Below are 55766 nucleotides of genomic sequence, written 5' to 3' on the forward strand. Positions count from 1 at the left end.
GGCTGTGATCAGCAGTAACGACGAGGATGCGTTGCAAATTGTCTTGGAAGACATGCTCAGCCATGCGACCGATGACGAATACACGCTGCGAAGGGCACTCAGGACGCTCCACTGGATGCGCGAGCAGAAGCCATCGAAGCCGATCGACCATGCGCTCTCGACCTTGACACAACGCCACCCGGATTTACAGCAGCTTTTGGAAGCGATGGAATCGGCTTCGACCCCAAGCGCGCCGCCCCTGACCCCCGCGGATGAGTTGGCACTCCTCCTGCAGTCAAACGACTTGAACGGTGTCGCAAGACTTCTAGATGAGTACGCGGGACAAGATCCACCACCCGATGAGTACGGCTGGGATGGCATGCAGAGAACACTTGCCAACACCGTATCCAGCACTCCCTCAATCGGATTCGATCTCTTGGATACTTTCGATGAGGGCACCCCGCTCCGGCCAATCGCGGAGACATCAGTGGTCAGGGGATGGTCGACAGCAGCCGTTGATAACGAAACCGCCGACCTAATACTCCGCACCACGTCATCTCTCAACATAACCGAAACCACAGATGACGTCGCTCGCATGCTCGCCGGATTTCGCAATGATGTATCGCCGGTAAGGTGGGCACAATTTCGTTCTAGTCGCACGCTGGCTCGACGTTGCTGGGCCGCAATTGATACCAAAGACGCCGGAGGGGAAGACGACTGGGTCCACCGTGCCTTCAACTCGCCAGCAGGACAGCTGATGATCTACTGGATGAGTGCAGCTGAGAACGATGGTCAAATGACGGAGGAACTGTCTACCGAGCTGACTACAATGCTGACTTGCGGCGATGCGCGAGCAGACCTGGGCGAAGTCATCGTCGGCCATGAGGTGTCCTTCCTCTACTCCCTAGACCCCGACTGGGCCAAAGACCACATACTCCCCCTGTTCGACTGGAGCGACCCCGACCGAGCGCAGAGGACATGGAGCGGATATCTCCAAGGCGGCAGAATCAATCGGTCGCTACTTGAAGCGGGTCTACTCGACGGGATTATCGAAACGGCAGCCAATGTCAGTCGCATACCAAAACGGCTACGGCACAGCCTTTTCAACGTGCTGGCTCAAATCGCTCTCCACACAGATGGGAATGACAACTCGTGGATACCCCGACTGATAAGAAAATCAAACGTTGACAGCCGGGTCGCATGGGCAACTGAGATAGCCAGCGACTTGAGCTCTATGAGCCAAGACGACATCGAGGTGCAGTGGGATCGCTGGATGGAGCGGTATTGGTCGAGGCGACTGCAGAGCGTGCCCCGTCGAATGAACTCGCAAGAGGCATCAGCGATGGCCCCGTGGGTCATTTATCTCGGGCAGTCATTGCCGACGGGCGTCGACTTAGTTCTTCAACATCCGGCAGGATTCATGGAACACTCGCCGATCCTGCACGATCTCGGTGAAGCCCGCATTGCGCAGGATCCGGAAGCAATCGCAAACCTGGTCGCCCATCTGTTATCAAATACTGAACTGCCCTACTACGGCATCGGCCTGTCAGACGTCGTTCGGTCGTTACGCAATCTCGACGCTCCTGAAGGTCCACTTGCCCGGATCGCTGAACACGCCTTTCGGCTCGGACTGTCCCTGGATGACGACTAGCGAACGGCTGTTCCGCCCTAATCACTCCACCCCACTACTTCGCCCGATAACTATCAGCTAGGTCGGTCGCATCCTGCGTCAGTCGTGACCGAGGCAACCCGCGCCTATTCGCATGGATGAGTTACACGGTCCACATCGGTCGCCGAACACGCGTCCCCCGCGGCGTTCGACGTGACACCGTCATCAATTAACCCAGCGCGCTGCCAGCGCCGAATCGGGGTGCCCCGGCCTGCCTCCATCACCCAGACCCTCCAATCCGCAGCGGTGCGCACGTCGCCGCGCAGGTGCGCAGCTTGATGTGCGGCTCTCATGCTCGCAGCAGCACTCGCCCAGGCCCCCATTCACACGCTGCAGATCAGCGGTAGCCCGCGAGCCGCCGCGGAGGTGGCGAACCAATTCAACGGCTACCGACTCTTGGTTCCCATGCGGACGGCGTGCTCACCTCTCCTAGCGTCGTTGCGTTGCGCCGAGGTGTTCCCAATCCGTTCCCACAGATCATTAGCTTTGCGAATGTTCCCAAAAGTGTTCCCATCGGGCATGAAAATGGCCCCCGGAGAAGTCTCCGGGGGCCATTTCACCTGGTAGCGGGGACAGGATTCGAACCTGCGACCTCTGGGTTATGAGCCCAGCGAGCTACCGAGCTGCTCCACCCCGCGTTGGTAAATGACAGGTTACCGAACGCGCGTCGCGGCGGCCAAATCGCGGGCTGACCAGCTCGTTTTCACCGGCGCACCCGCGCCGTCAGCTCGCCGAGGCGCGCGAAGTCGCGCGCGGGCTGCAGGCCGACCATCAATCGCCCGTCGACCAGCCAGGCCGGCGTGCCGTCAACGCCGCGGTGCCGCGCGACCCACTCGGCCTGTGCGACGGACGCCGCCGCGCTGCCGTCGGACAGGGCGGCGTGCAGGCGGCCCACGTCGGCCCCGGCCCGGAGGGCGTGCCTGTCGACGACGGCCTGATCATCGATGTCCTCGCCGAAAACGAAGTGCGCGTCGAACAGCCGGCGGTGCAGTTCGGCGAACGCGTCGGGCTGATTGAGCCGCGCCCACTCGGCGACCGCCAGCGCCCTGCGACTGTGCGGTATCCGCCTAGGCAAGTGCAGGGGCATCCCCACCGCTCGGGCCTGCCGCTCGATCAGCGCGTGCCTGGGCCCGTGGCCGAACCTCATCGGCACGCCGCCGGGCGGCATGCCCGGGTGCGCCTGGAACGGCAGCAGGACCACGTCGAACCCGGCCTCGACGAGGATGGCCGTCCGGTGCTGCCCGACATAGGAGAACGGGCACGCGAAGTCGTACCAGTGCAACACCGTGCGTTCGTCGTAGTAGGGCTCACTCATCGTTTCCTTCCCGGCGCGGCGAGGATTCCCGGATCAGCGCTTCGGTGGCCCGCGTCAGCAGGCCGGCGGCGTGGGTGGTGCAGCGCCGAAGGTCGGGTTCCAATTCGTTCAGGGTGCGGACGGCGGCGAAGCCGGCCGCGCGAGCCTGGGCGCCAGTCAGGGTCGACACCCCGGCGATGGCGAACGTCGGAACGCCGTGCCGGTGGGCACGCCGGGACACGCCGACGGGCGCCTTGCCGCGCAGGGATTGGACGTCGAGCGATCCCTCCCCGGTCAATACCACCCTGGCGCCCAACAGGTTTCGGTCCAGCTCGATGAGTTCGAGGATCATTTCGATGCCGGGACGCATGCGGGCACCCAGGACGGACAGCGCTGCGAAGCCGACGCCGCCCGCGGCGCCGGCGCCGGGTTGGTTTCGGCAGTCGGTGCCGGTCGCCCGGTCGACGATATCCGCCCATCGGGACAGGCCGCGGTCGAGCGCGGCCACCTGGTCGCCGTCGGCTCCCTTCTGGGGCCCGTAGACGATCGCGGCACCGTTCGGGCCGCATAGCGGGTTGTCCACGTCGGCGGCGAGTGTGAAGGCGCTTCGCCCGATGGCGGGATGCAGCCCGCTCAGGTCGAGCCGATCGGCCCGCGCCAGACCGTGTCCGTCGGGCGGGACCGAGTTCCCATGGTGGTCAAGGACTTCGGCACCCAGCGCGACGAGCATGCCGGCGCCGCCATCGGTGCTCGCGCTGCCCCCGACGGTGACGACGATGTCGCGGCAACCGTCGTCGAGCGCGCGGCCGATCATGCTGCCCAACCCGTAGGTGGTGGCGGTCATCGGCGCCGGCGTCGCGGACGGCAGCCGCTGCAGGCCGCACACGTCGGCCAGCTCGATGACCGCGCGCCTGCCCCTGCGCGCGTAAGCGGTGTGCACCCCCGCGCCGGTCGGTCCGCTGACATAGGCGGGCATGCGCTCAAATCCGGTGGCCAGGACGGCATTTAACGTGCCCTCCCCGCCGTCGGCGACGGGGCAGGCGACGATGGTCGCCCGCGGGTCGGCCCGCCACACGCCCTGCTCCATCGCCCGCGCGGCCTCGTCCGCCCGCAACGATCCCTTGAACTTGTCGGGCGCCAAGACGATGTGGCCGCCCATCAAACGACCATCCAGCCGAGCCACGGGGTGCTCTGCAGGTACACCAGGACACACATCAGGGCCAGCAACAGCAGGCTCCACTTGAACACCGTGCGGAACAGGTCGCCCTCTTTGCCCTTCATCTGCACCGCCGCGGTGGCGATGACCAAACTCTGCGGCGAGAGCATCTTCCCGATCACGCCGCCCGACGAGTTGGCCGCCGCCAGCAGGGTCGGGCTGAGGCCGGCCGCGTGCGCCGCGCTGACCTGCAGCACTCCAAAGAGCGAGTTGGAGGAGGTGTCGGAACCGGTGACCGTGACCCCCAGCCAGCCGATGATCGGCGAGACGATCCCCAACAGGCCGCCGGCGCCGGCGATCCACAGGCCCAGCGTGGTGGTTTCGCCGGACAGGTTCAGCAGGTAGGCGAGCGCCAGCACCAATCCGACGGTGATTGCGGCGCTGCGTAATTGGAGCGCCGCCTGCACGTATGCGCGTCCCGCCTGGCGCGGGGAAGTGCGCAGCACGAGCATGGTGAGCAGGCCGCTGACGAGAAGCAACGTGCCCGCGGCGGCAAGGAAGTCGAGCTTGTAGGTGGTCAGCGGCGAGGCCTTGTGCGCCGCGTTGGCGACGTGCAGGCCGGGCCAGGAGACGCTGGTGCCGCCGCGCTTGAGCAGCGCGGTGAACGGCTTCCACATTGACAGCGAGAAGATCACGGTGACCATCACGTACGGCGCGTACGCCAGCAGGATGTCCTTGCGGGAGTCGGCCACCTCCTCGCGCACCCCGCTCGCCGGCTTGGCGGTCAACACCGATCCATTCGGAAGCACGGCGTGCGGGCGGCTCAACGGCCCTGCCGCGCCTTCGGTTTCGCTCCCGCCCGCAACTTCCGCGCCGTCCAGCGGGACCTTCGGGCGCCAGACCCGGAGCAGCAGCACGATGGAACCGGCGCTGATGATCGATCCGGCGATGTCGGTGAGCTCGACGGAAAAGAAGTTGGAGCAAAGGAATTGGACGATCGCATAGACGCCGCCGCCCATCGCGGCCGCCGGCCACGCCTGCTTGAGGCCGTTGCGGCCGTCGACCATGAAGATCAGGATGAACGGGACGATGCACGCCAGGATCGGGGTTTGCCGCCCGACCATCGCGCCGAGCGTGTCGAGGGGCAGCCCGGTCACCCCCGACAGCGCGACGATCGGAATCCCCAAGGAAGCGAAGGCCACCGGGGCGGTGTTGGCCACCAGCGCCACGGCGGCGGCCTTCAGCGGCGAGAAGCGCAGCGCGACCAGCATCAGCGACGTGATGGCCACCGGGGTTCCGAAGCCGGCCAGGCCCTCGATGAGCGCACCGAAGCAGAAGGCCACGATGACGGCCTGAATCCTATGGTCTGGCGAGATCGACGCCATGGACCTGCACAGCACGTCGCGATGGCCGGTCTGCACGGTCAGGTTGTAGATCCAGATCGCGTTGAGCACCAGCCACATAATGGGAAACATGCCGTAGGCGAACCCGAGCGCGGCCGAGTCGGCGACCTGCGCCGCGGGCATGTGATAGACCCCCCACGCGATCAGCGCCGCCGTGGCGACCCCGACGGCGGCCGCGATGGGCGCCCGCACCCGGAGGCCGCCCAGCAGGACGAACATGATGGCCAGCGGCACCGCCGCGACCGCGGCGCTCCAGCCGAGGGAATGGGCGACGGGCGTGTAGTCGGGCTGAAACATTTAGAGCACCACCCCGGGGTTGAGGATGTTCCGCGGATCCAGGGCCGCCTTGATGCGCCTGGTCAGTTCCATCACGTCGGGGCCCACCTGATCCGGCAGCCAGGCCTTCTTGAGCCGACCCACGCCGTGCTCGCCAGTGATGGTTCCGCCGAGTTCGATTGCCAGGTGCATGATTTCGCCGAAGGCCAGGTGCGCGCGCCGGGACTGGTCGGCGTCGGTGGGGTCGTGCACGATCAGCGGATGGGTGTTGCCGTCGCCGGCATGCGCGATGACCGCGCAGACGATGCCACGCCGGTCCGCGATGGCTTCGATGCCCTCGATCAGCGCCGGTAGCGCCGGCAGTGGCACGCCGACGTCTTCGAGCAGGAGGTCGCCGAGGCGCTCGACGGCCGGGATGGCGAATCGTCGCGCGGCGGTGAACGCCTCGCCCTCTTTCGGGTCATCGGTGGCGAACACGTCGGTGGCCTTGGCGTGCGTGAAAGCCTGGGCGATGAATGCCATTTCGCTTTCCCGGTCGCCGGGCGAGTCGGACTGGGCGATGAGCATCGCGCGGGCGCCGAGATCCAGGCCCATCCGAAGATGGCTTTCGACCGCGGCGATCGCGGTGCGGTCCATGAACTCGAGCATCGCGGGCCGCGTGACCCGGGTGATGTTGCAGACCGCTTCGGTCGCGTCGCGCACCGAGGCGAACGAGGCCACCACGGTGCTGGCCGGCGGCTGCGGTGGCAGCAGGCGCAGCGTCAGCTCGGTGATGACGCCGAGCGTCCCCTCGCTGCCGACGAACAGCTTGGTCAGCGACAAGCCGGCCGAGTCCTTGAGGCGCGGACCGCCGAGGCGCACGACGGTCCCGTCGGCCAGGACCACTTCCAGCCCGAGAATGTAATCGGTTGTGACGCCGTACTTGACACAGCACAGGCCCCCGGCGTTGGTTGCGGCGTTGCCGCCGATGGAACAGAACTCGAACGACGACGGATCGGGGGGATACCACAGCCCGTGCTCGGCGACGGCCCGTTTGACGTGGGCGTTGATGAGCCCCGGCTGCACCACCGCGGTGCGCGTGACCGGGTCGACGTCGATGCCGCGCATCAGCTCGGTGGTGAGCACGATGCCGCCGTCGACGGCCGTGGCGCCGCCCGACAGACCTGAGCCCGCGCCGCGAGGCACGACCGGGATGCCGGCAGCGCCGGCCCAGCGCAGCACCGCCTGAACGTCCTCCGTGCTCCGGGCGCGCACCACCGCCAATGGGCGCCCGGCGTCCGGATCCTTTGCCCGATCTTGTCGATAGCTCTCGACCACGTCCGGGTCGGTGAGCACAAGCACGTCTGGGATGCCGGTGAGCACGTCACCGCCGCGTTCGTCCAGTGCCGTCATTAGCGAGTTCCATTTCGTATGTCGGAATTTTTATTTCGCGAATGTCACCGTGGCATGGCTCACGTTTGACTGTCAAAGGAAACCCCGGTTGTCAGTAAGTCCTTTCCCCAACTTCACCGTGCCTGACCGGCCGTCACCGGAAAACCGGCTCCGCGGCGGTTGACAACGGGCCCAAGGGAGGCCTTCACTGATTCCGTTATTCGACTTACCTATTTCGTATTACGAAATCGTCATCGGAGGGAAGTGCCGTGTCGCCTGCGACCTACACGGTGAACTGTTCGATCTTGTTCACCGACCTGCCCCTGCTCAAGCGGCCGGCGGCGGCCCGGGAGGCGGGCTTTGAGGCGGTGGAATTCTGGTGGCCGTTCGCCGAGGCGGCACCGCCGGACGGCGACGTGGATCCGTTCGTCCGCGCGATCCGCGACGCCGGCGTCCAGCTGAGCGGGCTGAACTTCGCGGCGGGTGACATGCCGGCCGGCGACCGGGGCATCGTGTCCGACCCCGCGTCGGTGACCGCGTTCCGGGACAGCGTCGACGTCGCGGTCGAGATCGCGAAGGCGCTCGGCACCCGGGCCTTCAATGCGCTGTACGGCAACCGCATCGAGGATTTTTCGCCGGCGGCCCAAGACGACGTGGCGGCCGAGAATCTCGCGTATGCGGCCCAGGCCGCTCAACGCATCGGCGCCACGGTGCTGATCGAGCCGGTCAGCGGCGCGCCCCGCTACCCCGTCCGGACCGCGGCGGACGCGGTCCGGGTCGTCGAGCGCGTGCGCAGCCGGTCGGGGTACGAAAACCTGCGCGTGCTGGCCGATCTCTATCACCTGTACGTCAACGGCGACGACGTGGCGGCCGCGCTGCACGCGCATGCCGACCGGGTCGGCCACGTCCAGATCGCGGACGCGCCCGGTCGCGGCGAACCGGGCACCGGCGAGATCGCGCTCGACAAATACGTCGGAATACTGCTCGACCGCGGCTACGACGGGTATATCGGCCTGGAGTACAAGCCCAGCCGGCCCGACACCTTCGACTGGCTGCCGGCTACCGACCGGGGCCGCGGCGGCGTCAACATCGAATCCCTTGCGGCACATGCGGGAACGAGGAATCAATGAGCACCATCGCTTTCATCGGGTTGGGCATCATGGGCAGCCCCATGGCGTGCCACCTGGCCCGGGCCGGCCACCGGGTCGTCGGCTACAACCGTTCGCCGGAGCGCGCCGCCGCGCTGGTCGAGGCCGGCGGGGTCGCGGCGGAGTCGATCGCGGAGGCGGTGAAGGACGCCGACATGGTGGCCGTCATGGTTCCGGACTCCCCCGATGTGCGCGACGTGTTGTCCTCGGACGGCGGGGTTTTCGCGCACGCCCAGCCCGACACCCTGGTGATCGACTTCTCCTCGATCCGCCCCGACGTCAGCAGGGAGCTGGCTGAGGAGGCGCGGCGACGGGGATTGCGCATGATCGACGCGCCGGTGTCCGGCGGGGAGGCCGGCGCCAAGAACGCGGCGCTATCGATCATGGTCGGGGCCATCGACCATGACTTCGCCGCCGCCAAGCCGATTTTGGAAATCGTCGGCAAGACGATCGTCCACGTCGGCCCCAACGGGGCGGGTCAGACGGTCAAAGCCGCCAATCAACTGATCGTCGCGGGCAACATCGAACTCCTCGCCGAGGCGATCACCTTCCTGCGCGCCTACGGGGTGGACCTCGACGCGGCGATCAAGGTGCTGGGCGGCGGCCTGGCCGGCTCGGCGGTCCTCGATCAGAAGGCCCCGAAGATGCTGGCCCGGGACTTCGACCCGGGCTTCCGGATCGAGTTGCACCACAAGGACATGGGCATCGTGACCGCCGCGGCCCGCGAGGTCGACGTCGTCATCCCGCTGGGCGCCGTCGTGGCTCAATTGATGGCGTCCGCGCTCGCCAACGGCGACGGGGCGCTCGATCACTCGGGCCTGCTACTGGGCGTCGAGCGGCTGTCGGGACGCGGGGAAAGTTAGCGCCATGACGCGGATGCGCACGGTCGACGCGGCCGTCAGGATTCTCGAGATCGAGGGTGCCACACAGGCTTTCGGGCTACCGGGCGCGGCGATCAACCCCTTCTATTCGGCCATGCGCGCCCACGGCGGGATCAGGCACGTGCTGGCCCGCCACGTCGAGGCCGCCAGCCACATGGCCGAGGGGTACACCCGCGCCGCGCCCGGCAACATCGGCGTCTGCGTCGGCACCTCCGGCCCGGCGGGTACCGACATGATCACCGGGTTGTATTCGGCCAGCGCGGATTCCATCCCGATCCTGGCGATCACCGGACAGGCGCCGGTGAACAGGCTGCACAAGGAGGACTTCCAGGCCGTCGACATCGCGTCGATCGCGGCGCCGGTGACCAAGATGGCGATGACGGTGCTGGAGCCCGGGCAGGTGCCCGGCGCGTTCGCCCAGGCGTTTCACCTGATGCGGTCAGGCCGGCCCGGCCCGGTGCTGATCGACCTGCCCATCGACGTGCAACTCGCCGAGATCGACTTCGACCCAACGGCTTACGCCCCGCTGCCCGTATACAAACCGTGTGCCGGCCCCGCGCAGATCAACAAGGCGCTCGACATGCTGCAGACGGCGCGGCGCCCGCTCATCGTCGCCGGCGGGGGCATCATCAACGCCGACGCGTGCGACCTGCTCGTCGAGCTGGCCGAGGTGCTCAACGTCCCCGTCGTGCCCACGCTGATGGGCTGGGGCGCGATCCCCGACGACCATCCCCTGGCCGCCGGCATGGTCGGGCTGCAGACCGCGCATCGCTACGGCAACGCCAGCATGCTCGAGTCCGATTTCGTGCTCGGGATCGGAAACCGCTGGGCTAACCGCCACACCGGCGGGCTGGACACCTACCGGCGCGGCCGTCGCTTCGTGCACATCGACATCGAGCCCACCCAGATCGGCCGCGTGTTCGCGCCCGACCTCGGCATCGTCTCGGACGCCAAAGCGGCGTTGGAGCTGCTGGTGGCGCTCGGGGCGGCGCGGGCCGCCGCCGGCTCGCTGCCGGACTGGAGCGGCTGGGTCGGCGCCTGCCGGCATCGCAAGGAAACCCTGCACCGCAAGACCCACTTCGACGACGTTCCGATCAAGCCGCAGCGCGTGTACGAGGAGATGAACCGCGCGTTCGGCCGCGACGTCCGCTACGTCACGGCGATCGGGCTCTCGCAGATCGCCGGCGGCCAATTCCTGAAAGTGTTCAAACCCCGGCACTGGATCAACTGCGGCCAGGCGGGACCGCTCGGATGGACGGTGCCCGCCGCGCTGGGCGTGGCCGCCGCCGACCCGACCGCCACGGTTGTCGGACTATCGGGTGACTACGACTTCCAATTCCTGATCGAAGAACTCGCCGTCGGCGCGCAATTCAACCTGCCCTACGTCCACGTGGTGGTGAACAATTCCTACCTCGGGCTCATCCGACAGGCCCAGCTGAACTTCGACATGGACTACTGCGTCTCGCTGGCCTTCGACAACATCAACGCACAGGAAACCGGCGACACCGAGCTGCCCAAGGGATACGGCGTCGATCACCGCAGCGTCGTGGAAGGGTTGGGCTGCAAGGCCATTCAGGTGACCGAGCCGTCCGGCATCGGCCCGGCGCTCAGGCGGGCGCAACAACTCGCGCGCGAACACAAGGTCCCGGTCGTGGTCGAGGTGTTCCTGGAGCGGGTCACCAACATCGCGATGGGCACCGAGATCGACAACATCACCGAATACGACGAGCTCGCGACGCTGCCCTCCGACTGACCGGCGGGCTGCTTGCCGCCGGCGCCAATTTCGTGATACGAAAAAGCGCAGGCGGGATGACGGGCCCTCGGGGCTGGATCGGAAGCGGTGATGGCTCGCGAAGCTGCACGTACGGGCGGCGTTCAGTCGGTGGAGCGGGCGTTCGAGCTGCTGGAGATCCTGGCGACCATGGGCGGTACGGGCGCGCTGGGCGACCTCGCGACGCGGGCAGACCTGCCGGCGCCGACGATCCATCGGCTCGCGCGCACCCTGCTGGGCATGGGTTACCTGCGGCAGCTGCCCAACCGGCATTATTCGCTGGGGCCCAAGCTGATCCGGCTCGGCGAGAGCGCGGCGCACCTCGTGGGCACCTGGTCGCGGCCGCACCTGCTCGAGCTGGTGGAGCGCACCGGTGAGACGGCGAACATGGCGCTGATGGACAACGACATGGCCGTCTACGTCGCACAGGTGCCCTCGCCGCACTCGATGCGGATGTTCACCGAGGTGGGCCGCCGCGTCTACCCGCATTGCACCGGCGTCGGCAAGGCGCTGCTCATGCAGCTGCCCAACGACGCGGTTTGCGCCCTGGTGGCACGAACCGGGATGCCCGCCGCGACCGAGAACTCCCACACCACCCCCAAGGAGCTGCTCCGGGACATCGAGCTTTGCCGGTCACGCGGCTACGCCGTCGACGAGGGCGAGCAGGAGGTGGGCGTACGGTGTTTCGCGGTGCCCGTGCCCGACGCGCCGTCGTTGACGGCGATCTCGATCTCCGGCCCCGCGGCGCGCGTGACGCTGAAATCCGCCACCGAGGTCACCCCGCTGCTGAAGCGCGTCGCCCGCGACATCGCCTCGGAGTTCGACAAGGAGGCGGCCGGGTAGGGCTCAGTGCGACGGCGGGTTCAGCCCGTAGCGCCGCCTGATGTCGTCCATCCATTCCGGGTTGCCGTACGTCAGACCGTATTTGTCTGCCAATTCACCGAATTCGGGCAGCGCGTGCAGGACCTTGCCGACGGGGTCGTTCGCGTGCTCGACGAGCAGCTCACCGAGCTCGCGGAAGTAGTTTTCGAATCCGCCGGGGGTGATGATCTCGATGATGCGGCCGGGCTCGCTGCCGGCGTTCCACATCGCGTGCATCTGCCCGCGCGGCTTGGTGATGTATCCACCCGGACCGAGAACCACCTCGCTGTCGTCGGAGCGGAAGCCGATCTCGCCCGCCAGCACGATCGAATGCTCGTCTTCGCGGGTGTGCCGGTGCGCGGCGGTGAGGACGCCGACGGCGAAGGGGTGTTCGACGATGGACACCTCTCCGCCGTTGTTGCGGCTGGACAGCTTGAACACCGCACCGAAACCGGGGAGGGCTACGGAATCGCCCTCACCGGGCTGGACGACCGTGACCGGGATGCCATTCGCCTCGACCATCTGCTCACCCTCCCGTTTTCGGCTTCATCCCACGGCGGCCAGGCCGGTCGTCATGTCGTCTTGAGGCGACCATAGCGGTTGCGGCACCTCGACACCGAACGGCGCGTCCCAGTGGTTCCGAGACGAAACCTCGTGCACGGGGCGACGATTGGCCGCCACACCCCACTTACCCAGTGGGTAGCCGAGGGTCAGCATGGCCGACATCTTCCAGCCCTCCTCGACGGGCACACCCAGCATCTCGTTCACCTTGTCCCGGAAGTTGTTGAGCACCATCGTCATGACGCCGCCGATGCCCTCGGCGCGGGCGGCGAGCAGGGCGCTCCAGATCGCGGGGTAGATGTTGGCGCCGCCGAGATCGTCGATCGCGAACACGAAGAGCAACAGGGGAACTTCGTCGAAGTGGTCGGCCAGGTAGTTGCCGGAGCCCTTGATCCGGCGCATTGTCTCGGCGTGAGCGCTGAGGTCCGCGCCGGGCCCGGGCACGACCATCGGCCCCTGCCCGGTGCGGAACTTCTCGTATTCGAGGGCGCGGGACTGCCGGAACAGCTCGCCGAACTCGTGGATGAGCTTGGGATCGTCGACCGCGAGAAAGTGCCACCGCTGGGTGTTGCCGCCATTGGGCGCCCGGACGGCCGCGTCGAGGATGCGGGCCTGCACGTCCAGGGGGATCGGGTCCGGCCGCAACCGCCGCATCATCCTGGTCGTGTACAGCGCCTCGTGGATCTCCATTTGTCCGCTCCTTTCCGTTATTCGGGCCAGCTGCTGCTGAGAATGAGATCGACCATGTTCCCCCGGTTGAAGGTGGGGTCGAAGTGCGCGAGCACGTCGGCGTTCATCGTCCCGAAGGTCGTGTCGGGTCGATGCTTCATGCCGTCGTTGAAGGCCGCCAGGATGCGGTTCTTGAAGTCGGGACGCGGGTGGGCGGCGGTCACGGCGTCGACAGCCTCCGGGGCCAGGGCCTCGAGCCCGACGCCGACCACGTCGGTCTTGACACCGGCTGCGAGCAAAGCGGTTTCGGGGTCCAGGCGTGCGGGAACTTCGGGCGTCGAGTGCAGGGCGATGCCGAGCCACACCTTGTCGGCGTCGGACTGTCCGACGCCGCGCTCGAGCAGGAAGTCGCGCGCCGCGTCGGCGCCGTCCAGCTCGAAGCGCTGGGTCGAGGCGCCGTAGCGCGCGCTGAGGCCGAGATCGTGGAACATCGCCGCCACGTACAGCAGTTCGGGGTCGGCTTGTAGGCCCAGCCGGAGACCGTGCAGCGCGCCGAATAGGAACACCCGCCGCGAATGGTGGAAGAGCACGTCGTCTTCGGCGCCGCGGATCAAGTCGGTGGCGTCCCGGACGAGCGCGGTGTCGGGCAGGACGATGCCGGCGATGGTCTCGATGGACTGGATTGCCATGATCGCTACTCCGGCCAGGCGTTGTCGAGGATGATGTCGACGAAGTTGTCGCGGACGAACGCCGGGTCGAAGCGCTCCAGCACATCGGCATTGACGGTGCCGAAGGTGCTGTGCGGGCGGTGCTTCATACCGTCGTTGAAGGCGGCGAGGATGCGGCGTTTGAAATCCGGCCGCGGGTGGGCGGCGGTGACCGCGGCGAGCGCTTCTTCAGAGAGGTCGTCGCGGGCGATGCCCAGGACGTCGGTTTCGACACCCGCTGTAACCAGGGCGATTTCGGGCTCGAGGAATTCGGGAATGCCGGGCGTCGTGTGCAGCGCGATGCCCAGCCATACTTTGTTGGCGTCGGCCTTGTCGACGCCACGCTCCAACAGGAAATCGCGCGCCGCGTTGGCGCTGTCCACCTCGAAGCGGAGGGTGGAGGTTCTGTAGCGCTCGGTGAGGCCGAGGTCGTGAAACATCGCCCCGGCGTAGAGCAATTCGAGCTCCGGTTGCAGTCCGCGGCGCCGGCCCTGCAGCGCGCCGAACAGGAACACCCGGCGGGAATGGTCGAAGAGCAGGTCGTCTTCGGCGTCGCGGATGTACTCGGTGATCTCGCGCACCAGCGGGGTGTCCGGTACGACGATGTCTGCGATGGTTTCCATCGGCTGAGTAAACATGCACCCAGTGTGCTGGCGCGAGGGCCCGTCGACCCATGGTGATTCAGCCGTCTTTACCCCAGATTGCGACAATGGGCCCGTGGCGGAAGCCGGTGCAGACCCCCGCGTAGTGGTCATCGTCGTCTTCGACGAGGTGACGATGCTGGACGTCGCGGGGGCGGGCGAGGTCTTCGCCGAGGCCAACCGGTTCGGCGCCGACTATCGGCTCAAGATCGCGTCGGTGGACGGCCGCGACGTGACGACCTCGATCGGCACCCGGCTGGGGGTTACGGACGCGCTGTCGTCGATCGAGTCGGCCGACATCATCATGGTCGCCGGCAGCGACAACCTGCCGCGCCGGGCCATCGATCCCGCGCTGGTCGACGCGGTCAAGTCGGCCGCGGAGCGGACGCGGCGCCTGGCGTCGATTTGCACCGGGTCGTTCATCCTCGCGCAGGCCGGCCTGCTCAACGGCCGGCGCGCCACCACCCACTGGCATGACGCCCGGTTGTTCGCGCGCGCTTTTCCCGACGTCGCCGTCGAGCCGGACGCGCTTTTCGTCCGCGACGGCGACGTCTTCACCTCGGCCGGGGTGTCGTCGGGCATCGACCTGGCGCTCGCGCTGGTCGAAATGGATCACGGCACCGAGCTGGTCCGCGACGTGGCCCGGTGGCTCGTCGTCTATCTCAAGCGGGCGGGCGGTCAATCGCAGTTCTCGACGCTGGTCGAGGCCGAGCCCCCGCCACAGTCCCCGCTGCGCAAGGTCACCGAGGCGATCGCGGCCGCCCCGGCGGCGAACCACAGCGTGAAAATGCTTGCCGCGCAAGCCTCCCTGAGCACGCGGCAGCTCACCCGGCTGTTCCAGTCCGAACTCGGCACGACGCCGGCTCGCTACGTCGAAATGGTGCGCATCGACGCCGCCCGCGCCGCGCTCGACGCCGGCCGCACCGTCGCCGACACGGCCCGCATCGCCGGGTTCGGCAGCCCGGAAACCCTCCGGCGCGTGTTCGTCGACCACCTCGGCGTCTCGCCGAAGGCCTACCGGGACAGATTCCGGACCGCGTCCCGCGGCTAAGTGACGGGAGCATACTGTTCCGCCATGCACATTGACGTGATGGCGATCCCGCAGCCGCTGGACCGGGTCGGCGACCTCGCCCGCCGCACCCACGCCGCCGGGTTCTCCGGCCTGCTGCTCACCGAGACCGGGCGCACGCCCTACCTCAACGCCGCCGTCGCCTCGCAGGCCGCGCCCGGCCTCGAGCTGTCCACCGGGGTCGCGGTCGCCTTCCCGCGCAGCCCCTTCATCACGGCGGCCACCGCGTGGGAGCTTCAAGAGGCGACCGGCGGGAAGTTCCGGCTCGGCCTCGGCACGCAGGTGCGCACGCACGTCGTGCGGCGCTACGGCATGGCCTTCGAACGCCCCGGCCCACGGCTGCGCGACTACGTGCTCGCGGTGAAGGCGTGCTTCACCGCCTTCCGGACGGGCAAGCTCGATCATCACGGCGACTTCTACAGTCTCGACTTCATCAGCCCGCAGTGGAGCGCCGGACCCATCGACGCGCCGGACCCGAAAGTCGATGTGGCGGCGGTCAATCCGTGGATGCTGCGGATGGCGGGCGAGGTGGCCGACGGCGTGCACGTGCACCCGCTCGGGGAGCCGGGCTACCTCACCCGTCACGTCGTGCCCAACCTCGCGGACGGGGCGGCGAAGGCGGGGCGCTCGCCGTCGGACATCGCGGTGATCGTGCCGGTGATGACGATCGTCGGGGACACCGACGAAGAGCGCGACAACGAACGCGAGTCGGTGCGCGCCAGCATGTCTTTCTACGGCAGCACCCCCAACTACGCGTTCATCTGGGACGAGGCCGGGTTCGAGGGGACGACGGCGCGCATTCGCGAGAAGCAGAAGGCAGGGGACTTCGCCGGCATGGCGGCCCAGATCAGCGACGAGCACATCGCCGCCTTCGCCACCGAGTCCACGTGGGACGGCCTGGCCGGCGCGTTGAGAAAGAAATATGGCGGGATCGCCACGCGGTTGGTGCTTTACAACGCTTTTGGAGCCCAGGGCAATCACGAGCGCTTCGAGCGCTACGGCGAGGTCGCCCGCGGACTGCAGGGCTGAGCGCGCTTACTTCGTGGCGTTGTACTTGTTAATCGCGTCGTCCAGCCGCTGCAGCGCCGCACCGTAGGCGGCGAAATCGCCCTTCTTCTGGGCGTCTTTCGCCGCACCGATCGCGGTCTGGATCTCCTGCAGGGCGGCCGCTTTGGCCGGGGACAGCGTGGTCGAGCCGTCCGGGGATGGCGGCACGGCGGTGGGCGGCGGCGGGCCGGGTGGCGCCGAGGGCACCGGCGGGCCGGCGGGCCCGGCCGGGCTGGCCGGCGGGGTCGGGTTCGGGGCCGCGCCGGGCTCGGTGGGCTGTATCCCGGTCGCGGTCGCGCCCGCGCCGGGGCCGAACAACCCGTTGAGGGCGTCACCCACCGTCGGGCCGTATCCGATCTTGTCGTTGTACATCATCGCCACCCGGATCAACCGCGGATACGACGACGCGGCGTCGCTGGCCCCCGGCGAGGCGTAGACGGGTTCGACGTAGAGCAGCCCACCCTGGCCCACCGGCAGCGTGAGCAGGTTGCCCCACCGGATCCGGTTCTGGTTGTCGCGGCCGATCACGCCGAGGTCCTGGGACACCGCCGGGTCGGTGGTGATCGCGTTGTTGGCCAGCTTCGGGCCGTTGACCTGACCCGGGATGGTCAACACCGTGATCCTGCCGTAGGTCGCCGGGTCGGAGCTGGCGCTGATGTAGGCGGCCAGGTAGTCGCGCTTGAACCGGTTCATCGCGCTGATCAACTGGTATGACGCCGAATTATCGTTCTTGGCAATGTTTTTCGCGACGATGTAATAGGGCGGCTGGTAGCTGCTGGCGGTGGGGTTCGGGTCCAGCGGCACGTCCCAGAAATCGGACGTGGAGAAGAACGTCACGGGGTCGTTGACGTGGTACTTGGCCAGCAGCATCCGCTGCACCTTGAACAGGTCCTCGGGATAACGCAGGTGCTCGGAAAGCTCGGGGGTGATGTCGCTCTTGGGTTTGACGGTGCCGGGGAACACCTGCATCCAGGCCTTGAGGACCGGATCGGATTCGTCCTGCTGATACAGCGCGACGGTGCCGTCATAGGCGTCGACGGTGGCCTTCACCGAGTTTCGGATGTAGGAGACCTTCTTGTCGGGCGCCAGGCGGTTGAATGCCACCTCGGTGGAGTCGGCGGTCGCGGACTCCAGAGAAGTCAGTTCCGAGTACGGGTAGTTGTCCAGGGTGGTGTAGCCGTCGATGATCCACACCAGCCGCTTGTTGACGATCGCCGGGTACACGGCGCTGTCGGTCGTCAGCCACGGCGCCACCGCCTCCACCCGGCGGGCGGGATCCCGATTGAACAGGATCTTGCTGTTGGACCCGATCACGTTGGAGAACAAGAAGTTCCGCTCGGCGAACTTGGCCGCGAACACGCTGCGCGAGATCCAGCTGCCGATCGGCACTCCCCCGAGTCCGCTGTAGGTGTAGTTCTTGGTTTCGGCGCTGGTCTCGTAGTCGTATTCGCGGTCGTTGCCGTTCTTTCCGACGATCGCATAGTCGGCGGAGGTATTGGAGATGACGGGCCCGTAGTAGATGCGCGGCTGGTCCAGCGGCGCCGGCCCGTCGGACACCACGCTGCCGTTGGCGCCGACGACGTTGACCAGGAATTCGGGATAGCCACCGTTTTGGTTGGGGTCGTTGGCGATTCCGCGCACCGTGTTGGCCGGCGACGCGATGAAACCGTTGCCGTGGGTGTAGACGCTGTGCCGGTTGATCCAGTCGCGCTGGTTGTCGATCAGCCTGTCCGGGTTGAGTTCCCGGGCCGCGACGACGTAGTCGCGCAACGCCCCGTTGCGGTCGAGGTAGCGGTCGATGGACAGCTGGTCGGGAAAAAAGTAGAAGTTCTTGCCCTGCTGGAACTGCGTGAACGCCGGGCTGACGATCGTGGGGTCGAGCAGCCGGATGTTCGAGGTGGTCGCGCGGTCGGCCGCGACCTGCTGGGCGGTGGCCTGCCCGTCACCGGTGTAGTTGCGGTAGCTCACCTGGTCGGACGTCAGGCCGTAGGCCTGCCGCGTCGCGGTAATGCTGCGGCTGATGTATTCGCTTTCCTTTTGCGCGGCGTTGGGCCGGACGCTGATCTGCTCGACGATCAACGGCCACCCGGCCCCCACGATCAATGACGACAGCAGCAGCAGGACCAGGCCAATGGCCGGAATCCGCAAGTCGCGCAGGACGATTGCCGAGAACACCGCGGCGGCGCAGATCAGGGCGATCGCCATCAGGATCAGCTTGGCCGGCAGCACCGCGTTGATGTCGGTGTAGCCGGCGCCGGTGAACGGCTTGCCGCCGCGGGTGTGCGACAGCAGCTCGTAGCGGTCCAGCCAATAGGCGACGGCTTTGAGCAGCACCAGCACCCCGACCAGGCTCACCAGCTGGATGCGCGCCGAGCGGCTGAGCGCCCCGGTCCGACCGGACAGCCGGATGCCGCCAAAGATGTAGTGCGCCAAGATGTTCGCCAATAACGCCAGGAAGACCGCCACGAACATGTAGCTGAGCAGCAGCCGGTAGAACGGCAGCTCGAAAGCGTAGAAGCCGAGGTCCTTGCCGAACTGGGGATCCCTGATGCCGAAGGTCCCGCCGTGCAGGAACAGCTGGACCCGCACCCAGTAGCTCTGCGCGATGATGCCCGCCAGCAGGCCGACGGCCGCCGGGATTCCGATGCCCACCAGCCGCAGGCGCGACACGACGACCGCGCGGTAGCGCGCCACGGGATCGTTGGTGTTGCTCGGCACGAACACCGGCCGGGCGCGGTAGGCCAACGCGAGCCCGGTGAACACGATGCCGCCCACCAGCAGGCCCGCGACCAGGAACACGACGATGCGGGTGACCAGCACGGTGGTGAACACCGAGCGGTAGCCGAGCTCGCCGAACCACAGCCAGTCGACGTAGGCGTCGATCAGCCGGGGACCGGCCAGCAGCAAAACGATCACACCCAGTGCGATCAGGATCAGAATCCGGCTACGCCGAGTCAGCTTCGGCATCCGTGCGGTGGGCCGCATCCCCACTGGCTACGCTCCCTGATCTTGCTGGTTGCTAGAGATTTTCTAGAACGGTCACAACTCTACGCATTGCTGGACGCCGGGTGTGTTCTGCTTGGGCAGTGGTGGAACAGAGCGGACGCGCCGGGTGAGCACCGGCCCGACAATCGCCAAGGCGGTGTGGACCGACGCGGACTTCGACCAGATGAGCTGGCACGACTGCGCCGTGCACGCCGTCGCGGTCGAGCCGGCGCCGCCTCATCCCGGCCGGTTGCTCGTCGACCTCGATTACCTCGTCGAATGGGTTCGCCCAGTACCTGCGCCGCCCACCCGTTCGCAGCCCGCACCAGCGGCTCTCCGTTTCGGAGAGAGGGGGCCTCGGTTTCGACCGGCGGGGCTACGCGGGCTAGCAGCTCGGGGTCTGACCGCCCGATTTGATGGCGTGCAGCGCGTCCACCGCCTGGCTGAGGTTTTCGACCTTCACCAGGCGCAGGCCGGACGGATTGTCCGAGGTCGCCTCGTAGCAGTTCTTCGCCGGCACCAGGAACACGGTGGCGCCGGCCGCGTGGGCGGCGGCCATCTTGTGCGTGATGCCGCCGATCTGGCCCACCTTGCCGTCGACGGAGATGGTGCCGGTGCCCGCGATGAACGTCGACCCGGCCAAGTCGCCGGTGGTGAGCTTGTCGACCACCGCCAGGCTGAACATCAGCCCGGCCGACGGCCCGCCCACGTTGGCGAGGTTGAAGTCGACGGTGAACGGCGCCCACGGCGCGTCGAGGACCGCCACACCCATGAAGCCGTAGTCACGATCCTTGTTCGTGCCCAACGTGATTTGCGTGGTGCCGATCGGGCCGGACGCGTCGTTCTTGCGGCGATAGTCGATCGTCACCACCTGACCGGGTTTGGTGCCCTTCAAAAATCCGGTGAACTGCTCGACGCTGGCGACCGGGGTGCCGTTGACCGCGTCGATCGCGTCGCCGGACTTCAGCTTGCCCGCCGACGGGCCGGGGTCGGTGACCGTCGCGACGGTGACCGCGGCCGGGTACTTCAAGAACCCCAGCGCGGCATAGGCGGCGCTGTCCTCGGACTGCTTGAAGTCGGCGTTGTTGGCCTTGTCGACGTCCTCGCGCGACTTGCCCGGCGGGTAGACGAGGTCGCGCGGGATCAGCTGTTCCTGGCCGGACAGCCACAGCGTCAGCGCCTCGCCCAGGGACAGGTCGTCGCGCTGGGACACCGTCGTCATGTTGAGGTGGCCCGTCGTCGGGTGCGTCTGGGTGCCTTCGATCGCGACCACCTGCTTGCCGTCGACCTCACCGAGCGTGTCGAACGTCGGGCCCGGACCCAGGGACACAAACGGCACCGTCACCACCGCGAGCAGCACGCCGAAGGCCACGATCGGCACCAGCGCGACGATCAACGTGAGAATCCGCCTGTTCACGGGCTTACCCTATCCGGCGCCCGCTCGGCCTCGTTCAGCTACGAGCGTGACCACAGATGGCGCGTCGGGTGCCCGCGGTGAGTACCGTTGACGTTATGCCTGACCTGCCATTCGGCTTTTCCTCCGGCGACGACCCGGAGCGGGAGAAGAAAGATCCCGGTTCCGGCTCGGGAGGATCCGACCCGTTGGGCGCCTTCGGCCTGGGCGGCGAGTTCGGCATGGGCGACCTCGGGCAGATCTTCACCCAGCTGGGCCAGATGTTTTCCAGCGCGGGCACCGTGATGGCCGGCGGCAAGGCGTCGGGCCCGGTCAACTACGAATTGGCGCGCCGGGTCGCGTCGAGCTCGATCGGCTTCGTCGCGCCCATTCCCGCCTCCACGACCAACGCCATCGCCGACGCGGTCCACCTCGCCGAAACCTGGCTGGACGGGGCGACGGCGCTGCCCGCGGGCACGTCGAAGGCGGTGGGCTGGAGCCCCGGCGACTGGGTCGACAACACGCTGGAGACCTGGAAGCGGCTGTGCGACCCGATGGCCGAACAGATCGCCACGGTGTGGGCGTCGTCCCTGCCCGAAGAGGCCAAGAGCATGGCCGGCCCGCTGATGGCGATGATGTCGCAGATGGGCGGCATGGCGTTCGGCTCGCAACTCGGCCAGGCGCTGGGACGGTTGTCCCGCGAGGTGCTGACCTCGACCGACATCGGCCTGCCGCTCGGCCCCAAGGGGGTGGCCGCGATCATGCCGGACGCCGTCGACTCCTTCGCCTCCGGACTCGAGCAGCCGCGCAGCGAGATCCTGACCTTTCTGGCCGCCCGCGAGGCGGCGCACCACCGGCTGTTCAGCCACGTGCCCTGGCTGTCCAGCCAGTTGCTGGGCGCGGTCGAGGCCTACGCCAGCGGCATGAAGATCGACATGTCCGGCATCGAGGAGCTGGCGCGCGACTTCAATCCCGCGTCGCTGTCCGATCCGGCGGCCATCGAGGAGTTGCTCGGTCAGGGCGTCTTCGAGCCGAAGGCCACGCCGGCGCAGAAGCAGGCCCTGGAGCGGCTCGAGACGCTGCTGGCGTTGATCGACGGCTGGGTGCAGGTGGTGGTCACCGCCGCCCTGGGCGACCGGATCCCGGGCACCGCCGCGCTCAGCGAGACGCTGCGCCGCCGCCGGGCCAGCGGCGGACCGGCCGAGCAGACGTTCGCGACGCTGGTCGGCCTCGAGCTGCGCCCGCGCAAGCTGCGCGAGGCCGCCGCGCTGTGGGAGCGGCTCACGGAGGCCGCCGGGGCCGACGCGCGCGACGCCGTCTGGCAACACCCCGACCTGCTGCCCGGGGCCGAGGACCTCGACGAGCCGGCCGGCTTCATCGACCGGGTCATCGGCGGCGACACCAGTGGCATCGACGAGGCCATCGCGAAGCTCGAGGATCCCGACTCCACCGATAGCTGATCGGCTCGCGGCCGTTTGCTGGCGGTGCTACGTTGCAGTCCTGTCGATCGTCGGGCCGACTCTTTGCGAGCGAACATGATCAGGATTGCCACCGCGGTGCGCGCTGCCCTGGCGGCCGCCTGCATCGGTGTGGCCGGCGTTTGCCTGGTGTCTGCGTGCAGCCCCGCCCCGGCGTCGACGCGCGCGGCGACACCGTCGGCCATCACGACCGCCTTAGGCAGCGCGCCGGCGACGGCGCGGGCGAGCGCCGACGGCGTGTACGGCGATCCGGATGCGGCGGCCAAGTATTGGGTGCAGCAGTCGCTGGAGGACACCTGCGGGCTGGCGTCGGTGGCCGACGTGGTCGGTGAGGTCAAGGGCAACGCCCCGACCGAGACGCAGATCATCAAGCTGGCCCAGAACACACCCTCGGTGATCCGCGACGGCCCGATCTACCTTCCCACCGGCGACCCCGGGCACGAGACGGACAAGGGCGGCATCGACATGGCCGACACCGTCGCGCTGCTCGAGCACTACGGCATCAAATCGCAGATGATCTACGACACCGAACCCGACAAGACCGGGCTGCCGGCACTGGAGCAGTACCTCGGCGCCGGCCGCAAGGTGATCGCGTGGGTCAACGGCGGAACCATCCTGGACAGCGACGACCAGCGCAGCGCGCCCGACCACTTGCTCGTCGTCACCGGGATCGACACCAACAACGAGACCGTGCACCTCAACGATCCCTACGCCGATCACGCCAACACGAAGGTCAGCATCAAACGCTTCATGACGGCCTGGAAGGTCGGGCAGAAATCGATCGTCGTCACCGGGTGACGGTGCGGGCGCGGCGCTGTGGATAACCGAGCGCGGCGCGGCCGTCGGCCTGGCACAGTCTGGGTCCATGGCTCAGGCTTTGTCCAAGGCCCCCCTTTCGCTGTATGCGCTGGACCCGGCGCTGCCGGTGCTGCTGCGGCCCGACGGCGCGGTGCAGGTTGGCTGGGATCCGCGCCGGGCCGTGCTGGTCCGGCCGCCGTGCGGCCTGGCCGCCGCCGAGCTGGCCGCTTTGCTGCGGTCCATGCGGTCACCGACGCCGCTGCCCGAGCTGCGGCGCCAGGCCGTCGACCGTGGCCTGCGGGATTGTGACGGCCTGACACACCTCGTGGCGCAGCTGGTGGGCGCGGGCGTCGCGACCGAATGCCGTCGCACCCGGGGGCGGGCGGCGTCGATCCGCATCCATGGCCGCGGGCCGCTGTCCGAGCTGCTCGTGGAATCGCTGCGCTGCTCCGGGGCCCGCGTCGCGCACAGCAGCCAGCCGCACGCCGCCGTGTCCCCCGACGCCGTCGACCTGGTGGTGCTGTCGGACTACCTGGTCGCCGACCCGCGCATGGTGCGCGAGCTGCACGCCCGCGGCGTGCCGCACCTTCCCGTTCGCGTGCGAGACGGCACCGGCCTGGTGGGCCCGCTGGTCATCCCCGGCGTGACCAGCTGCCTGGGGTGTGCCGACCTGCACCGCAGCGACCGCGACGCCGCGTGGCCGGCCATCGCCGCCCAGCTGCGCGACACCGTCGGCGTGGCCGACCGGGCCACCCTGCTGGCGACCGCGGCCCTAGCCCTCAGCCAGGTGAACCGCGTCATCGCGGCGGTACGCGGCCAGCAGGCGGTGCCCGACCCGGCGCCGCCGCCCGCGCTGAACGCCACGCTGGAGTTCGACCTGGGGGCCGGGTCGATCGTCGCGCGTCAGTGGACCAAGCATCCACTGTGCTCGTGCTAGCCGAGCCGCCCCTGCTCCGGGACGCACGTCGAGACCGAGGCGTACGCCCTGGCCAGTTCCTCCAGCACCGGCGCCGTCAGGGTGCCGTCGTTCCGGTTCTTGTCCAGCGTTTCGATGATCGCCCGATACAGCGCGTCGGCGGCGTCGTGCTGGGCTTGCTTTGCTGCCATGGCTTTGTCTCCTCGTCTCCCAAGTGCAAAGACAACCTATGGTCCGGATCACGGGTCCCGCGCGCCGACCGTCGTGGATGATGGATACGTGGCAGACATCAAACGCGGCCGCGCTGCGCGCAACGCGAAGCTGGCCAGCATCCCCGTCGGCTTCGCCGGCCGGGCGGCCCTCGGCTTCGGCAAGCGGCTGACGGGCAAGTCCAAGGACGAAGTCCAGGCCGAGATGCTCGAGAAGGCCGCCAACCAGTTGTTCACCGTGCTGGGTGAGCTCAAGGGCGGGGCGATGAAGGTCGGCCAGGCCCTGTCGGTGATGGAGGCCGCTATCCCCGAGGAGTATGGCGAGCCGTACCGCGAAGCGCTGACCAAGCTGCAGAAGGACGCCCCGCCGCTGCCCGCCGCCAAGGTGCACCGGGTGCTGGACGCCCAGCTGGGCACCAAGTGGCGGGATCGGTTCAGCTCGTTCGACGACACCCCGATCGCCTCGGCCAGCATCGGCCAGGTGCACAGGGCGGTGTGGTCGGACGGCCGCGACGTCGCCGTCAAGATCCAGTACCCGGGCGCGGACGAGGCGCTGCGCGCCGACCTCAAGACCATGCAGCGGATGGTCGGCGTCGTCAAACAGCTCTCGCCGGGCGCGGACGTCCAGGGCGTGGTCGACGAGCTGATCCAGCGCACCGAGATGGAACTCGACTACCGGCTGGAGGCCGACAACCAGCGCAAGTTCGCCAAGGCGTATCACGAAAGCCCGCACTTCCTGGTGCCGCACGTGGTGGCCAGCGCCCCCAAGGTGGTGGTCCAGGAGTGGATCGAGGGGATCCACATGGCGGAGATCATCCGCACCGGGACCCGCGAGGAGCGCGACCTGATCGGCACCCGGCTGCTGGAGCTCACCTTCGACGCGCCGCGCCGGCTGGGGATGCTGCACGGCGACGCCCACCCCGGGAATTTCATGCTGATGCCCGACGGCCGGATGGGCGTCATCGACTTCGGTGCGGTCGCGCCGCTGCCGGGTGGGTATCCCGTCGAGCTCGGCATGACGATCCGGTTGGCGCGCGACAAGAACTACGACCTGCTGTTGCCGACGATGGAGAAGGTCGGTTTCATCCAGAAGGGCCAGCAGGTGTCGGTCCGCGACATCGACGAAATGCTGCGCCAGTACGTCGAACCCATCCAGGTCGACGTCTTCCACTACACCCGTAAGTGGCTGCAGAGGATGACCCTGGTCCAGATGGACCGGTCGGTGTCGCAGATCAAGACCGCCCGGCAGATGGACCTGCCGCCCAAGCTGGCGATACCGATGCGCGTTATCGCGTCGGTCGCCGCGATCCTCTGCCAGCTGGACGCGCACGTGCCGATCAAGGCGCTGTCGGAGGAACTGATCCCCGGTTTCGCCGAGCCCGACACCGCCGTCGTCTAGCGCTCTATTCCTAGGCCGCGACTTCGTCTTCGCGGCCTTTGCGCGGCCGGCCGCGGGGTCGTTTGCGGCTGACGATCGATCCGCGCTCGAGGATCTCGCCGCCCCACACGCCCCAAGGCTCGGCGCGTTCCAGCGCCGCCGTCAGGCACTGGCGGCGGACCGGGCAGCCCGCACACAGCGTCTTGGCGCGCTCGAGGTCGGCCGGGGCCTCGGCGAACCACAGGTCGGGATCGTCGACGTGACAAGGCAATTCCGGCAGCGTCGGTCTTCGGACTGGCAGTGCCGACATGTCCTGCTCACCTGCTTCCTGGTCGGGTTTTCCTTCGTGGTGATCCGGACCAGGCTGGGAGGCTTCCCAGATAACTGTGGCCACGGATCCTTTTGACTTCGGGTCCGTGGCCATCTGGGCAAAACCGGGCTAGTTAGGTATGACCCCGATTCACGGACGCGTCGGTCGCGGCGGCGACACGGTGCTTAACCGCTGCCGCCGACAAGGCGGCGTGGGAGGCATGGGAGGTAGCCGCGGGGAACACCGCGGCGGCCACGCATACACCAAACGCGTTGGTGATCATCGTGGCGAACCTCCTCTCGGCTGGCAGCAGTCTGCGGTTTCGAGGGTAAATGCTAGCGGCCGCCGCTCACAACTTATTTTCTGACCTGGGCTTTCGGCGCGCTCAGCGGGCCTGGCGGACCAGCTCGAGCACGTCGGGCCCGTACTGTTCGAGCTTTCGCGCGCCGATGCCCGGGATCGCGATGAGCGCCGCCTCGTCGTCGGGGAGCAGCTCGGCGATCGCGATCAGGGTGTTGTCGCTGAACACGATGTACGGCGGCATCTTCTGTTCGGTGGCGATGTTCAGGCGCCACGCCTTGAGCTTGAGCAGCAAGTCCTCGTTGACGTCGCCGGCGCACGTCGTGCAGCGGCGCAGCATGATGGCCGCCGGGGTGGTCAGGTTGTTGTTGCAGATCCGGCAGCGCGTCGCGGCCCCGCGGTTGCGCCGGGACCTGGCCGGCGCGGCGTCGGCGCGCGTCTGCGGCGCGATGCCGTTGAGGAACCGGGACGGCTTACGGCTCTGCCGTCCGCCGGGGCTGCGGGCCAGCGCCCAACTGAGCGCCAAATGTATTCGCGCCCTGGTGATTCCGACGTAGAGCAGCCGACGCTCCTCCTCGACGGCCTCGCTCTCGGGGCCGTGCGCCAGCGCGTGCGAGATGGGCAGCGTGCCGTCGGCCAGCCCGACCAGAAACACCGCGTCCCACTCGAGTCCCTTCGCGGCGTGCAGCGAGGCCAACGTGACGCCCTGGACCACCGGCGGGTGGCGCGAGTCGGCGCGCATCCGCAGCTCGGCCAGCAGCCCGGGCAGGTCGAGCTGCGGGCGCTGCGCCACCTCGTCGTCGACCAGCTCGGCCAGCCCGGCCAGCGCCTCCCAGCGGTCCCGGGCCCGGGTGCCGGTCGGCTCCTCGGGCGTCAGGCCCAACGGCTCCAGGACCGCGCGCACGACGTCGGGCAACGGGGCTTGCGGGTCCGCGTCGCCCCGGTCGGCCGCGCGCTGCAGCGCCAGCAGCGCCTGCTTGATCTCCTGACGGTTGAAAAACCCCTCGCCGCCGCGGATCTGGTAGGTGATGCCGGCCTCGGTCAGGGCCTCCTCGTAGACCTCGGATTGCGCGTTGACCCGGTAGAGCACCGCGATTTCCGATGGCGCGGTGCCGGATTCGATCAGCCGGGCGATCGACTTGGCGACCGCGGCGGCCTCGACGGTTTCGTCGGGGTGCTCGTGAAACGTCGGCGCGGGGCCGGGCGGGCGCTGGCCGGACAGCTGCAGCTTGCTGCCGGCGACGCGGCCGCGCGCGGCGGCGATCACCTGATTGGCCAGCGACACCACCTGCGGGGTGGAGCGGTAGTCGCGTTCCAGGCGCACCACCGTGGCTTCCGGGAATCGCCGGGAGAAGTCGAGCAGGAACCGCGGGGTGGCCCCGGTGAACGAGTAGATGGTCTGGTTGGCGTCGCCGACGACGGTCAGGTCGTCGCGGTCGCCCAGCCAGGCCGCTAGCACGCGCTGCTGCAGCGGGGTGACGTCCTGGTACTCGTCGACGACGAAGCAGCGGTAGCGGCCGCGGAACTCGTCGGCCACGGCCGCGTCGTTCTCGATGGCGGCCGCCGTGTGCAGCAGCAGGTCGTCGAAGTCCAGCAGCGTCACCGACTCGTCGCGCACCTTCAGCGCCTCGTAGGCGGTGTAGACGGCGGCGATCTGCTTGGCGTCCATCGGGACGTCGCGGCCGGCGTCGGCGACGGCGGGCGCGTACTCCTCGGGGCCGATCAGCGACGCCTTGGCCCACTCGATCTCCCCGGCGAGGTCGCGCACGTCGTCGGTGCTGACGTTCATCCGGCACCGGCTGGCCGCGCGGGCGACGACCGCGAACTTGCTGTCGAGCAGCTGCCAGCCCGTGTCGCCGACGACCCGCGGCCAGAAGTACCGCAGCTGGCGGTGCGCGGCCGCGTGAAAGGTCAGCGCCTGCACGGCGCCGACGCCGGGACCCGCGTGGCCGGCGTTGGCGAGCGCGCGCAACCGCGAGCGCATCTCCCCCGCCGCCCGCTGGGTGAACGTGACCGCGAGGACCTGGCCGGCCGCGACGTGGCCGCCCGCGACGAGCTGGGCGATCCGGTGCGTGATGGTGCGGGTCTTGCCCGTTCCGGCGCCGGCGAGCACGCAGACCGGCCCGCGGGGCGCCAGCACGGCCTCGCGCTGCTCATCGTCCAGCTCCGCGGTCAACGGATCGGCGAGCATCGGCATGGCGTCCATCTTGTCAGCGATGTCCGACAAACCGGGCGCATCGCCACGCGTGAAACGCGTCGCTTCGGAATTCATCGTCGACGCGCTACGTTAATGCGGCTATGTCCATCACCGTGTACTCGACGTCCTGGTGTGGTTATTGTCACCGGCTCAAGACGGCGCTGCGCTCCGACGGCATCTCCTACGACGAGGTTGACATCGAACAGGACCCGGCCGCCGCGCAATTCGTCAGCTCGGTCAACGGCGGCAACCGGACCGTTCCGACGGTGAAGTTCGCCGACGGGTCCACGCTGACCAACCCGAGCGCGGCCCAGGTCAAGGCGAAGCTGGCCGAGGCCGGCTGACGGGGCTCAGTCGAGCACGGCCCAGGATTCGATGATCACCCGGGCGATCGAAATCGAGCCGGGCAATAGGAGTTTCGAATCCGAGGCGCTGCTCCAGTCGCCGACGGCAAGCGCGGCGCGCACCTCGTCGCGGGTGAACCACTGCGCCTCTGCGATCTCGCCGTCGTTGAACGAGAACTCCTCGCTCGGGTCGCCCACAGCGTGGAAGCCGACCATCAGCGAGCGCGGGAACGGCCAGGGCTGGCTGCCCAGGTAGCGCACGTCGCGCACGGTCAGGCCGATTTCCTCGCGGATCTCGCGGGCGACGCACACCTCGAACGATTCACCGGCCTCGACGAACCCGGCCAGCAGCGAGAACATCCGCTCGGGCCACACCGCCTGGCGGGCCAGCACCGCGCGGTCGCCGCCGTCGTGGACCAGGCAGATCACCGCCGGGTCGATGCGCGGGAACTCCTCGTGGCCGGTGACCGGGTCGACGCGTGCCCAGCCGCCCCGGGCGGGTCGCGTCGGTGAGCCGTCCACAGAGCTGAATCGCGCGCTGTCATGCCAATTCAGCAGCGCGATGGCCGACGACACCAGCTGGCTGCTGGTGTCATCGAAGATCGGGCCGAGGCTGCGCAGGTTCAGCACTTCGGTTTTCACGTCGGGGTCCTCGGGCGCCTGCAGCGCGCCGCGGACGGCCCAGACGTGGCGGCCGCCCTCGATGCGGCCCAGGAACACCGCGTCGGGCGGCGGTTTGTCGGCCAGCGCGGCCGCGGCGCCGAGCACCACCCGGCCGTCGGCGACCAACACCTGGTTGCGCGAATCCACCCGCAGGAGCGCCGCATCCGCCCATCCGGCGGTCGCCGCCTCGACGTCGGTGCGCAGCTGGTCGGCCCGGTCGGCGCCGACGCGCGACAGCAGCGGAACGCTCTGCAGCTGGAAGTCCACTGCCTAGTGCCCCGCCTGCTTGATGTAGAGCAGCCGGTCGGTGGCCTCGATCGCATCCACCTCGGGGGCGCCGATGCGCAGCAGGTGCCCGTCGCGCACCACACCCAGCACGATGTCGCGCAGATGCCTTGGGGATCCGCCGATTTCGGTCTGCTCGACCTCGCGTTCGGCGATGGCCAACCCGGCGTCCGGGGTCAGCAGGTCCTCGATCATCTCCACCACGCTCGGCGTGCTGGTGGCCAGGCCGAGCAGCCGGCCGGCGGTTTCCGACGAGACCACCACCGAGTCGGCGCCCGATTGCTGCAACAGGTGCTGGTTCTCGGCCTCGCGGATCGACGCCACGATCTTGGCCTTGGGCGCGATCTCCCGCGCCGTCAGCGTGACCAGCACGGCGGTGTCGTCGCGGCTGGTGGCGACGACGATGGAGGCCGCGTGCTGCGCCCCGGCCAGCCGCAGCACATCGGATCTGGTGGCGTCGCCGCGCACGGTGACCAGCCCGGCCGTCGCGGCGTGTTCGAGGGCGGACGGATCCGTGTCGACGACGACGACCTCGCCCTGGGAGGCCTCGTCGCCGAGGATGGCGCCCACCGCCGTTTTGCCCTTGGTGCCGTAGCCGATCACGATGGTGTGGTTGCGCACTTTGCTCCTCCAACGCTGAATCTTCCACGCCTGCCGGGACCGCTCCGAGAGCACCTCGAGCGTGGTGCCGACCAGCACCGCCAGGAACGCGATCCGCAGCGGCGTGAAGACCACCGTGTTGACCAGGCGCGCGGTTTCCGAGTACGCGGTGATGTCGCCGTAGCCGGTGGTCGACAGCGACACCGCCGAGAAGTACAGGCAGTCCAGCAACGTCAGGCGCCCGCCCCGCACATCGCGGTAACCGCCGCGATCCAGGTACACGACGATGGTGGCGGCCAGCAGCACCAGCAGCGCGATCGCGACCCGGCGGGTGATCACGCGGGTGGGGCTGGCGGGGTCCTCGGGGATGCGCAGCACGCCGACCAATTGGTGACCGGGCTGGGCGGTCAGGGTTTCGTCCAGGCCGCTGAGCTTGCGCGCCCTACCGTTGCCCACGACTCCTATGTAACCACGCTGGCCGGCCGCCCACCGGGTATCGGGTCGCGCACCAACGCGGCCAGCTCGGCGGGATCCGGCAGTTCGTCGGGGGTGACGGTGGCGCCGGTGCGCACGTAATAGAAGGCGGTGCGCACCGACGACTCCGGGACTTGCGCCAGCGCCGCCCAGGCCAGGCGGTAGACGGCGAGCTGGACCGCGGCCTGCCGCATGGCTTCCGCCCCGCGCGGGGCCTCGCCGGTCTTCCAGTCCACGACCGTGGCCCCGCCGTCGGGGTCGGCGAACACGGCGTCGATGCGGCCGCGCACCACCGTCTCGCCGATCGGCATCTCGAACGGCACCTCGACGGCCACCGGCGTGCGGGCCGCCCACCGCGATTGGGCGAACGCCGCCTGAAGCGCGGCCAATTCCCGGGTGTCGCCGACCTCGGAGTCCGCCGCGCCCGGCAGTTCGCCGAGATCGAACAGCGAGTCGGCGCCGTAGAACCGCTGCACCCACGCGTGAAAGGCGTTGCCGAGCAACGCATGCGGGTCCGGGCGCGTGGGCAGCCGGTGCACCAACCGCTGCGCCGCGGCCACCGGGTCGCGCGCCAGGTCGACCAGCCCGCTCACCGAGACCTGGCTGGGCAGGGCGTGGACGGGTGGTGCGGCCGACCGCGCCCGCTCGGCCAACAGCGCGTCGACGTCGGCCGCCCACCCGTCGACGTCGGCGCCGGCCCCGTCGAGCTCGCCCGCCATGGCCCCGGCCACCAGCGCGGCGCCGGCTTCGACGGCGCCGCGCCGCGCGGCCAACGGGTCGGCGGGCCACACCGCCTCGACGACGTTGTCGCGCATGGGATTTCGCTCGCCGTCGGCCGGGTCGGGCGTCCAATGTTCCACCACTCCGCACGGATCGCCGTCGGCGGCCGCGCGGTCGATGATGTCCTTGAGCTCGCACAGGAACTCCGACGGGCCGCGCGGTTTGACCCCCGTGGCTCCCCACTGATGGCCGGACAGCAGCAGGGTGTCCTCGGCCCGGGTGATCGCCACGTACAGCAGCCGGCGTTCCTCGTCGACGCGCCGCAGCTCGAGTTGGCGGCGGTGCTCGAAGATCTTGTCCGACAGATGCTTTCGATTGGTGACAGCCGAAGTGTCCAGCACCGGGATGCCCAGCGCGCCCGCCGAGGCGCGGTCGCCGCGCAACAGCGGCGGCAGCTCGGCGGCGTCGGTGAGCCAGGTGCTGCGCGAAGCGGTCGACGGGAAGATGCCGCCCGACAGGTGCGCGACCGCGACGACCTGCCACTCCAGGCCCTTCGCCGAGTGCACCGTGAGGACCTGCACCCGGTCGCGCGCGACCGCCGCCGGGGCCGGCGGCAAACCGCTCTCCACCGCCTCGGCGGCGTCGAGGTAGGCCAGCAGGCCGGCGACCGACGCCGTCACCGGCTGGTCTGCCGCGGCGCGTGTCCGCTCGGCGTAGCCGGCGACGACGTCGGCGAAGGCGTCGAGTTGCTCGGCGCCGGTCCATCCGGCCGAGATCGCCGCGCCGGCGCGGACCTCGCAGTCGACACCCAGCGTCCGGCGCACCTCGGCGACCAGGTCGGGCAGCGAGTGACCGAGGTGGCCGCGCAGGGCGCGCAGTTCGGCGGCCAGCGCGGCGATGCGCCGATAGCCCGTGACCGAGTACGCGCCGGCCGGGCCGGGATCGCTGATCGCGTCGGCCAGGCAGGCCGTATCGGGGTCGGGCCCGGCCGCCATCGCGATCGACTCGGGCGACGTCGTGCCCGGGCGTTCCCCGGCCAGGGCCACCGCACGCTGCCACAGCGCGGCGATGTCGCGACCGCCGAGGCGCCAGCGCGGGCCGGTCAGCACCCGCATGGCCGCCGCGCCGGCGGTCGGATCGGCCACCAGCCGCAGCATGGCCACCACGTCGGCGACCTCGGGGACCGACAACAGGCCGGCCAAACCCACCACCTCGACCGGGATTCCGCGCGCGCGCAGCGCGTCGGCGACGGGCGCCGCGTCGGCGTTGCGGCGCACCAGCACCGCGGCGGTCGGCGGGGCGGCGCCGTCACCCTGCCGGTACCGCTCGTGGATCTGGTCGGCGATCCATTCGCGTTCGGCCGCCACGTCGGAGAGCAACGCGCAGCACACGGTGCCGGGCGCGGCGTCCGGGCGGGGGCGCAGGGCGCGCACGGCGACCGACCGGCGCCGCGCCTCCGCCGAGATCGCGTTGGCCACCCGCAGGGCGCGCGGCGGGTTGCGCCAGCTGGTCCGCAGCTCCAGGACGGGCGCCGGGGTGCCGTCGGCGCGGGGGAAGTCGGTGGAGAACCGCGGCAGGTTGGTCGCCGAGGCGCCGCGCCAGCCGTAGATCGACTGAATCGGGTCGCCGACGGCCGTCAGCGCCAGCCCGTCGTCGACACCGCCGCCGAACAGCGCCGACAGCGCGATGCGTTGGGCGTGCCCGGTGTCCTGGTACTCGTCGAGCAGCACCACGCGGTAGCGGGTCCGCAACTCCTGACCCACCTGCGGGAAGGCCACCGCCAGCCGCGCGGCCGACGCCATCTGCATGCCGAAGTCCATCGCCTTCGCGGCGTGCATCCGCGCGTTCAGCGCGTCGAGCAGCGGCACCAGCTCGGCGCGCTCGGTCTGGGTGGCCAGCAGCCGCAGCAGCCACTGGCTGGGCCCGCGGTCGCGCTGGTAGGGGCCGGCCGGCAACGCGTGGATCAGCCGCTCCAGCTCGACGTGGGTGTCGCGGAGCTGGCCGGTGTCGACGAGGTGCTCGGCCAGCTGCCCCCACAGCCGCAGCACCATCGAGGTGACCGCGGCCGGTGTCTTGTCGATGCGCAGTTCCCCCCGGTACCCACTGACCACGTCGAAGGCCAACTGCCACAGCTCGGTCTCGCCGAGCAGCCGGGTGTCGGGCTCGACGGGCAGCAGCAGGCCGTGGTCGCGCAGCAGCGAGCCGGCGAAGGCGTGGTAGGTGCTGACCGCGGGGGTGGCGTCCGGTTCCCCGGTCGCCGCGAGCCCGATGCCGGCCAGCCGCGCCAGCCGGGACCGGACCCGGCGCAGCAGCTGCCCGGAGGCCTTGCGGGTGAACGTCAGCCCGAGCACCTGGCCGGGCGCGGCGTAGCCGTTGGCGACGAGCCACACCACCCGCGCGGCCATCGTCTCGGTCTTGCCGGCGCCGGCGCCGGCGATGACGACCAGCGGCCCCGGCGGTGCGGCGATGACGGCGGCCTGCTCGTCGGTGGGCGGGAAAAGCCCCAGCGCGCAAGCTAATTCGGCCGGGCTGTAGCGCGGGGTCACGGCGTTGCCCCGTCGACGTGGGCCGGGCAGCACCGCCGTATCGGGCAGTGGGTGCAGCCGTCGTTGCGCCGGGCGATGAACTGCGGCCCGGCCGTCGCGTCGGCGGCCCGCCGGACGAGGTCGCGCCACTCGTTGAGGGCCGCCGCGGTCAGCGGATCCTGCTCACGCACCGTGGGGCCGCCGGCCCCGGTCCTGCCGACATAGACCAGCCGCGCCCCGCCGGGCTCGGCTCCCGCGTCGATCATGCCCTCGGCCACCGCCAGCTGATACATCGCGAGCTGCGCGTGTTGTTGGGCATCGTCTTTGCTGACGGGGCTCTTGCCGGTCTTGATGTCGACGATCACCAGCCGGCCGGCCGCGTCGCGTTCCAGCCGGTCGACCCGCCCGCGCAGCCGGATCTCGCCGCCGTCATCGCGCGGCTGGGTCAGCGTTCCGTCGACGCCCACCTCGACACCGACCTCGGTCAGCTCGCCCCGGGTCTGCGTCCGCCACTGCACGAAGGCCGCGACCATCGCGCGGTGCCGCGCCAGCTCGTTGGCCGAATGCCATCGCGCGTCGAAGGGCAGGTGCTTCCAGGCCCGGTCCAGCTCGGCCAGCAGTTCGGATTCCGTCTTGGCCGGTTCGGCGATCAGCGCGTGCAAGACCGAGCCGATCGTGGACCGCAGATCCCGCGCGTCGGTTCCGCCGTGCCGTTCGGCCAGCCAGCGCAGCGGGCAGTCGTTGAGCGTCTGCAGGGTCGAGGGCGTCAGCGTGACGGGCGCCGCGGCGGACCGCAGCGGCTCCGTCGTGCTGACCGGGATCAGGCCATGCCAGCCGGCCGGGTCGGCGCCGGGCACCCCGGCGTCGGCCAACCGGGCCAATTGCATCGCCGCGCAACGGCGCACGGCGTCGTCCACCGCCCCGCCGGGCGCGCACACGACGCCGCGCAGCCGGCCCACCAGCGCCGCCGCGGACAACACCCGGGGCGCCGAGATCGGTTGCCCGTCAACGGGATCGTCGTCGGCGCACTGCGCGACCTCGGAGAAGAACGCCGACGGCAGCGCGGCGTCCCCGTCGGTCCCGTCCGTGTCGCTGTCCACGGCCGTCACCAGCAGCCGGCGTCGGGCCCGGCCCATCGCCGCCACCAGCAGCCGGCGCTCCTCGGCCAGCAGCGGTGCCCGCACCGACGCGTCCGCGGTGACGCCGTCGAGCGCGTCGATCAGCCGCTGCGTGTTCAGCACGCCGCCGCGCGGAATCGTGTTGGGCCACAGCCCTTCCTGCAGCCCGGCGACGATCACGAAGTCCCATTCGTGCCCCAGCGCGGCGTGGGCGCTGAGCACCCTGACCTGCTCCGCCTGCGACACCGGCTCGGGGTTGGCGCCCGGCAGCTGCAGCGCGGCGACGTGCTCGACGAGCCCGCGCAGCGACGCGCCGGGCGTGCGGGACACATACTGATCGGTGACGTCGAACAGGGCGGTCACCGCCTCGAGATCCCGGGTGGTCTGGGCGCCGGCCGGGCCGCCGCGCTCGCTGGCCGACAGCCAGCGGCGCTGCAGGCCCGACCGATGCCAGGCGGCCCACAGGGTGTAGCGCGGGTCTTGGCCCGCGCCGTGGCAGCGCGCGGCCGCGTCCAGCACCGCGCGCACCCGCCCCAGCGCCCGGGCATGCGGTCCGTGCGGCGGAGAGTCGGCCCGCAGGGCCTCCACCAGCAGGCCGCCGACGTCGCCGGGCGCACGATCGGCGTTGGCGCGCTGCAGGGTTCGGCGCAGCTGCCGCAGCGCCACCGGGTCGACGCGGCCGATGGGGCCGGTCAGCAACGCCAGCGCCTGGTCCCCGTCGAGACTGTCCGCGGTGGCGGCCAGAACGGTGAGCAGCGCGCGCGCCGCCGGCTCGTCGGACAGCGGTCCGCTTGAGGCGGGTGCGGCCACCGGGACGCCGGCGGCGGCCAGAGCGCGCGGCAGCCGCGCCCCGGCGCGCGGCACCGACCGGACGATGACGGCCATCTGCGACCACGGGATCCCGTCGATCAGGTGGGCGCGCCGCAGCGCATCGGCGATCAGGGCCGCCTCCGCGTGCGCCGACGCGGCCAGCCGCGCCTGGACGGATCCGTCCTCGGGCCCGGCGCCCTCGATGCACCTGCCGGCGCTGCCGCCGGGCAACCGGCGCGCGACGCCGCTGACGGCGCGCGCGACGGCCGGAGCACAGCGATGAGATGTCGTGAGCGTCACCGACGGTGAATCGTCGGAGAGCAGCCCCGACGCCTCGCCGCCCCGGAAGCCGAACACCGCCTGGTTAGGGTCACCGGCGGTCAGCGTCACCTCGGTGCCCGCGGCCAGCACCCGAACCAGCCGGGCCGCCTGCGGGTCGAGCTGTTGCGCGTCGTCGATCAGCAGGACGCGGACCCGGGCGCGCTCGGCGGCCAGCAGTTCCGGATCGACGGCGAAGGCCTCCAGCGCGGCTCCGACCAGCTCCGCGGCGCCGAACGCCGGCGACGTCGCCTGCGGCGCCGCCGTCCCGACGGCCGCGCGCAGCAGCATCACCTGCTCGTACTGCCGCGCGAATTGGCCGGCGGCAGTCCATTCCGGGTGCCCGCAGCGGCGGCCGAGCCGCTCCAATTCCTGCGGATCGACCCCCCGTTCGGCGCAGCGCGCCAACAGGTTTCGCAGCTCGGTGGCGAACCCGGCGGTGGCCAGCGCGGGCCGCAGGTGGGCCGGCCATGCGCTCGCCCCGTCCTCGAGGTCACCGGCCAGCAGTTCCCGGATGATGGCGTCCTGTTCGGCGCTGGTGACCAGCCGCGGGGGCGCGTCGGCGGCGCGTTCGGCGGCCCGGCGCAGCACCGCATACGCGTAGCTGTGCACGGTGCGCACCAACGGCTCGCGAACCGCGGCCCGGGCCGCGCCGGCGGAACGCGATCCCAGCAGCGCCGTCGTCAACGCGGCGCGCGCCCTCGGCCCCATCCGGCCGGAACCGGTAAGCAGCAGAACCGATTCCGGATCGACGCCCGCGCCGATCTGGGCGACGGCGGCGTCGATGAGCAGGCTGCTCTTGCCGGTGCCCGGCCCGCCCAGGACACGCACCCGGCCGCACAGGCCGGGCGCCAGGAGCGCACCCGCCTCGTCGTCCCAGGTGTATGGCATGGCTGCATGCAATCACGAGGGTCTGACAGAATCCGGATACTGGATGGAAGGAACCCGAAACGCCCCGCTAGGCAAGGAGAGATTGCATGGGTATTGGTCCCGACGACGTAGTGCCCGAGGCGGACGCGGCGGAGCAGCGTCAGGCTCTCGAAGCCGAGGACGAAGCCGGCCTGGACACCGACTACCTGGCCGACGCCGCCGATCGCGATGCCAACGAGGCGGACGTCATCGAGCAGGCGTTCGTCGTCCCCGCCGACGACGACCGGGATGACACCGCCGGGTGACCGCCGACCTGCACGTGCACCGCTACGGCCCGGGCGGTCCGGTGCGGATGCTGGCCCTGCACGGCCTGACCGGTTACGGCGGGCGCTGGCAGCACCTGGCCGGCTATCTACCCGAAATCGACATCGCCGCACCGGATTTGCTGGGCCACGGCGCGTCGTCGTGGGCGGCGCCGTGGACCATCGACGCCAACGTCTCGGCGCTGGCCGCGCTGCTCGACAAAGAAGCCGCCGCTAAAGGAGGGGCGCCGGTGCTGGTGGTCGGGCACTCGTTCGGCGGCGCGCTGGCGCTGCAGCTGGCCGCGGCGCACCCGGAGCGGGTGGCGGCGCTGCTGCTGCTCGACCCGGCGGTCGGGCTGGACGGGGGCTGGATGCGGGACATCGCCGCGGCGATGTTCGCCTCCCCCGACTACCCCGACGCCGACGAGGCGCGCCTGGAAAAGGCCGCCGGCTCCTGGGCGGACGTCGATCCCGCGTGGCTCGACACCGAGATCGACGAGCACCTGATCGAGCTGCCCAACGGGCGCTACGGCTGGCGCGTCAGCCTGCCGGCCATGATGTCCTACTGGAGCGAGCTGGCCCGAAACGTCGTGCTGCCGCGGGCCGGAACCGCGACGACCCTGGTTCGGGCCAAGCAGACGTCGCCGCCGTACGTCAGCGATCAGTTGATCGAGGGGCTGCAAGGGCGCCTCGGATCCGATTTCCGGCTGCTGGATTTCGACTGCAATCACATGGTGCCGCACTCCAGGCCCACCGAGGTCGCGGCGTTGATCCGCGAGCTGTCAGAAGCCCGCTGACCGTGGCGCCGGTCACCGATGAGCAGGTCGAGCGGGTGCGTGCCCTGGTCGCGGCGATCCCGTCGGGCCGGGTCGTCACCTACGGCGACATCGCCGCTGTCGCAGGGCTTTCCAGCCCCCGAATCGTCGGGTGGGTGATGCGGACCGATTCCTCGGACCTGCCCTGGCACCGGGTGATCACCGCGTCCGGGCGCCCCGCGCGACACCTGACCACCCGGCAGCTGGAGCTGCTGCGCGCCGAGGGCGTCCTCGCTAAAGACGGCAGGATCGCGCTGGACGAGGTGCGCTACGAGTTTCCCTCGGGGGCCTAGAGAACCAGCCGGACCAGGGCCGCGGTGCGGGCCAGGCCCGGGAACGCCTCGGCGGTAGACCGCGGGTGCAGCGCGTGCACGGCCAACCGAAACATCAACGCCCGCAACAACATCTGCGGCCACTCCGGCAGCGCGTTCCAGCGTTCGATGAGCCCGTCGTCGGCCTCCCCCCAGGACAGCGCGTCGACGACGACGACGCCGGCGGCCCACGACGCGGGCCGCCAGTAGGGGGTGATGTCGGTGATGCCGGGCGCCGCGGTGCCGATGAAGAGCACCGTGCCGTAAAGGTCGCCGTGGACCAGCTGGTTGGGGCTCTTGGTCGGCTTGCGCAGGCTGGCGAGCTGGCCGATCAGCTCGACCGACTTCTCGGCGTCGGACGACGGCGGCGCCGTGCGCGCGCCCGGCGGCACCGACGCCAGCGGCCGCTCTTCCCACGCGGCCCGGTCGGCGGCGATGAACACGTCGACGTCGCCCCAGGGTGCGGTGGGGCCCTGGGTCAGGAAGCGGGGGCGTTCCAGTTTTCCGGTCGCCTCGTGCAGGCGCACGGCCGCGGAGACGACCTCGTCATGGCGGGGCTCCGGCGTACCCGCGACGAAGGTGTCCGCCCGCCATCCCGACACCACGTAGCGCCCGTCGGTGGAGCGAACCGGCCGGGCCAGCCGGACGCCATCCACGAACAACGTCTCGCGCACCCTCGCCGACCAGGCGGCGCGGGCGTGGTCGGCGACGATCGACAGCACGACCTCGCCGCAGCGCCAGCCGCCCTCCCAGCTGGCCCCCAGCAGGACGGGCTTCACGCCGGTCAAACCAAACGCCGCCAGTACATGCTCCGGCGGTGGCTCGACTGTCACACCGGTAGCGTAATGGAGCCGATCGGCCGGATCGGGTCAGTACATCACCATGTCGGGTTGCATCTGTTTGGCCCACGCCACGATGCCGCCCTGCAAATGCACCGCGTCAGGGAAGCCGGCCTTCTTCACCGCGGCCAGCGCCTCCGCCGAGCGCACGCCGGTCTTGCAGTACAGCACGGCCTTGCGGTCGTGGGGCAGCTGCGCCAGGCCCTCGCCGGAGCTGAGCAACGACTTCGGGATCAGCTGGGCGCCGTCGATGTGGTTGATGTCCCACTCCACCGGCTCGCGGACGTCGATCAGGGCCAGCTTCTTGCCGGAGTCCAGCAACTCGCGCAGCTCGCGCGGGGTGATGGTGGAATCGGCGGCCGCGGCGGCGCCATCTTCGGACACCGCGCCGCAGAGGTCCTCGTAGTCGATCAGCCCGGTGATCCTCGGCGTCGACGGGTCCTTGCGGATGCGGATCGTGCGGTAGCTCATCTCCAGCGCGTCGTAGATCATCAACCGGCCCAGCAGTGACTCCCCGATCCCGGTGATCAGCTTGATCGCCTCGGTGCCCATGACCGACGCGATGGACGCGCAGATGATGCCCAGCACCCCGCCCTCGGCGCAGGACGGGACCAGCCCGGGCGGCGGCGGCTCCGGGTAGAGGTCGCGATAGTTCAGGCCTCGCTTATTGCCGCCCTCATCGGCCGGGGCGTCCTCCCAGAACACCGACACCTGGCCCTCGAAGCGGTAGATCGACCCCCACACGTAGGGCTTGCCGGCCAGCACCGCGGCGTCGTTGACCAGATACCGGGTGGCGAAGTTGTCGGTGCCGTCCACGATCAGGTCGTACTGCGCGAACAGGTCGACCGCGTTGTGCGGCTCGAGCCGGAACTCGTGCAACCTCACGTCGACCAGGGGGTTGATGGCGGCGATCGAGTCGCGCGCCGACTGGGCCTTGGACCGCCCGACGTCGGCGACGCCGTGGATGATCTGGCGCTGCAGGTTGGACTCGTCGACGACGTCGAAGTCGACGATGCCGATGGTGCCGACGCCCGCGGCGGCCAGGTAGAGCAACGCGGGGGCGCCGAGGCCGCCGGCGCCGATCACCAGCACCCGCGCGTTCTTCAGCCGCTTCTGCCCGTCGACACCCAGGTCCGGGATGATCAGGTGCCGGCTGTAGCGGGCCACCTCGTCACGACTCAGCTGGGCTGCGGGCTCGACCAGTGGCGGCAGTGACGTCTCGGATGTCGACACCGAACAACTCCTCGGTAGCTTTCGTCAGCTCTATCCATCACAGCAGTTGACCGGGTCAACGGCAAACAACCACCGCTGCTTCCCGGGGCCGGCGCGAACGCTGCGCCGGCGCGACGTTCGATGCGCGCGTCAGGCGATCGGATACGGCCAGGGGTTGAACCGGCAGGTCTTGCCGTCGGCCTTGACGAAATCGGGGTCGAACTTGGCGGCGTCGTCGTTGGAGGTGGAGAACGTCTGCTGCATCATCACCGGCGCCAGGCCGCCCTGCTGCTCGCAGGGCTCGTGCCGCACGTACCCGATGGCGTGGCCCACCTCGTGGTTGATCACGTACTGCCGATAGGAGCCGACGTCGCCCTCGAACGGCACGGCCCCGCGAACCCAGCGCGCCTCGTTGATGAAGACCCGCGCCTGCCGGTCGGGCCCGTAAACCGGGTTGTAGCAGGAGGTCTCCAGCCGGAATTCGTAGCCGCACCCACCGCGCACCGTAACCGGGGACACCAGCGAGATCCGGAAGTCGGGCTTGCCGTTGTCGATCCGGATGAACGCGAATTGCGGGTTGTGCGTCCACCCCTTGGGGTTGTCGAGCGTCTGGTCGACCATCTCGGCGAAGGCCTCGTCGCCGCCGAACATCGTTGGGTCGATGCCGTTTTCAACCTCGACGGTGTAGCGGAACACCTTGGCGGTGCCCTGACCGACCTGTGGCATCGCGCCCGGCACGATGTGCCACGTCTTGTCGCCCGCCTCGCTGAACGGGCCGCCGTCCGGCAGGGTGCCGGCGGGCAGGTTGGCGTCGAAGGCGGCGAGCCCGCGGGGCGGCGCGTCGATGATCGACGTGCCCACCGCGCCGATGTCCGGCGTGCCCTGGATGGATTGCGTCGCCGTCGGTTTCGGCGCGCTCGTTCCGGTGACGGTCTGATAGATCACCAACCCGGTGAGCACCGCCAGAACCGGCAACGCGTAGGCCCGCCAGCCGTAGGTGGAGACGAAGCGCCCCAGCCACGTCTGCTTGCGCCACTGGCGCTGGCGCCCGCGGTCGGCGCGGGTGCGTCCAGCCCCGGGGCCGATCGGGTCACGCAGCGCGCGAAGTGGTTCTCGCCACTCGTCGCGCACCATGGGAACCCGACCGGTGCCTCGCACGGGCCGCTGGGACGTCATTGCCCCAGGATTGCACAGCCGGCCCTGTGACCGCCCTTGGCGCGCCCGAATGCGGCCCGCGACACCGTGTCTGCCAGCGCAGACGGCGGCGATGACGATCACGAACGGACCATGGGTAGTAATGTCTTTGCGACGAGCCGCGAGCGGCGGCGACAAGCAGATGAGGACTCGATGAGCGATCTCGCCAAGCCGGCGGCACGACGCGCCGTCAAATCGGCCGACCGTGGTCGGCCGGGAGACGGCGTCGTGGCCGCCAACCGGCGCGGCAACCGCTTGCCCCGCGACGAGCGGCGCGGCCAGCTGCTGATCGTCGCCAGCGACGTCTTCGTCAACCGCGGCTATCACGCGGCCGGCATGGACGAGATCGCCGACCGGGCCGGGGTCAGCAAACCGGTTCTGTACCAACACTTTTCCAGCAAGCTCGAGCTCTACCTGGCGGTGCTCCACCGGCACGTCGAAAACCTGGTCTCCGGTGTGCAGCAGGCCCTGAGCACCACCACCGACAACCGGCGCCGGCTGCACGCGGCGGTGCAGGCGTTCTTCGACTTCATCGAGCACGACAGCCAGGGCTACCGGTTGATCTTCGAGAACGACTACGTCACCGAGCCCGAGGTCGCCGCGGAGGTGCGGGTCGCGACCGAATCCTGCACGGACGCCGTGTTCGATCTGATCAGCGCCGATTCCGGGCTCGACCCCCACCGCGCCCGCATGATCGCGGTGGGATTGGTCGGCATCAGCGTCGACTGCGCCCGGTACTGGCTGGACTCCGACCGCCCGATCTCCAAGGCCGACGCGGTCGACGGCACCGTCCAGTTCGCCTGGGGCGGGCTGTCACACGTGCCGCTTACTCGCCCTTAGCGGCCTTTCCCGAGTGCTTGCCCGCCGACTCGGCGCCGATGCCGAACCCGACCCGGCGCGCGTCCGCGACACCGATTTCGACGTAGGCGATCTTGGAGCTCTGAATCAGGAAGCGACGGCCCCGCTCGTCGTTCATGCTGAGCAGGCCTGAGCCGTCGCGCAGCGCGGCCGCCACGAGCTCTTCGACTTCGGCTTGCGTCTGCGTACTGGACAGGACCAGCTCCCGCGGACTGTCCGTGATACCGATTTTGACCTCCACGGTGGCCCCTTCCGTTCGTATCAAAGGCTTTGAAGTTCCTCAGACGTGTCAGCAGCAGGCTAGTGGACGCGCCTGGGCCGCATGTCTCCCCGGCCCCCCGGTTCGCGATAAGCGAACCGCGGCCCGACCGAAGATAACGATTCGCTCCCAGCTCGGCCAACATCGCCTTCGCCGCCCGGATCGCGATAGTCACATCGGTAACATCGGCACCATCAGAAACATGCTCACCGATCGTCTCGGCCCGGTCTACGACTACCCCGAAGACGACGACTACGACGGAGCCGACACCGAGGACCTGGGCGGCTACGGCGACCTGGCCTGGCCGGCCGACACGCGCTGGCGCCCGGCCGCCGCGATCCTCGGCGCGGTGGTGGCCATCGGCGCCATCGCGACGGCCGTCATCGTCAACAGCGGCGACAGCGCGTCGACGAAGGCGACCGTCGGGGCGACACCGCCGCGGACGCTGACCTCCGCGCCGCCCACGCCCAGAAGCCCTGTCGCCCAGCCCAGCCCGTCTGCTACCCCGTTGCCGCCCGAGACGGTGACCACCCTGACCCCGCCGCCCAGCGCGTCCACCACCCCGCTGCCGATGCCGGCGCAGACGCCGACCGCCCTGCCGCCCCCGGCGGAAGCGCCGCCGCCGGTAGCGCTGAACCCGCGCACCGTCATCTACACCGTCACCGGGACGAAACAGTTGCTGGACCTGGTGAACGTGGCCTACACCGACGCCCGCGGCTACCCGCAGACCGAGTTCAACGTGTCGCTGCCGTGGTCGAAGGTGATCGTCCTGAACCCCGGAGTCCAGACGGTGTCGGTGGTCGCGACCAGCTTCTACGGCCGGCTCAACTGCTCGGTCGTCAACGCCGCCGGTCAGCCGGTGGTGACGTCGGCCAACAACGGCGTCATGGCGACCTGCACCCGCTGAGGCGTCAGCTCAGGCCGAGTTCGCGCATCCGCCGGTCGTGCGTCTGCTGCAGGCGGTCGAAGAACGCGCTGAGCTGACCCAGGCCGCCGGGGCCGGACACCACCAGGTCGACCAGCTCGTCGTGCTCGGCCAGCACGTACTGGGCCTGGGTGATCGCCTCCCCGAACAACCGGCGGGACCACAGAGCCAGCCGGCTGCGCTGTTTGCCGCTGGACGTCACCGCGGCGCGCACCTCGGCGACGACGAACTGCGAGTGCCCCGTCTCCGACAGCGCCGCGCGCACCACGTCGGCGACCTCGTCGGGCAGCCCGTCGGCGATCTCCAGGTACAGGTCGGCGGCCAGCGCGTCGCCCACATAGGTCTTCACCAGCGCTTCCAGCCACGTGCTCGGCATGGTCAGCCGGTGATAGTTCTCCAGCGCCGAGACGTACTTCGACATCGCCGGCACCACGTCGACGCCGCGGCGTTCCAACGCGTCGCGCAGCAGCTCGTAGTGCTGCATCTCGGCGGCGGCCATGCTCGCCATGGAGATCCGTCCCCGCAGGTCGGGCGCCATCCGCGCCTCGTCGGTGAGCCGGTAGAACGCGGCGACCTCGCCGTAGGCCAGCACCGCGAACAACTCGTTGACGCCGGGGTGATCCGCCGACAGCCGCGAGGCAGGCGGATCGTCCACCTGATCGGCATGGGAGGACCCGGAAAGGGGCGGGGTCATGGCAACACTCTAGTCGGCGGGATTAGCACCAAATGGGCGCCAGCTTGCGACCAGCTATCATGGACGCAGGTATTGGCTGAATTTTTATCGCCCGCCAGTATCTGCGAAATGTGCGTGCACAGCTGGCCCGCCCGTCCTGACCCGCTCAGGCCGTATCAAGGGCCGCGCCTCGGCGACGTATTCGGAGTCGGAACTCGTGCGCGCGTGACCGCGACAGAGAAACACCGACACAAACCGATATGTCACCGAAAGGCTTATTACCCACGCATGAGCGCAACTGAACTGACTTTTGCCAACCTCGGCGTTCGCGACGAAATCGTCCGCGCCCTCGCCGAAAAGGGCATCGAGCGGCCCTTTGCCATCCAGGAACTGACCATGCCGCTGGCGCTCGCCGGCGACGACGTGATCGGCCAAGCCCGCACCGGCATGGGCAAGACCCTCGCCTTCGGCGTCCCGCTGCTGAACCGCATCACGTCCGGAATCGGCGTGCGGGAGCTCAACGGCACCCCCCGGGCCCTGGTCGTGGTGCCCACCCGCGAGCTCTGCCTGCAGGTGACCGAGGACCTGGCCGCCGCTGCCAAGTACCTCACCGCCGACGAGGGCCGCCGCCTGTCCGTCGTCTCGATCTACGGGGGCCGCGCCTACGAGCCACAGATCGAGGCGCTGCAGGCCGGCGCCGACGTCGTGGTCGGCACCCCTGGCCGGCTGCTCGACCTGGCCCAGCAGGGCCACCTGCAGCTGGGCGGGCTGTCCATGCTCGTCCTCGACGAGGCCGACGAGATGCTCGACCTGGGCTTCCTGCCCGACATCGAGCGCATCCTGCGCCAGATCCCCGAGGACCGGCAATCCATGCTGTTCTCGGCGACCATGCCGGGCCCGATCATCACGCTGGCCCGCACCTTCATGAACCAGCCCACCCACATCCGCGCGGAAGCGCCGCACTCGGCGGCCACGCACGACACCACCGAGCAGTTCGTCTACCGGGCCCACGCGCTGGACAAGGTTGAGCTGGTCAGCCGCGTGCTGCAGGCCGAGGGCCGCGGCGCGACGATGATCTTCACCCGCACCAAGCGCACCGCGCAGAAGGTCGCCGACGAACTGGCCGAGCGCGGCTTCAAGGTCGGCGCCGTGCACGGCGACCTGGGCCAGATCGCGCGCGAGAAGGCGCTGAAGGCGTTCCGCAACGGCGACATCGACGTGCTCGTCGCCACCGACGTCGCCGCCCGCGGCATCGACATCGACGACATCACCCACGTCATCAACTACCAGATCCCCGAGGACGAACAGGCCTACGTGCACCGGATCGGCCGCACCGGCCGCGCCGGCAAGACCGGTATCGCCGTCACCCTGGTGGACTGGGACGAGCTGCCCCGATGGTCGATGATCGACAAGGCGCTGGGCCTGGAAAACCCCGAGCCCGCCGAGACCTACTCGAACTCGCCGCACCTCTACGACGAGATGGGCATCCCCGCCGAGGCGGGCGGCACGGTCGGCTCGCCGCGCAAGTCACCGGTCAAGCGCCGCGACACCGACCGCGACGGCCGCCAGGGTGCGGACAAGCCGGAGAAGTCCGGCCGTTCGCGCTCCGGCGCGCCGCGCCGGCGCACCCGCGGCGGCCAGCCCGTCACCGCCCACCCCGCCACCGCCAACGGCGAAGCCGCCGTGACGACGTCGGAGACGCCCTCGGGCGCGCCCACCGGGACCTCCAGCAGCAGCCGGCGCCGCCGCCGGCGCCGCAAGCCCGCCTCGCAACCGAGTACAGCCCCCGCCGCAGCCAACTGAGGCCCGCGCCGCCGCATGGTCAAACCGGAGCGCCGCACGAAGGGCGACATCCTGGCCGCCGCGGCGATCGCGGTCGTCGTCGCCGTCGCGGCGGCGCTGATCTGGTGGACCAGCGACGCGCGGGCCACCGTCAGCCGTCCCGCCGCCACGCCGGCGCCCGCGCCGACGCCCGCCCGCGACGTCCCCGCCACCCTCAAGCAGCTGTGGACGGCGCGCAGCCCCGGCACCACCGCGCCCGTCGTGGTCAGCGGGACGATCGCGACCGCCGACGGCCGCCGGGTCGACGGGCGCGACCCCGGCACGGGACAGTCCCACTGGAGCTACGCCCGCGACAGGGACCTGTGCGGGCTGTCCTGGGTCTACCACTACGCCGTGGCCGTCTATCAGGACGACCGCGGGTGCGGGCAGGTCAGCACCCTCGACGGCGCCACTGGCCGGCGCGGCGCCGCCCGCAGCGGCTACGCCGACCCGAGCGTGCGCCTTTCCTCCGACGGCACCACGGTGCTATCGGCCGGCGACACCCGGCTCGAACTGTGGCGCTCCGACATGGTCCGGATGCTGGCCTACGGCGAGACGGACGCGCGGGTGAAACCGTCGGCGCGCGGGCTGCACTCGGGATGCCGGCTGATCTCGGCGGCGGCCAGCTCGTCGGCGGTGTCGGTGCTGGAGAGCTGCGCGCCCCAGGGCGACCTGCGGCTGGTCCTGCTGCGCCCGGGCAAGGAAGACGACGAACCTCAGCAACACGTCGTGGCCGAACCCGGGATCGGGGCCGATTCGGGCGCCCGGGTGCTGACGGTTTGGGAGAACAACACCGCGGTGTATCTGCCGTCCCCGCAACCCCGGATCGACGTCGTCGACGACACCGGCACCACCGTGGCGAGCACGCTGCTGGCCAAGCCGCCGTCGAGCTCTGCGGCGGTGTCGCAGACCGGCAACCTGGTGACCTGGTGGACCGGTGATTCGCTGATGGTCTTCGAGGCGACCAACCTGACCCTGCGCTACACGATCGCCGCGGGCGAGACGACGGCGCCGCTGGGGCCGGGGGTCATGATGGCCGGCCGGCTGCTGGTGCCGGTCACCGGCGCGATCGGGGTATACGACCCGCTCAGCGGCGCGAACGAGCGCTACATCCCGGTGAACCGGGCGCCGGGCGGCGCGGCGGTGGTCCCGGCCGTTTCGGGCTCCCGGGTGTTCGAGCAGCGCGGCGACACCGTGGTGGCCCTGGGCTGAGCGACCGGGCCGCCGCCGCGGCTAGATCTCGACGGCGAACGTCGGCAACGGTTTGCCGGTCTTCCAGTGCTTGAGCAACGCCTTCGCCAGCTCGGCGTAGGCCACCGCGCCTTTGTTCTTGCGCCCGGCCATCACCGACGACCCCGACGCGCTCGCCTCGGCGAACCGCACCGTGCGCGGGATCGGCGGAGCGAGCACCGGCATTTCGTAGCGGTCGGCGACGTCGACCAGCACGTCGCGGGTGTGGGTGGTGCGGGAGTCGTACAGCGTCGGCAGGGCGCCCAGCAGCCGCAGGTCCGGGTTGGTGATCTGCTGGACGTCGGCGACGGTGCGCAGGAATTGGCCGACGCCGCGGTGCGCCAGCGTCTCGCACTGCAGCGGCACGATGACCTCGTCGGCCGCCGTCAGCCCATTGAGGGTGAGCACGCCCAGCGACGGCGGGCAGTCGATGACGACGACGTCGAACTGGTCGGAGAGCTTGGCCAGCGCGCGTTTGAGCGCGTATTCGCGCCCGGCCCGCATCAGCAGCATCGCCTCGGCGCCCGCGAGGTCAATGTTGGCCGGCAGCAGCGTCATTCCCTCCATCGTCGTGACGAGCGCCGCGTTCGGCTCGACCTCACCGAGCAGGACCTCGTGCACCGACACCGGCAGCTTGTCGGGATCCTGGCCCAGCGAGAAGGTCAGGCAACCCTGCGGATCCAGATCCACGAGCAGCACCCGCTGGCCCTCGTCCGCCATCGCCGCCCCCAGTGAGGCCACCGTGGTCGTCTTGGCGACCCCGCCCTTCTGGTTGGCCACCGCCAATACCCGGGTCTTGCTCACGAACGCCCGCCCCTCCATTGTGTTGCCTCGCTCACAGTGCCCATCCTGGCATGTTCGACCGCCATGCGCTTCGGCCGACGGCCCGGCATGTCCGTCCGGCAGAATCGGTCGGCATGGGCATCTACAACCACCGGCTGGTGCTGCTCCGCCACGGCGAAACCCCGTGGTCCAAGTCCGGCCAGCACACCGGACGCACCGATCTCGAGCTCACCGATCACGGCCGCGTCCAGGCCGAGCTCGCGGGCCGCGTTCTGGCCGAACTGAATCTCGCCGACCCGCTGGTGGTCAGCAGCCCGCGCATCCGCGCGCTGACCACAGCCAAGTTGGCCGGCCTCACCGTCGACGAGGTGTCTCCCCTGCTCGCCGAGTGGGACTACGGCTCCTACGAGGGGCTGACGACCCCGCAGATCCGGCAGTCCGACCCCGATTGGCTGGTGTGGACGCACGGGTGCCCGGGCGGCGAGAGCGTGGCTCAGGTCAGCGACCGCGCCGACAAGGCCGTCGAATTCGCGTTGGGGCACATGGGCACGCGCGACGTGGTGTTCGTGGGCCACAGCCACTTTTCCCGCTCGGTGATCACCCGCTGGGTCGAGTTGCCGCTCGTCGAGGGCAGCCGGTTCTGGATGCTCGCCGGCTCGGTCGCCGTGTGCGGGTTCGAGCACGGCGTGCGGCAGCTCGCCGCGCTCGGATTGACGGGCAACCCTCAGGCGATCGCACCCGGGTGAGCACCGAACCGCCATTCGCGCTGTGCGGTCCCCGGGGGACGATCCTCGCCGAGGGGGTGCGCGCAAGTTACCGCGACCTGGGCGCGGCCCAGGCCGCGCTGCGCTCGGGCTCGGCCCCAATAGTGTTGGGCGCGTTGCCTTTCGACGTGAGCCGGCCCGCGGCCCTGCTGGTGCCCGGCGCCGTGATATCCACCGACGGGCCGCCTGACTGGCCGGCGGGCCCGCTGCCGCCGGTGCGCGTCGCCGCCGCGGTCCCGCCGCCGGCCGACTACCGCGCCCGGATCATTCGCGCGCGGGACGCACTCGCGGCACCCGACAACCCGCTGCACAAGGTGGTGCTGGCCCGTGCCCTGCGACTGGTCGCCGACGCGCCGCTGGATGCCCGCGAGATCCTGCGCCGCCTGGTCGTCGCCGACCCGGCCGCCTACGGCTACCTCGTCGACCTGACCGCAGCCGGCGACGACTACGCCGGCGCGGCGCTGGTGGGCGCCAGCCCCGAACTCCTGGTCGCGCGCAGCGGCGATCGCGTGGTGTGCCAGCCGTTCGCCGGTTCGGCCCCGCGGGCCGCCGACCCGGAGGTCGACGCGGCCAACGGGGCCGCGCTGGCCCGTTCCGCCAAGGACCGCCACGAGCATCGGCTGGTGATCGACACCATGCGCGCGGCGCTGGAGCCGCTGTGCGACGAATTGACCATCGCGGGAGAACCGCAGTTGAGCCGCACCGCGGCGGTCTGGCACCTGTGCACCCCGATCAGCGGCCGGCTGCGCGAGAAGTCAACCACCGCAATCGATCTGGCGCTGGCGCTGCATCCCACCCCGGCGGTGGGCGGCGTTCCGACGAAGGCCGCGACCGAGCTCATCGCCGAGCTGGAGGGTGACCGCGGCTTCTACGCCGGCGCCGTGGGCTGGTGCGACGCCGGCGGCGACGGCCACTGGGTGGTGTCGCTGCGCTGCGCACAGCTGTCGGCCGACCGCCGCACCGCGCTCGCCCGCGCCGGCGGGGGCATCGTCGCCGAATCCGATCCCGACGACGAAGTCGCGGAAACCACAACGAAATTCGCCACGATATTGAACGCGCTGGAAGTTGAGCAATGACGGAAAACATCCGCCGCGCCATCCCGCAGGACGCCGGCGATATTGCCGACATGATTCACGCGCTCGCCGAATTCGAACATGCCGCCGAGCAATGCACCGTCACCGAACCACAAATTTCCACAGCGCTTTTCGGTAATTCGCCCGTCGTGCACGGGCATGTGGCCGAAGTCGACGGCGCGATCGCCGCCATGGCGTTGTGGTTCGTCAACTTCTCCACCTGGGACTGCGTCGCGGGCATCTACCTCGAAGACCTGTTCGTGCGGCCCGGTTTTCGCCGTCGCGGGCTGGCCCGGGCGCTCCTGGCGGCGCTGGCCCGCGAGTGCGTCGACCAGGGCTACACCCGGTTGTCGTGGGCGGTGCTGAACTGGAACGTCGACGCCGTCGCGCTCTACGAGGGCGTCGGCGCCGCGCCGCAGCGCGAGTGGACCACCTACCGGCTGTCCGGCCCGCCGTTGGCCGAGCTGGCGCGGCGGCCCTGATCGCCGGCGGCGGCCCAGCGCACGGCCGCCGGGGTGAAGAGCAGCACCAACACGCTCAGCGCCAGCACCCCCACCGGGACGCCGAAGGCCGGCCGGTGCGAGCCGACCGCGACGTACCACGCCACGGGCAGCAACAGCAGCTGCGTGAAGACGCCCACCCCGCGCCCCCACCGCTTGCCGAGCAGCAGCGCGCGTCCCGCGGCCAGCACCACGCCGCCGACCAGAACGAACCACGCCGCCGTGCCCAGTCCGTTGACCACGCGCTGGTCGGCCCCCGCGATGCCACGCACCACCAGCACGATGGCCATGACCAGGGCGGCCGCGCCCTGCACCGCGACGATCACGCCCGCCGCACGGACGGAGGACGGGGCGCGCGGGGTCACAGCGTCAGCGTAGTCAGGCCCGCTTGCCCCAAAGCGGGGCCTTAACCGCCACGCATAAGCTCGTGCATCATGCGCGCCGTGCTGATCGTGAATCCCACAGCCACGTCAACCACTCCAGCCGGTCGCGACCTTCTCGCGCACGCACTCAAAAGCCGCCTGCAGCTGACCGTCGAGCACACCACCCACCGGGGCCACGGCACCGAACTCGCGCACCGGGCGGTCCAGGACGGGGTCGACTTGGTCGTCGTGCACGGCGGCGACGGCACGGTGAGCGGCGTGGTCAACGGCCTGCTGGGCCATCCGGGCACCGCCCCGGCGGGGCCCGTGCCCGCCCTGGCGGTGGTGCCCGGCGGGTCGGCCAACGTGCTGGCCCGGTCGCTGGGCATTTCCCCGGATCCGGTCGCCGCGACCAACCAGCTCATCCAGCTGCTCGACGACTACCGCCGTCACCAGACGTGGCGGCGCATCAGCCTGATCGACTGCGGCGAGCAGTGGGCCGTGATCAACGCCGGAATGGGCGTCGACGCGGAGGTGGTCGCCGGGGTGGAAAAGCAGCGCAACAAGGGCGTCAAGGTCACCCCGCTGCGGTATTGGCGCGTGGCGATACCCGTCACGCTGGCCTTCCGCCGTCGCGAACCGCTCCTCACGGTGGAGCTGGCCGGCCGCGAGCCCGTCACCGGCGTGCACTTCGCCTGGGTGTCCAACACCAGCCCCTGGACCTACAGCAACAGCCGCCCGCTGGTGACCAACCCCGGCTGCAGCTTCGAGTCGGGCCTCGGGGTGTTCGCCCTGACCGAGATGAAGGTGTTCCCCACGCTGCGGCTGGTCAGCCAGTTGCTGGGCAGCGGGCCGAAGGGCCACCCGCCGCAGCTCGTCCGCGACGACGACGCCGCCTGCCTGCGGGTGACCTCGACCGCGGGCCCGGTGGCGAGCCAGTTCGACGGCGATTACCTCGGGCTGCGCCAAACCATGACTTTCAGGTCGGTTCCGGATGCGCTGGCCGTGGCCGCCCCGCCCGGCAAAAATCACCTCTGAGCTGCAGCGACCGACTGCCGCGAGCAATATCACAGCGGAACCGGCCCGGCAGTGTAGTACAACGGACTAAGGGCTTGAATAAGAAGTCGGTGAAGTGAGATAGCCCACGAGGCTGCGCACGACTATTGACATCTGTTGAGCCTGTGAAACGATCGAAAGGTTGCATGCAGAAATTCATGTAGGGGCGCGGACCCTTTTCTTGTGCACGCTTTAACAGCCGAAGAAAAAGACCGTGCGCCTTGCTGCGCACTCAGTGAGGAGTAACAACTTATGGATTGGCGCCACAAGGCGGTCTGTCGCGACGAGGACCCGGAGCTGTTCTTCCCGGTAGGGAACAGCGGCCCCGCGCTCGCGCAGATCGCTGACGCGAAACTGGTCTGCAATCGGTGCCAGGTGACCACGGAGTGCCTCTCCTGGGCCCTGAACACCGGCCAGGACTCGGGCGTCTGGGGGGGCATGAGCGAGGATGAGCGGCGCGCACTCAAGCGTCGCAACGCCCGGACGAAGGCCCGCAGCGGAGTCTGACGGCAGTTTGCATACGGTGCGGCCCCGACGGATCGTCGGGGCCGCACCGTTGTGTAGGGCACTTACAGCAACAGCCGGGTCCGCCGCCCGATCGGCACCCGCAGCACCACGTCGGTGCCCCGGGCCGGGGCGTGCCGCATCCCCAGCGTGCCGTCCAGCTCCGCCGACACCAGGGTCCGCACGATCTGCAGGCCCAGGCTGTCGGAGTTCTCCAGGCTGAACCCGTCGGGCAGCCCGCGCCCGTCGTCGTGCACGACGACGTCGAGCCAGCGCGCCGAGCGCTCGGCCCTGATGGTCACCGACCCTTCCTGGGCCGCCGGGTCGAAGGCGTGCTCGATCGCGTTCTGGACGAGCTCGGTGATCACCATGATCAGGGCCGTCGCGCGGTCGGAATCCAGCACGCCCAGGTCGCCGACCCGGTTGATCCGGATCGGCCGGTCCACCGACGCCACGTCGTTCATGATCGGCAGGATCCGGTCGATGACCTCGTCGAGGTTCACCTGCTCGTCCACCGACATCGACAGCGCGTCGTGGACCAGGGCGATCGACGACACCCGGCGCACCGACTCGATCAGCGCCTCCCGGCCCTCGGCGTTGGCGGTCCGCCGGGCCTGCAGGCGCAGCAGCGCGGCCACCGTTTGCAGGTTGTTCTTCACCCGGTGGTGGATCTCGCGAATGGTGGCGTCCTTGGAGATCAGGGCCCGGTCGCGGCGCTTGACCTCGGTGATGTCGCGGATCAGCACCGCGGCCCCGGCGCCGGCGCCGTGAACCACCAGCGGCAGCGTCCGCAGCAGCACCGTGGCGCCCCCGGCGTCGACCTCCATGCGCATGCTCCGGCCGCCGGCCAGCAGGTCACGCACGTGCTCGGCCACCTCCTGCGCCTCGAAGGGGTCGGAGATCAGCGGCCGCGTCGCGTCGACGAGGTGGTGGCCCTCCAACTCCGACGTCAGCCCCATCCGGTGATAGGCCGACAGCGCGTTGGGGCTGGCGTACGCGACGACGCCGTCGACGTCGAGGCGGATGAAGCCGTCGCCCGCGCGCGGCGTCGAGCGGGACATGACCACGTCGCCGACGTCGGGGAAGGTGCCCTCGGCGAGCATGTGCACCAGGTCCGCGGCGCACTCCCGGTACGCGGTCTCCAGCTGGCCGGACGCACGGTCCGCGGCCTCCGCGGTCTGGTGCCGCGTCAGCACCGCGACCACGTGGCCGCCGTACCGCACCGGGGAGGCCGCGACGTGGGTGCCGGGCAGCTCCCACGAATGTTGTTGGCCCACATCGCTTTGGGGCGCGGCGGCACCGGTGTCGAAAGTCTCGGCGACGAGCGGCAGCCGGTCCGCGGCGACGACGGTCCCCACCGCATCGGTTTGCAGCACCGTGGGCGCGGTGTTGGGGCGGCATTGCGCCACGCACACCAGCACGCCGTCGTCGCGGCGAACCCACATCAGGTAGTCGGCGAACGACAGGTCGGCCAGCAGCTGCCACTCGCCCACCACCGCGTGCAGGTGGTCCACCGCGTTGCCCGGCAGCATCGTGTGTTCGGCAAGCAGATCACCGAGCGTGGACATGCGGATACGAGGGTTTCGGGTGGCCCGGCGGCTAGCTGATCACGGCGATGAGGTCGCCGGCCTGGATGACGTCACCGACCGACACGCTCACCTTGCTGACGGTGCCGTCGACTTCGGCCAGGACCGGGATCTCCATCTTCATGGACTCCAGCAGCACCACGATGTCGCCCTTGCCGATCGAGTCGCCCTCGTTGACGACGACCTCGAGCACGCTGGCCACGATCTCGGCGCGAACATCCTCCGCCATCTTCACCCCACTCATCCCGGCCATCGGCGCATGCTGGCTGCTGGTCTATCAAGCTCATGTATATCGAACCACAGGACCGGTGCGGACCGCGGCACGCGGGGCGTGAGACAATGTGAGACAAGCTAACGGGTGCGCGGCGCCCGATCGATGCACAATCACGGAGGTTGGAAGAAATGGCCAAGCGTGGCCGGAAGAAGCGCGACCGCAAGTACAGCAAGGCCAACCACGGCAAGCGGCCCAATTCCTGAGGGGTAGCTACTCCATCCCGCGAATGATGGTGGTCCGGCGGATCTCCAGCCGGAGGCGTTCCTTCAGGCCCTCGGGGGCCTTCTCGCCGGTGCACTTGGTCGCGATCAGCGCCTTGAGCCGCTCCTCGATCCCGTAGTGCTGGAAGCATCCGGGGCAGTCCTCGAGGTGCTGGCGCAGCCTCGCCTTCGCCTCGGGGGTGCACTCGCCGTCCAGCAGGGTCCATACCTCGGCGATCACCTCGGCGCAGCCCAGGCCGTGGGAATGACTGTCGTCGGCGCGGGGCTCGGCGGGGCCGGCAGACTCGCTCATGACGGCACCTCCTCGTGCGCCTGTTGACCGCGGGTGAAGCCGCGCTCCTTGGCCACGTCGGCCAGGAGACCGCGCAGCTGACGTCTGCCGCGGTGCAGCCGAGACATTACCGTCCCGATGGGCGTGTCCATGATCTCGGCGATTTCCTTGTACGGGAAACCCTCGACGTCGGCGTAGTAGACGGCCATCCGGAATTCCTCCGGCAACGCCTGCAGCGCCTCTTTGATCTCGTTGTCGGGCAGCGCCTCGAGCGCCTCGACCTCGGCCGAACGCAGGCCGGTCGAGGAATGCTCGGCGTTGGACGCCAGCTGCCAGTCGGTGATCTCCTCGGTCGGATACTCCGCCGGCTGGCGCTGCCGCTTGCGGTAGCTGTTGATGTAGGTGTTGGTCAGGATGCGGTACAGCCAGGCCTTGAGGTTGGTCCCGGCCCGGAACGAGCGGAACCCGGCGTAGGCCTTCACCATCGTTTCCTGCAGCAGATCCTCGGCGTCGGCGGGGTTGCGCGTCATGCGCAGCGCGCCACCGTAGAGCTGGTCCAGCAGCGGAATCGCGTCGCGCTCGAAGCGCGCCGTGAGCTCCTCGTCGGTCTCGCGTGGTGGTGCCGGTTCGGCAGCCTCCAGGCCCGTCTCCCCGTCGGTGTCGGCCATCTCGATTAACACGGTCCCTTCTGCAGCGGTGACGCCGGTGGGCACCGAAAGCGCCGCCAGACTCGCAAGCG

General features: G+C 69.8%; 53 protein-coding genes and 1 tRNA gene (1 of these 54 running past the window's edge). 25 read left to right on the plus strand and 29 right to left on the minus strand.

Annotation, left to right across the window (positions count from 1 at the left end; all coding sequences use genetic code 11):
• Positions 1–1630 carry the final stretch of a DUF4020 domain-containing protein gene (locus AC5Y5E_RS02245; RefSeq protein ID WP_499901355.1) on the plus strand. 1823 nt of this gene lie to the left of the window's left edge, so the window shows 1630 of its 3453 coding nt (coding positions 1824–3453); the start codon falls outside the window, past its left edge; the stop codon is at positions 1628–1630.
• A gap of 579 nt (positions 1631–2209) precedes the next feature.
• Here the strand turns inward: AC5Y5E_RS02245 and AC5Y5E_RS02250 are convergent.
• The 5 genes from AC5Y5E_RS02250 to AC5Y5E_RS02270 form a co-directional block, all read right to left on the minus strand.
• Positions 2210–2286 (minus strand) — tRNA-Met (locus AC5Y5E_RS02250).
• Between the two features lie 65 nt (positions 2287–2351).
• Complete coding sequence (locus tag AC5Y5E_RS02255; RefSeq protein WP_499901356.1) at positions 2352–2963, minus strand: DsbA family oxidoreductase; 612 nt, start codon at positions 2961–2963, stop codon at positions 2352–2354.
• A complete protein-coding gene (locus tag AC5Y5E_RS02260; RefSeq protein ID WP_499901357.1) occupies positions 2956–4101 on the minus strand; it encodes a glycerate kinase in 1146 nt (381 codons plus the stop codon). Before AC5Y5E_RS02260 ends, AC5Y5E_RS02255 begins: the two co-directional genes overlap by 8 nt.
• Positions 4101–5798 carry an L-lactate permease gene (locus AC5Y5E_RS02265; RefSeq protein ID WP_499901358.1) on the minus strand — a complete coding sequence of 566 codons (1698 nt, stop codon included), beginning with the start codon at positions 5796–5798 and terminating at the stop codon, positions 4101–4103. Before AC5Y5E_RS02265 ends, AC5Y5E_RS02260 begins: the two co-directional genes overlap by 1 nt.
• Positions 5799–7169 carry an FAD-binding oxidoreductase gene (locus tag AC5Y5E_RS02270; protein ID WP_499901359.1) on the minus strand — a complete coding sequence of 457 codons (1371 nt, stop codon included), beginning with the start codon at positions 7167–7169 and terminating at the stop codon, positions 5799–5801. It abuts the gene before it with no gap.
• Positions 7170–7417: 248 nt separating this feature from the next.
• Between AC5Y5E_RS02270 and AC5Y5E_RS02275 the strand changes: the two genes are divergently transcribed.
• From AC5Y5E_RS02275 to AC5Y5E_RS02290, 4 genes are all read left to right on the plus strand, one after another.
• Positions 7418–8278, plus strand: coding sequence for a hydroxypyruvate isomerase family protein (locus AC5Y5E_RS02275; protein WP_499901360.1), 861 nt, complete (start codon positions 7418–7420; stop codon positions 8276–8278).
• Positions 8275–9159: a 2-hydroxy-3-oxopropionate reductase gene (locus tag AC5Y5E_RS02280; RefSeq protein WP_499901361.1), complete on the plus strand. Its 885-nt coding sequence runs from the start codon at positions 8275–8277 to the stop codon at positions 9157–9159. Before AC5Y5E_RS02275 ends, AC5Y5E_RS02280 begins: the two co-directional genes overlap by 4 nt.
• A gap of 4 nt (positions 9160–9163) precedes the next feature.
• Positions 9164–10930, plus strand: a complete 1767-nt coding sequence (gene gcl, locus AC5Y5E_RS02285) for a glyoxylate carboligase (RefSeq protein WP_499901362.1) — start codon at positions 9164–9166, stop codon at positions 10928–10930.
• Between the two features lie 90 nt (positions 10931–11020).
• A complete protein-coding gene (locus AC5Y5E_RS02290) occupies positions 11021–11791 on the plus strand; it encodes an IclR family transcriptional regulator (protein WP_499901363.1) in 771 nt (256 codons plus the stop codon).
• Between the two features lie 3 nt (positions 11792–11794).
• Here the strand turns inward: AC5Y5E_RS02290 and AC5Y5E_RS02295 are convergent, their stop codons facing one another.
• The 4 genes from AC5Y5E_RS02295 to AC5Y5E_RS02310 are packed head-to-tail and all read right to left on the minus strand — an operon-like array spanning position 11795 to position 14384.
• Complete coding sequence (locus AC5Y5E_RS02295; RefSeq protein ID WP_499901364.1) at positions 11795–12331, minus strand: cupin domain-containing protein; 537 nt, start codon at positions 12329–12331, stop codon at positions 11795–11797.
• A gap of 24 nt (positions 12332–12355) precedes the next feature.
• On the minus strand, positions 12356–13060 hold the full coding sequence (locus AC5Y5E_RS02300) for a nitroreductase family protein (RefSeq protein WP_499901365.1): 705 nt from the start codon (positions 13058–13060) through the stop codon (positions 12356–12358).
• Positions 13061–13077: 17 nt separating this feature from the next.
• Positions 13078–13728, minus strand: a complete 651-nt coding sequence (locus tag AC5Y5E_RS02305; protein ID WP_499901366.1) for an HD domain-containing protein — start codon at positions 13726–13728, stop codon at positions 13078–13080.
• Between the two features lie 5 nt (positions 13729–13733).
• Positions 13734–14384 (minus strand): HD domain-containing protein, encoded by a 651-nt coding sequence (locus AC5Y5E_RS02310; RefSeq protein ID WP_499901367.1) that lies wholly within the window; start codon positions 14382–14384, stop codon positions 13734–13736.
• A gap of 79 nt (positions 14385–14463) precedes the next feature.
• On the opposite strand from AC5Y5E_RS02310, the gene AC5Y5E_RS02315 reads away from it, so the two are divergent.
• On the plus strand, positions 14464–15438 hold the full coding sequence (locus tag AC5Y5E_RS02315) for a GlxA family transcriptional regulator (protein ID WP_499901368.1): 975 nt from the start codon (positions 14464–14466) through the stop codon (positions 15436–15438).
• 24 nt (positions 15439–15462) lie between these two features.
• Positions 15463–16485 (plus strand): TIGR03617 family F420-dependent LLM class oxidoreductase, encoded by a 1023-nt coding sequence (locus AC5Y5E_RS02320; RefSeq protein WP_499901369.1) that lies wholly within the window; start codon positions 15463–15465, stop codon positions 16483–16485.
• A 6-nt stretch (positions 16486–16491) separates the two neighbouring features.
• Here AC5Y5E_RS02320 and AC5Y5E_RS02325 read toward each other — a convergent pair whose 3' ends face one another.
• Both AC5Y5E_RS02325 and AC5Y5E_RS02330 read right to left on the minus strand, forming a co-directional pair.
• Entirely contained in the window at positions 16492–19494 is a 3003-nt protein-coding gene (locus AC5Y5E_RS02325; RefSeq protein WP_499901370.1) for a UPF0182 family protein, read from the minus strand.
• Between the two features lie 379 nt (positions 19495–19873).
• Positions 19874–20905, minus strand: a complete 1032-nt coding sequence (locus AC5Y5E_RS02330) for a YlbL family protein (RefSeq protein ID WP_499901371.1) — start codon at positions 20903–20905, stop codon at positions 19874–19876.
• A 77-nt stretch (positions 20906–20982) separates the two neighbouring features.
• Between AC5Y5E_RS02330 and AC5Y5E_RS02335 the strand changes: the two genes are divergently transcribed.
• From AC5Y5E_RS02335 to AC5Y5E_RS02345, 3 genes are all read left to right on the plus strand, one after another.
• Complete coding sequence (locus AC5Y5E_RS02335; protein WP_499901372.1) at positions 20983–22341, plus strand: zinc-dependent metalloprotease; 1359 nt, start codon at positions 20983–20985, stop codon at positions 22339–22341.
• A 75-nt stretch (positions 22342–22416) separates the two neighbouring features.
• Positions 22417–23157, plus strand: a complete 741-nt coding sequence (locus AC5Y5E_RS02340) for a C39 family peptidase (RefSeq protein ID WP_499901373.1) — start codon at positions 22417–22419, stop codon at positions 23155–23157.
• Between the two features lie 67 nt (positions 23158–23224).
• Entirely contained in the window at positions 23225–24094 is an 870-nt protein-coding gene (locus AC5Y5E_RS02345; protein ID WP_499901374.1) for a cyclodehydratase, read from the plus strand.
• On the opposite strand, the gene AC5Y5E_RS02350 is transcribed toward AC5Y5E_RS02345, so the two are convergent.
• The gene (locus tag AC5Y5E_RS02350) at positions 24091–24264 is read right to left on the minus strand and encodes a hypothetical protein (protein WP_499901375.1); all 174 of its coding nucleotides are present in this window, start codon (positions 24262–24264) and stop codon (positions 24091–24093) included. The genes AC5Y5E_RS02345 and AC5Y5E_RS02350 overlap by 4 nt on opposite strands.
• Positions 24265–24337: 73 nt before the next feature.
• On the opposite strand from AC5Y5E_RS02350, the gene AC5Y5E_RS02355 reads away from it, so the two are divergent.
• A complete protein-coding gene (locus AC5Y5E_RS02355) occupies positions 24338–25681 on the plus strand; it encodes a macrolide-binding ATPase MABP-1 (RefSeq protein ID WP_499901376.1) in 1344 nt (447 codons plus the stop codon).
• A 10-nt stretch (positions 25682–25691) separates the two neighbouring features.
• Here AC5Y5E_RS02355 and AC5Y5E_RS02360 read toward each other — a convergent pair whose 3' ends face one another.
• Complete coding sequence (locus tag AC5Y5E_RS02360; RefSeq protein ID WP_499901377.1) at positions 25692–25970, minus strand: WhiB family transcriptional regulator; 279 nt, start codon at positions 25968–25970, stop codon at positions 25692–25694.
• Positions 25971–26355: 385 nt separating this feature from the next.
• Positions 26356–28467: an ATP-dependent DNA helicase UvrD2 gene (locus AC5Y5E_RS02365; RefSeq protein WP_499901851.1), complete on the minus strand. Its 2112-nt coding sequence runs from the start codon at positions 28465–28467 to the stop codon at positions 26356–26358.
• 101 nt (positions 28468–28568) lie between these two features.
• Here AC5Y5E_RS02365 and mrx1 point away from each other — a divergent pair, with 101 nt between their 5' ends.
• Positions 28569–28811, plus strand: a complete 243-nt coding sequence (gene mrx1 / locus AC5Y5E_RS02370) for a mycoredoxin Mrx1 (protein WP_499901378.1) — start codon at positions 28569–28571, stop codon at positions 28809–28811.
• A 6-nt stretch (positions 28812–28817) separates the two neighbouring features.
• On the opposite strand, the gene nudC is transcribed toward mrx1, so the two are convergent.
• From nudC to AC5Y5E_RS02390, 4 genes are read right to left on the minus strand one after another with little or no spacing between them, the layout of a single operon-like run.
• Positions 28818–29741 (minus strand): NAD(+) diphosphatase, encoded by a 924-nt coding sequence (nudC, locus tag AC5Y5E_RS02375; RefSeq protein WP_499901379.1) that lies wholly within the window; start codon positions 29739–29741, stop codon positions 28818–28820.
• 3 nt (positions 29742–29744) lie between these two features.
• A complete protein-coding gene (locus AC5Y5E_RS02380) occupies positions 29745–30815 on the minus strand; it encodes a potassium channel family protein (protein ID WP_499901380.1) in 1071 nt (356 codons plus the stop codon).
• A 5-nt stretch (positions 30816–30820) separates the two neighbouring features.
• Positions 30821–34099 carry an ATP-dependent helicase gene (locus tag AC5Y5E_RS02385; RefSeq protein WP_499901381.1) on the minus strand — a complete coding sequence of 1093 codons (3279 nt, stop codon included), beginning with the start codon at positions 34097–34099 and terminating at the stop codon, positions 30821–30823.
• Positions 34096–37215, minus strand: coding sequence for a PD-(D/E)XK nuclease family protein (locus AC5Y5E_RS02390; protein ID WP_499901382.1), 3120 nt, complete (start codon positions 37213–37215; stop codon positions 34096–34098). Before AC5Y5E_RS02390 ends, AC5Y5E_RS02385 begins: the two co-directional genes overlap by 4 nt.
• 86 nt (positions 37216–37301) lie before the next feature.
• Here AC5Y5E_RS02390 and AC5Y5E_RS02395 point away from each other — a divergent pair, with 86 nt between their 5' ends.
• Genes AC5Y5E_RS02395 through AC5Y5E_RS02405 form a run of 3 tightly spaced genes read left to right on the plus strand, consistent with a single transcriptional unit; the run spans position 37302 to position 38604 of the window.
• A complete protein-coding gene (locus AC5Y5E_RS02395) occupies positions 37302–37499 on the plus strand; it encodes an Rv3202a family protein (protein WP_499901383.1) in 198 nt (65 codons plus the stop codon).
• Complete coding sequence (locus AC5Y5E_RS02400; RefSeq protein WP_499901384.1) at positions 37496–38293, plus strand: alpha/beta fold hydrolase; 798 nt, start codon at positions 37496–37498, stop codon at positions 38291–38293. The genes AC5Y5E_RS02395 and AC5Y5E_RS02400 overlap by 4 nt, the downstream gene beginning before the upstream one ends.
• 2 nt (positions 38294–38295) lie before the next feature.
• Positions 38296–38604, plus strand: a complete 309-nt coding sequence (locus tag AC5Y5E_RS02405; protein ID WP_499901385.1) for an MGMT family protein — start codon at positions 38296–38298, stop codon at positions 38602–38604.
• Here the strand turns inward: AC5Y5E_RS02405 and AC5Y5E_RS02410 are convergent.
• From AC5Y5E_RS02410 to AC5Y5E_RS02420, 3 genes are all read right to left on the minus strand, one after another.
• Complete coding sequence (locus tag AC5Y5E_RS02410) at positions 38601–39455, minus strand: TIGR02569 family protein (protein ID WP_499901386.1); 855 nt, start codon at positions 39453–39455, stop codon at positions 38601–38603. The two genes, AC5Y5E_RS02405 and AC5Y5E_RS02410, sit on opposite strands and share 4 nt — an antisense overlap.
• Positions 39456–39491: 36 nt before the next feature.
• On the minus strand, positions 39492–40694 hold the full coding sequence (gene moeZ, locus AC5Y5E_RS02415) for an adenylyltransferase/sulfurtransferase MoeZ (RefSeq protein WP_499901387.1): 1203 nt from the start codon (positions 40692–40694) through the stop codon (positions 39492–39494).
• 129 nt (positions 40695–40823) lie between these two features.
• Positions 40824–41849: a DUF3152 domain-containing protein gene (locus tag AC5Y5E_RS02420; protein WP_499901388.1), complete on the minus strand. Its 1026-nt coding sequence runs from the start codon at positions 41847–41849 to the stop codon at positions 40824–40826.
• A gap of 171 nt (positions 41850–42020) precedes the next feature.
• Between AC5Y5E_RS02420 and fasR the strand changes: the two genes are divergently transcribed.
• A complete protein-coding gene (fasR, locus tag AC5Y5E_RS02425) occupies positions 42021–42707 on the plus strand; it encodes an HTH-type transcriptional activator FasR (RefSeq protein ID WP_499901389.1) in 687 nt (228 codons plus the stop codon).
• Here fasR and AC5Y5E_RS02430 read toward each other — a convergent pair.
• The gene (locus AC5Y5E_RS02430) at positions 42694–42966 is read right to left on the minus strand and encodes a DUF3107 domain-containing protein (RefSeq protein ID WP_499901390.1); all 273 of its coding nucleotides are present in this window, start codon (positions 42964–42966) and stop codon (positions 42694–42696) included. The two genes, fasR and AC5Y5E_RS02430, sit on opposite strands and share 14 nt — an antisense overlap.
• Positions 42967–43168: 202 nt before the next feature.
• Between AC5Y5E_RS02430 and AC5Y5E_RS02435 the strand changes: the two genes are divergently transcribed.
• Positions 43169–43891, plus strand: a complete 723-nt coding sequence (locus tag AC5Y5E_RS02435; RefSeq protein ID WP_499901852.1) for an MmpS family transport accessory protein — start codon at positions 43169–43171, stop codon at positions 43889–43891.
• Between the two features lie 4 nt (positions 43892–43895).
• Here the strand turns inward: AC5Y5E_RS02435 and AC5Y5E_RS02440 are convergent, their stop codons facing one another.
• A complete protein-coding gene (locus AC5Y5E_RS02440; protein ID WP_499901391.1) occupies positions 43896–44603 on the minus strand; it encodes a ferritin-like fold-containing protein in 708 nt (235 codons plus the stop codon).
• A 267-nt stretch (positions 44604–44870) separates the two neighbouring features.
• Here AC5Y5E_RS02440 and AC5Y5E_RS02445 point away from each other — a divergent pair, with 267 nt between their 5' ends.
• A complete protein-coding gene (locus AC5Y5E_RS02445; RefSeq protein WP_499901392.1) occupies positions 44871–46385 on the plus strand; it encodes a DEAD/DEAH box helicase in 1515 nt (504 codons plus the stop codon).
• 15 nt (positions 46386–46400) lie between these two features.
• Positions 46401–47615 (plus strand): Rv3212 family protein, encoded by a 1215-nt coding sequence (locus AC5Y5E_RS02450; RefSeq protein WP_499901393.1) that lies wholly within the window; start codon positions 46401–46403, stop codon positions 47613–47615.
• Positions 47616–47636: 21 nt separating this feature from the next.
• Here the strand turns inward: AC5Y5E_RS02450 and AC5Y5E_RS02455 are convergent, their stop codons facing one another.
• Positions 47637–48437, minus strand: a complete 801-nt coding sequence (locus tag AC5Y5E_RS02455; protein WP_499901394.1) for a ParA family protein — start codon at positions 48435–48437, stop codon at positions 47637–47639.
• A gap of 113 nt (positions 48438–48550) precedes the next feature.
• Here AC5Y5E_RS02455 and AC5Y5E_RS02460 point away from each other — a divergent pair, with 113 nt between their 5' ends.
• Genes AC5Y5E_RS02460 through AC5Y5E_RS02470 form a run of 3 tightly spaced genes read left to right on the plus strand, consistent with a single transcriptional unit; the run spans position 48551 to position 50735 of the window.
• Entirely contained in the window at positions 48551–49162 is a 612-nt protein-coding gene (locus AC5Y5E_RS02460; RefSeq protein ID WP_499901395.1) for an acid phosphatase, read from the plus strand.
• Positions 49159–50256, plus strand: coding sequence for an isochorismate synthase (locus AC5Y5E_RS02465; protein WP_499901396.1), 1098 nt, complete (start codon positions 49159–49161; stop codon positions 50254–50256). The genes AC5Y5E_RS02460 and AC5Y5E_RS02465 overlap by 4 nt, the downstream gene beginning before the upstream one ends.
• Positions 50253–50735 (plus strand): GNAT family N-acetyltransferase, encoded by a 483-nt coding sequence (locus AC5Y5E_RS02470; protein ID WP_499901397.1) that lies wholly within the window; start codon positions 50253–50255, stop codon positions 50733–50735. The genes AC5Y5E_RS02465 and AC5Y5E_RS02470 overlap by 4 nt, the downstream gene beginning before the upstream one ends.
• Here AC5Y5E_RS02470 and AC5Y5E_RS02475 read toward each other — a convergent pair.
• Positions 50687–51118, minus strand: a complete 432-nt coding sequence (locus AC5Y5E_RS02475; protein ID WP_499901398.1) for a hypothetical protein — start codon at positions 51116–51118, stop codon at positions 50687–50689. The genes AC5Y5E_RS02470 and AC5Y5E_RS02475 overlap by 49 nt on opposite strands.
• A 69-nt stretch (positions 51119–51187) precedes the next feature.
• Between AC5Y5E_RS02475 and AC5Y5E_RS02480 the strand changes: the two genes are divergently transcribed.
• Together AC5Y5E_RS02480 and whiB1 are read left to right on the plus strand one after the other, a co-directional pair.
• Positions 51188–52153, plus strand: coding sequence for a diacylglycerol/lipid kinase family protein (locus AC5Y5E_RS02480; protein ID WP_499901399.1), 966 nt, complete (start codon positions 51188–51190; stop codon positions 52151–52153).
• 270 nt (positions 52154–52423) lie between these two features.
• The gene (whiB1, locus tag AC5Y5E_RS02485; protein WP_066932419.1) at positions 52424–52678 is read left to right on the plus strand and encodes a transcriptional regulator WhiB1; all 255 of its coding nucleotides are present in this window, start codon (positions 52424–52426) and stop codon (positions 52676–52678) included.
• Between the two features lie 62 nt (positions 52679–52740).
• Here the strand turns inward: whiB1 and AC5Y5E_RS02490 are convergent, their stop codons facing one another.
• Together AC5Y5E_RS02490 and AC5Y5E_RS02495 are read right to left on the minus strand one after the other, a co-directional pair.
• Entirely contained in the window at positions 52741–54243 is a 1503-nt protein-coding gene (locus AC5Y5E_RS02490) for a sensor histidine kinase (protein WP_499901400.1), read from the minus strand.
• Between the two features lie 31 nt (positions 54244–54274).
• The gene (locus AC5Y5E_RS02495; protein ID WP_066932464.1) at positions 54275–54490 is read right to left on the minus strand and encodes a biotin/lipoyl-binding carrier protein; all 216 of its coding nucleotides are present in this window, start codon (positions 54488–54490) and stop codon (positions 54275–54277) included.
• A 173-nt stretch (positions 54491–54663) separates the two neighbouring features.
• Here AC5Y5E_RS02495 and AC5Y5E_RS02500 point away from each other — a divergent pair, with 173 nt between their 5' ends.
• Positions 54664–54738 carry a 50S ribosomal protein bL37 gene (locus AC5Y5E_RS02500; RefSeq protein WP_003416889.1) on the plus strand — a complete coding sequence of 25 codons (75 nt, stop codon included), beginning with the start codon at positions 54664–54666 and terminating at the stop codon, positions 54736–54738.
• A 7-nt stretch (positions 54739–54745) separates the two neighbouring features.
• Here AC5Y5E_RS02500 and rsrA read toward each other — a convergent pair whose 3' ends face one another.
• Both rsrA and AC5Y5E_RS02510 read right to left on the minus strand, forming a co-directional pair.
• Positions 54746–55048: a mycothiol system anti-sigma-R factor gene (rsrA, locus tag AC5Y5E_RS02505; protein WP_499901401.1), complete on the minus strand. Its 303-nt coding sequence runs from the start codon at positions 55046–55048 to the stop codon at positions 54746–54748.
• Complete coding sequence (locus AC5Y5E_RS02510; protein ID WP_499901853.1) at positions 55045–55695, minus strand: sigma-70 family RNA polymerase sigma factor; 651 nt, start codon at positions 55693–55695, stop codon at positions 55045–55047. Before AC5Y5E_RS02510 ends, rsrA begins: the two co-directional genes overlap by 4 nt.
• Positions 55696–55766: the final 71 nt, after the last annotated feature.

The organism is Mycobacterium sp. NGS54, from assembly GCF_059812465.1.

What these genes read in the sequence shown, in the direction of transcription:
- AC5Y5E_RS02480 (WP_499901399.1), top strand. Translation starts at nt 51,188, where the DNA reads ATGCGCGCCGTGCTGATCGTGAATCCCACAGCCACGTCAACCACTCCA.
- AC5Y5E_RS02310 (WP_499901367.1), bottom strand. Translation starts at nt 14,384, where the DNA reads ATGTTTACTCAGCCGATGGAAACCATCGCAGACATCGTCGTACCGGAC.
- AC5Y5E_RS02440 (WP_499901391.1), bottom strand. Translation starts at nt 44,603, where the DNA reads ATGACCCCGCCCCTTTCCGGGTCCTCCCATGCCGATCAGGTGGACGAT.
- AC5Y5E_RS02470 (WP_499901397.1), top strand. Translation starts at nt 50,253, where the DNA reads ATGACGGAAAACATCCGCCGCGCCATCCCGCAGGACGCCGGCGATATT.
- AC5Y5E_RS02350 (WP_499901375.1), bottom strand. Translation starts at nt 24,264, where the DNA reads ATGGCAGCAAAGCAAGCCCAGCACGACGCCGCCGACGCGCTGTATCGG.
- AC5Y5E_RS02490 (WP_499901400.1), bottom strand. Translation starts at nt 54,243, where the DNA reads ATGTCCACGCTCGGTGATCTGCTTGCCGAACACACGATGCTGCCGGGC.
- mrx1 (WP_499901378.1), top strand. Translation starts at nt 28,569, where the DNA reads ATGTCCATCACCGTGTACTCGACGTCCTGGTGTGGTTATTGTCACCGG.
- AC5Y5E_RS02255 (WP_499901356.1), bottom strand. Translation starts at nt 2,963, where the DNA reads ATGAGTGAGCCCTACTACGACGAACGCACGGTGTTGCACTGGTACGAC.
- AC5Y5E_RS02300 (WP_499901365.1), bottom strand. Translation starts at nt 13,060, where the DNA reads ATGGAGATCCACGAGGCGCTGTACACGACCAGGATGATGCGGCGGTTG.
- AC5Y5E_RS02395 (WP_499901383.1), top strand. Translation starts at nt 37,302, where the DNA reads ATGGGTATTGGTCCCGACGACGTAGTGCCCGAGGCGGACGCGGCGGAG.
- AC5Y5E_RS02360 (WP_499901377.1), bottom strand. Translation starts at nt 25,970, where the DNA reads ATGTCGGCACTGCCAGTCCGAAGACCGACGCTGCCGGAATTGCCTTGT.
- AC5Y5E_RS02320 (WP_499901369.1), top strand. Translation starts at nt 15,463, where the DNA reads ATGCACATTGACGTGATGGCGATCCCGCAGCCGCTGGACCGGGTCGGC.
- AC5Y5E_RS02510 (WP_499901853.1), bottom strand. Translation starts at nt 55,695, where the DNA reads ATGGCCGACACCGACGGGGAGACGGGCCTGGAGGCTGCCGAACCGGCA.
- AC5Y5E_RS02390 (WP_499901382.1), bottom strand. Translation starts at nt 37,215, where the DNA reads ATGCCATACACCTGGGACGACGAGGCGGGTGCGCTCCTGGCGCCCGGC.
- AC5Y5E_RS02290 (WP_499901363.1), top strand. Translation starts at nt 11,021, where the DNA reads ATGGCTCGCGAAGCTGCACGTACGGGCGGCGTTCAGTCGGTGGAGCGG.
- AC5Y5E_RS02265 (WP_499901358.1), bottom strand. Translation starts at nt 5,798, where the DNA reads ATGTTTCAGCCCGACTACACGCCCGTCGCCCATTCCCTCGGCTGGAGC.
- AC5Y5E_RS02460 (WP_499901395.1), top strand. Translation starts at nt 48,551, where the DNA reads ATGGGCATCTACAACCACCGGCTGGTGCTGCTCCGCCACGGCGAAACC.
- AC5Y5E_RS02495 (WP_066932464.1), bottom strand. Translation starts at nt 54,490, where the DNA reads ATGGCGGAGGATGTTCGCGCCGAGATCGTGGCCAGCGTGCTCGAGGTC.
- AC5Y5E_RS02295 (WP_499901364.1), bottom strand. Translation starts at nt 12,331, where the DNA reads ATGGTCGAGGCGAATGGCATCCCGGTCACGGTCGTCCAGCCCGGTGAG.
- AC5Y5E_RS02445 (WP_499901392.1), top strand. Translation starts at nt 44,871, where the DNA reads ATGAGCGCAACTGAACTGACTTTTGCCAACCTCGGCGTTCGCGACGAA.
- whiB1 (WP_066932419.1), top strand. Translation starts at nt 52,424, where the DNA reads ATGGATTGGCGCCACAAGGCGGTCTGTCGCGACGAGGACCCGGAGCTG.
- fasR (WP_499901389.1), top strand. Translation starts at nt 42,021, where the DNA reads ATGAGCGATCTCGCCAAGCCGGCGGCACGACGCGCCGTCAAATCGGCC.
- AC5Y5E_RS02340 (WP_499901373.1), top strand. Translation starts at nt 22,417, where the DNA reads ATGATCAGGATTGCCACCGCGGTGCGCGCTGCCCTGGCGGCCGCCTGC.
- AC5Y5E_RS02305 (WP_499901366.1), bottom strand. Translation starts at nt 13,728, where the DNA reads ATGGCAATCCAGTCCATCGAGACCATCGCCGGCATCGTCCTGCCCGAC.
- AC5Y5E_RS02450 (WP_499901393.1), top strand. Translation starts at nt 46,401, where the DNA reads ATGGTCAAACCGGAGCGCCGCACGAAGGGCGACATCCTGGCCGCCGCG.
- rsrA (WP_499901401.1), bottom strand. Translation starts at nt 55,048, where the DNA reads ATGAGCGAGTCTGCCGGCCCCGCCGAGCCCCGCGCCGACGACAGTCAT.
- AC5Y5E_RS02260 (WP_499901357.1), bottom strand. Translation starts at nt 4,101, where the DNA reads ATGGGCGGCCACATCGTCTTGGCGCCCGACAAGTTCAAGGGATCGTTG.
- gcl (WP_499901362.1), top strand. Translation starts at nt 9,164, where the DNA reads ATGACGCGGATGCGCACGGTCGACGCGGCCGTCAGGATTCTCGAGATC.
- AC5Y5E_RS02270 (WP_499901359.1), bottom strand. Translation starts at nt 7,169, where the DNA reads ATGACGGCACTGGACGAACGCGGCGGTGACGTGCTCACCGGCATCCCA.
- AC5Y5E_RS02280 (WP_499901361.1), top strand. Translation starts at nt 8,275, where the DNA reads ATGAGCACCATCGCTTTCATCGGGTTGGGCATCATGGGCAGCCCCATG.
- AC5Y5E_RS02345 (WP_499901374.1), top strand. Translation starts at nt 23,225, where the DNA reads ATGGCTCAGGCTTTGTCCAAGGCCCCCCTTTCGCTGTATGCGCTGGAC.
- AC5Y5E_RS02420 (WP_499901388.1), bottom strand. Translation starts at nt 41,849, where the DNA reads ATGACGTCCCAGCGGCCCGTGCGAGGCACCGGTCGGGTTCCCATGGTG.
- AC5Y5E_RS02365 (WP_499901851.1), bottom strand. Translation starts at nt 28,467, where the DNA reads ATGCCGATGCTCGCCGATCCGTTGACCGCGGAGCTGGACGATGAGCAG.